Below are 57,671 nucleotides of genomic sequence, written 5' to 3' on the forward strand. Positions count from 1 at the left end.
GGGCTAGGGAGAGGGGTAAGCCACGAGCACTGCCGTTGCCGCCACCCCTCTCCCCCGCCCTCCCCCGCAAGGGGGGAGGGCGCGCATCGTTCGGGTCGCAAGCAGCGTGGCTCGAAATCGCTTTAGCTTGCGCGCCTCTGTTGCCCGAAAGCTTGCGCTTGATGCGGTCGACGGGCAGGCGTGGCAGCCAGAGGCTGAGGATACGCCGCCGGTTCACTGAATAGGCACTCATCACATTTCCATTCCATGATCCACCGGCCGACCGGGCCATGACGGTTACGAACCAGCTGCGCGTCGAACATCGGCGCGCCCCAGGCGCTCCAAGGCGCCGCAGGCATTGAAGGCGTGGAAGGCGGCGAATGTGCCGCGCGCACGATCCATCTTGTCTCGGCCGTCGAGGGCCGCGGCTCCACCGCCATCCGCAGCAGCAGTGCGGTGACGCCGGAGGCTTGCGCGGCCAATGTAAGTTTGCGGCTGGCGACGAGATCGAGCTGACGCGCCTGTCCCCAGACTTCCAGTACGACGACGCCGAGCGCATCGCAGGCCAGCGCGTCGGCGGCGGTCCGCAATGCGGCGTCGGTGTCCGGGGCGCGCACGGTCACGAGTAACCGCGGATCGAGCCCGAGCTCGCAAAGCCCGCTCATCGACAGCGCACCGGATTCAATTTCCGAAAAATCCTGCCGCACCCAGACCAGCGGCCGGCGCGGCGACACCCTTCCCGCGAGCCCTGCGATGAAGCCCGTGGCCGCCGCGCTCTGATGGCCCTCGGCGAACACTTCATGCACCGCCGCGACTGCAAGGCCGCCGTGCAGTACCGCATCCGCTGCCGCATGGCCAAGCGCGACCTTGTTGAGGTCATGCGCATCGCCATGCGTCTCGATCCGCTCGATGCGCCCTCGCAAACTCGCAAGCGTGCTTGTGCGTGCGCTGCTCATGCGCCGCTCCTTTAAGGATTTGGCCTTTACCGCTTCTTCCCGAGTGAACTCGCGGCTGGCTCATTTGTTCATGATATGTTCTAATATAAAGCTAACAGGACCTGTGGAGTCAATCGGGATCGACGCTCAGTCGATTCATGAATGGAATCAAAGGGATTCAATGGCGGAGGCGCAATTTAAGCTAGAACTCCTGACGGATGCCAACCTCGCACGCATCCCCAAGACCTTCGCTCGTTGAGCTACGGCGGACAAGTCGCTTCGCTCGTAATGACGGGGAGAAACAACATGCACCACATCACCCTCGACAGCGAAACCGATTTCGACGGCTGGCGCAAGGCGGCGCGGGCACTGGCGCTGAATGACGTAAAACCCTCCGACGTGACATGGCGTGTCGCGGGCGATGCGCCCGAACTGTTCGAGCCGACGGCGCCGCCGCTCGAGCCGCCACACGGCACCTTCAACGTACCGGCGAGATTCGTCGAACTGGCTGAGCTCGCGATCCTGCATCGCAACCCCGAGCGGTTCGCCCTGCTCTATCGCCTGCTGTGGCGGCTGCGCGGCAACCATGACCTGCTCGACATCGCTACCGATCCTGATGTGGCTGAAGTCATCGCCATAGCCAAGGTCGTGCGCCGCGACGAGCACAAGATGCACGCCTTTGTCCGCTTCCGGGAAGTCGGCCGCGAGCAGAAGTCGCACTTCGTCGCCTGGTTCGAGCCGGAGCATCACGTCGTCGAGCTGGCCGCCCCGTTCTTCGCGCGCCGTTTCGCCGACATGCCTTGGTCGATTCTGACGCCGGACGTCTGCGCACATTGGGACGGCCATGCCGTCTCGATCACGCCGGGCATCGCCAAGAGCGAAGCCCCGACCGCGGATCGGCTGGAGGAAACCTGGCGGCACTACTACGCCAGCATTTTTAATCCCGCCCGCATGAAAGTGCAGGCCATGAGTAAGGAGATGCCCCGTAAATACTGGCGGAACCTGCCGGAGGCCTCATTGATTAAACCCCTGATCGAAGACGCCGGACGCACCGCCAGCGCGATGATCGCGAATGCGGCCGTCGAACCGCAGCGGCTGGAACCGCCCAAGGAAAGCGACAAGGAAAGCGACACGGCAAACGAAATGGCCCGCAAACACGCCGACGATATTGAGATGCTGCGCGAGGAAGCCGCCGATTGCCGCGCCTGCCCTCTCTACAAGCATGCGACCCAGACCGTGTTCGGTGAAGGCCGGCAAACGGCGCGGATCATGCTGGTCGGCGAGCAGCCCGGCGACAAGGAAGATCTCGCCGGAAAACCTTTCGTCGGGCCCGCAGGGTTGATGCTCGACCGCGCGCTGGAGGAAGCCGGGATCGACCGCCGCACAGTCTACGTCACCAATGCGGTCAAGCATTTCAAGTTCGTGCCGCGCGGCAAGATCCGCCTGCACCAGAAACCCACCACGCCGGAAATCAAGGCGTGCCGGCAGTGGTACGAACGCGAACTGGCTGCAATCCAACCCGACCTGGTGGTGGCGATGGGCGCCACCGCGGCGCAAAGCGTGTTCGGGAAAATCACGCCGATCAACAAGAACCGCGGCCACCCGATCGATCTCGACGATGGAACCCGGGCGCTGGTGACGGTGCATCCGTCCTATCTGTTGCGCCAGCCCGATGCCGATGCCAAGGCACGGGAATACCGGCGTTTCGTCGATGACCTGAAGATAGCGGCCGGCCTGCTGCGATCGGCGCACACAGCCTGAGTTCCTGGCAATCCGGCAGTCGCAATTTCTGGTGAAATATAACGGGAAAAATTGACAATTCCGTACACAACCATTAATTGATCTAGAACACAATCGCATTCTAAGAGAATGTGGGACGTCGGATCACGCCATGACGCTCCCATATGGTCGACGCGCTGCGCGGTTCCTCCTCCCAGCCCCCGGCGCCGTGCAGCGCGCGACCATTTTTTTCCGCCGCGCGTTGTAGCTTGTCCTGCCAGGCCCGCGTTCCAACCCCTCGCTGCGGCTTCCAGTTCGGCAATGTCGAACTTCACCATCTTCAGCATGGCTTCCGCGACGCGCTTGGCCTTGGGCCGCGGAGTATGGCCCTCGCTTCGTCTGCCGCGTCGGTTGGGCGAAGGGCGATGCTTGCAGACGCTACATGTCGGTAGCTACGACGACGAAGGCCCGACGCTCGCCAGGCTTCACAACGAGATTATGCCCGCCAAAGGCGTCACGTTCGCAGGGCCACATCACGAGATTTACCTGAGCGATGCACGCAAGACGCCACCAGAAAAACTTAGGACGCTTCTTCGGCAACCGATCAAGAGCGCTGAACTATGACGACGTCTCCTGCGAGCACCGCTCGTGAATAATCCGAGTAGGCCGCACCGGCTGGAATAGCTCAACCGCCAACGGCGACAGAACCGCCCGCGATGCGCGATCGCGCGACGTGGCGCAGCAATGCCTCAACGATTCCAAAAGGAAGCATTCGACGCTCCGGGAAACGCTGATCGGCAAGCCGACGCGCCCACCGGCCAACGTTGCGCGTGTCATCTAACCTTCAACTCCCTCGGTCAAAAATGCCGGCCTCAAGTCAGTTGTCAGGCGAGGTGTCAGAATGACCGATATCGCTCTCAATTCATCGATGGGCGAAGCGCCTGTCCAGCCGGCCTCGCGGCCGAACCTCGATAAAGGCTTCAACCCGCTGACGATGATCCTGTTCTGCGGCATCCTCGCCGCCGGAATGCTGTACGTCGCCTACAGCATTTACGTCGACATTGACGCGACCGGCATGCCGGTCACCACCTATTTGCCCTTTATCCTCCTGTTCGTCGCGCTCCTGATCGCGCTCGGATTCGAGTTCGTCAACGGCTTCCACGACACCGCCAACGCGGTTGCGACCGTGATCTACACCCATTCGATGCCGGCTGAATTTGCCGTGATGTGGTCGGGCTTCTTCAATTTCCTCGGCGTGCTGCTCTCTTCCGGCGCTGTCGCCTTCGGCATCGTCTCGCTGCTGCCGGTGGAGTTGATCCTGCAGGTCGGAAGCAGCGCCGGTTTTGCGATGGTGTTCGCGCTGTTGATCGCCGCGATCGTCTGGAACCTCGGCACCTGGTATTTCGGCCTGCCGGCGTCCTCGTCGCACACGCTGATCGGCTCGATCATCGGCGTCGGCATTGCCAACGCGCTGATGCGCGGCCGCGACGGCACCTCGGGCGTCGACTGGAGCAAGGCGACCGAGATTGGCTACGCGCTGCTGCTCTCGCCGCTGTTCGGCTTCTGCATGGCGGCGATCCTGCTGCTGGCTTTGAAGTTCATCGTCCGCAATCCGGCGCTCTATGCTGCACCCGAAGGCAACAAGGCGCCGCCGCTGTGGATCCGCAGCATCCTGATCGCGACCTGCACCGGCGTCAGCTTCGCGCACGGCTCGAACGACGGCCAGAAGGGCATGGGCCTGATCATGCTGATCCTGATCGGAACGGTGCCCACCGCCTACGCGCTGAACCGCGCGATGCCGGAGTCGCAGGTGACGCAGTTCCAGAAGACCTCGGATGCCGCCTCCAAGGTGATCGCCGCCAAGGGCGCCGGCCACAGCATCATCGGCGACCCACGGCCGGCGGTGACACAATACGTGTCCGCTCGCAAGATCAGCGAAGGCACCTATCCCTCGCTGGCCGCGCTGGTGAAGGACGTCGGTGAGCAGGTTTCGAAATACGGCTCGCTGAACAAGGTGCCGGCAGAGGCCGTCGGCAACACCCGCAACGACATGTACCTGACCTCGGAAGCGATCCGCTTCCTGATGAAGGACAAGGAAAACGACCTGCGCAAGGAGGAGGTCGACGCCCTCAAGGCCTACAAGGGCTCGCTCGACAGCGCCACCAAGTTCATCCCGCTCTGGGTCAAGATCGCGGTGGCGATCGCGCTGGGCCTCGGCACCATGATCGGCTGGAAGCGCATCGTCATCACCGTTGGCGAGAAGATCGGCAAGTCGCATCTGACCTATGCACAAGGTGCGTCGGCCGAACTGGTTGCCGCCTCCACGATCGGCGTCGCCGACGTGTTCGGCTTGCCGGTTTCCACCACCCACGTGCTGTCATCCGGTGTCGCCGGCACGATGGCGGCCAACGGCTCGGGCCTGCAGATGGCGACCATTCGCAATCTGCTGATGGCGTGGGTGCTGACGCTACCGGCCGCGATCTGCCTGTCGGCAAGTCTCTACGTGCTGTTCGCGAACCTGTTTTGAGTATCGGCGGTGCGGTAGAGTCGCTGCCGTGTCGGCAGCCCGACGGATAGCGGGAGGCCGGAACCAAACTCCGGCCTTCTGCTTTCCGCAAGGTGCCCTGACCGATGATGATACGGCAGGGCGTCGGCATTCACACACCCACGCGAACCCACTGCTCTGCAGCCGGAGCCCGCCATGACCAAAAGACCCCCGAATGGCACCATGCCGATCAATGACCGCATTCAGGCGGAAATGCTGGATAGTTTCGATGAGGAACTGGAACTTGAAATCGACGACGATCGTCTCGATGCGCTGACCAATGAATTTGCCGACCATACGGCAGAAGAGACGATCGACCGTCGCGTCTACTTCAAGGAATTGATCCGTCTGCAGGGTGAGCTGATAAAATTGCAGGCCTGGGTGCAGCACCACAAGCTCAAGGTGGTGGTGATTTTCGAGGGACGCGATTCCGCCGGCAAGGGCGGCGTCATCAAGCGTATCACCCAGAGGCTCAACCCTCGGGTCTGCCGCGTCGCGGCGCTTCCGGCGCCGAACGAGCGTGAGCGCACGCAATGGTATTTCCAGCGTTACGTTTCGCATTTGCCGGCCGGCGGCGAGATCGTGCTGTTCGACCGTAGCTGGTACAACCGCGCCGGCGTCGAGCGCGTGATGGGCTTCTGTACCGAAGACGACGTCGAAGAATTCTTCCGGTCGGTGCCGGAATTCGAGCGTATGCTCGTGCGCTCCGGAATCACCCTCATCAAGTACTGGTTTTCCATCACCGATGAAGAGCAGTATCTGCGCTTCATGATGCGGATCCACGATCCGCTCAAGCAGTGGAAGCTCAGCCCGATGGATGTGGAATCGCGCAGTCGCTGGGAGCAATATACCAAGGCCAAGGAAGCGATGCTGGAGCGTACCCACATTCCGGAAGCTCCCTGGTACCTGGTCGAGGCCGACGACAAGAAGAAGGCGCGGCTGAACTGCATCGCGCATCTGCTCGAACAAATTCCCTACCAGGAAATCAAGTTTGAGCCGGTGGTACTGCCGCCGCGGGTTCGCAATCCGGAATATAGCCGCGGGCCGATTCCACCCGAAATGTACGTACCGTCGCGCTATTGAGCGATTGGGATAAGGCATTTCAAGTTGCGGCTGAGCGCGAAATAAAGAAGGCCTGCATTGAAGATACAGGCCTTCCTTGATGTACTATCGCACTTCATCTGCGATCGAAGTTGAAGTGGCCCTCCGCGCTCTTACGACGCCGCCAGCCTGTTCTCGACCAGCTTGATCCAGTACGAGGTGCCATACACGATCGCCTCGTCGTTGAAATCATAGGCGGGGTGATGAAGCCCTGCGCTGTCGCCGTTGCCGCAGAAGATGAACGCGCCTGGCCGCGCCTCCAACATATAGGAAAAATCTTCCGCGCCCATTAAAGGCGGCATCTCGTGGACGTTCTGGGCTCCGGCCACTTCTTTGGCCACCTGCGTGGCAAAGTCGGTTTGCTCGGCATGATTTTTGGTCACGGGATAGCCGCGCTCGTAAGTGAGATCGATCTTGGCGCCGGTCATCTTGGCTACGCCCTCACACACCTCATGGACCCGCTTCTCCACCGTTTCACGCACTTCCGGCGTCAAGGTACGCACGGTGCCCCTGAGTTCGGCGGTATGCGGAATCACGTTGCGCGCGTTACCGGCGTGGAACTCGCAGATCGAGACCACCGCCGACTCCAGGGGATCGATGGTCCGGGAGACGATCGACTGCAGGGCGGTAATGAGCTGCGAGCCGACGAGGACGGAATCGATGCACTTGTTCGGACGCGCGGCGTGCCCGCCGAGGCCCTCGATCTTGATGTCGATCGAGTCGGTTGCGGCCATCACCGGACCGGGCCGGATGGCGAAACAACCGACCGGGATCCCGGGGCCATTGTGCATGCCGTAGACCTGCTCGATGCCGAACCGGTCCATCAGCCCGTCCTGGATCATCGCCGCGGCGCCAGCGCCGCCCTCCTCGGCCGGCTGAAAAATCACGACCGCATCGCCGGCGAAATTCCTGGTCTCGGCGAGATACCGCGCCGCACCCAAAAGCATGGCAGTGTGACCGTCATGGCCGCAGGCGTGCATCTTGCCTGATATCTTGGAGGCATGGGGAAGATTGGTTTGCTCCTCAATCGGCAGCGCGTCCATGTCGGCGCGAAGCCCGATCACCTTGATCTCGCCCTTGCCGGGCTGCTGCTTGCCCTTGATGACGCCGACGACGCCGGTGCGGCCAAGGCCGGTGGCGACCTCGTCGCAACCGAACTCGCGCAGGCGGTCCGCCACGAATGCTGCGGTGCGGTGGACGTCGTACAGCAATTCGGGATTTTCATGGATAACGCGGCGCCAAGCCTGAATATCGGGTTGCAGATCGGCGACGCGGTTGACGATAGGCATGGGATTCCTCGAACCTCAGTTTGGAATGCTAGGGCTTCTGTAGCATGCAAGCGGCGGTCCACCCAACACGCTGCTGCAGGAACCCCATCCACCCGAGAGCTTGGCGGACCAGGGCTGGAAAGCCCGAAATGTCCGTGAATGGCCTCACGCGGCCAGCGTGTTCTCGACCAGCTTGATCCAGTAGGAGGTACCGAACACGATCGCCTCGTCGTTGAAATTGTAGGCGGGGTGATGCAGGCCGGCGCTGTCGCCGTTGCCGCAGAAGATCAGCGCACCCGGCCGCTGCTCCAGCATGAAGGCGAAATCTTCGCCGGCCATCAGCGGTGGCATCACATGCACATTGGCATCGCCGGCGATTTCGCTGGCTGCCCGTGTCGCAACTACCGTCTCCAGGGGATGGTTGACCGTTACCGGATAGCCGCGATCATAGGTCAGATCGATCCTGGCGCCCGTGACCTGCGCCACGCCGGCGACGACCTCGCGGACCCTTCTTTCCACCATTTTCCGCACTTCGCCGTTCAGGGTACGGACGGTGCCTTGCAGTTCCGCGGTATGCGGGATCACATTACGGGCGTTGCCGGCGTGAAATTCGCATATCGAAATCACCGCCGACTCCAGCGGATCGACGCTGCGCGAGACGATCGACTGTAGCGCGGTGATCAACTGCGCGCCGACAAGAACGGAATCGATGCATCGATGCGGCTGTGCGGCGTGCCCACCCCGTCCCTCGATCTTGATGACGACGGCATCGCCTCCGGCCATGATCGGACCGGGCCGAAGCGCGAACGAGCCGACCGGAATGCCCGGACCGTTATGCATGCCGTAGACCTGCTCGATACCGAAGCGGTCCATCAGCCCGTCCTTGATCATCGCGGCGGCGCCCGCGCCGCCCTCTTCGGCCGGCTGGAAGATCACGACCGCATCGCCGGCGAAATTGCGAGTCTCGGCGAGATAGCGCGCCGCACCCAGCAGCATGGCGGTGTGGCCGTCATGGCCGCAGGCGTGCATTAAGCCCTTCGTCCTGGAGGCGTAGGCCAGATTGGTCGCCTCCTCGATCGGCAGCGCGTCCATATCCGCCCGCAGCCCGATAACCTTCACGTCACCCTTGCCAACGGGCCTGTTGCCCTTGATGACACCGACGACACCGGTGCGGCCGAGACCGGTAATAACCTCGTCGCAGCCGAATTCCCGCAAACGGTCCGCCACCAATGCCGCAGTGCGGTGCACGTCGTAGAGCAATTCCGGGTGTTGATGAATATCCCGGCGCCAGGCCTGGATATCGGGTTGAAATTCGGCGACGCGGTTGACGATTGGCATGGAGATAACAGACTTTCCGGGTTGAACGCTTCTGCCCTGTAGCATGCAAGGGGCGGTCCAACCAACGCACCCTGCCGCAGGCCCCATCCATGCAACGGCCCGGCGGCGGAGCATGGCCGGGCTTGTCCCGGCCATCCACGTCTGACTAATAAACGTCCAAGAAGACGTGGATGCCCGGAACAAGTCCGGGCATGACGGCGTCGATGGGTGGAAACTGAGAGATGCCGAAGCGGCTTGAAGGCGATTTCGACTATATCGTGGTTGGCGCAGGGACAGCCGGCTGCATCATGGCCAACCGGCTCTCGGCCGATCCCGGGAATCGCGTGCTGCTGCTGGAGGCCGGCGGCAACGACAACTGGATCTGGTTTCACATCCCGGTCGGCTATCTCTTTGCGATCGGCAATCCGCGTTCGGACTGGATGTTCAGGACCGAGCCGGAGCCCGGGCTCAACGGCCGCTCGCTTGCCTATCCCCGCGGCAAGGTGATCGGCGGCTGCTCCGCCATCAATGCGATGATCTCGATGCGGGGCCAGGCCGCCGATTACGATCACTGGCGGCAGCTCGGGCTGACCGGCTGGGGCTATGACGACGTGCTGCCGCTGTTCAAGCGGCTCGAAGACCATTTCCTCGGGGAAAGCGAACATCACGGTACCGGCGGCGGCTGGCGCATCGAGGCGCCGCGGCTGTCCTGGGAGGTTCTCGACGCGGTCGGAGACGCCGCCGAGGAAATGGGCATCAGGCGGATTGCCGATTTCAACACCGGCGACAATGAAGGCGTGAGCTATTTCCACGTCAACCAGAAGCGCGGCCGCCGCTGGTCTTCGGCGCGGGGTTTCCTCAAGCCGGTGCTGAACCGCAGCAATCTGCGGCTGGAAAAGCACGTGCTGGTCGACCGCCTGATCGTCGAGAACGGCCGCGCGGTCGGCGTGCGCTTCCTGCAAGGCAATGAAGTGATCGAGGCGCGCACCAGGGGCGAAGTTGTTTTGTGCGCGGGATCGATCGGCTCGACGCAGGTGCTGCACCGCTCCGGCATCGGCCCGGCCGACTGGCTCTCGCCGCTCGGCATCGATGTGGCGCTCGACAGACCGGGCGTCGGGCGCAATCTGCAGGACCATCTGCAGCAGCGCGCGATCTACAAGGTCGAGGGCGTGCGCACGCTGAACGAGACCTACTGGTCGCTGATCCGTCGCGGGATGATGGGGCTCGACTACGCCTTCCGCCGCCGCGGACCGCTGACCATGGCGCCATCGCAGCTCGGCATCTTCACCCGCTCCGACGCTACCCGCGCGCGCGCCAACATCCAGTTTCATGTGCAGCCGCTGTCGCTCGACAAGTTCGGCGATCCCCTGCACCGCTTCCCCGCCATTACCGTCAGCGCCTGCAACCTGCAGCCGACCTCGCGCGGCACCGTGCGCATCCGCTCCGCAAAACCTGACGAAGCGCCCTCGATTGCGCCGAACTATCTCTCGACCGACGACGACCGTCAGGTCGCAGCCGATGCCATCCGCACCACGCGGCGGCTGATGAAGCAGAAACGACTCGAACGCTATCGCCCGGTAGAATATCTCCCCGGCCCCAGCGTCGGTGACGACGACGCCTCATTGGCAAAGGCCGCGGGCGATATCGGCACCACGATCTTTCATCCGGTGGGGACCGCGAAGATGGGTACGGCGAACGACCCGATGGCCGTCGTCGACGAGCGCCTGCGATTCTTTGGGCTCGCCGGTTTGCGCGTCGCCGATGCGTCGGTGATGCCAACGATCACATCGGGCAATACCAACACGCCGACCGCGATGATCGCGGAGAAAGGCGCGACGATAATCCTGGAGGATGCGCGCTGACGCGCGAACGAACAAGTCCAGGCTATCGCCCCCGTAATAGAGGCTCAAGCTGCCGCGGCCGGTAGGTTGGTCACTTCGCCGCGCGCCGGATAGTCCTTGCCGATGACGTAGTCGATGGCGCCGAGAATATCGGCGAAATGCGGCCGCGCGAACGGCATCGTCTGTACGCTGGCGAAATAGAGCGTGTGGTCCGCCCGCACCAGAAACAGCCCTGGCTCTGAAAACAAACCCGGTTCCTCGACTCCGGCAGACGTCATTCCGCGGCCCGTCGAAACGTACAATCCCCACGCACGAGCGACATGGAGATCAAGGCCAAATCCCAGCCTTAGGTTCGGTAGCCTCCATTCTCGTTTGCTGCGGTCCGCGCGCTCGGCATCGTCGGATGATATCGCGACGACGCTAACGCCCCGCTTGGCGAAATCCGGCAGCTTTGTTTCCAAGTCACCTAGCTGCATCCGGCAAATCGGGCAGTGCAGACCACGATAAAATACGACCATGGTGAAGCGCTCTGGATTTTCGGCGGCAATATCGAAGCGCCCGCCACCAACCAAGCTTACTGCAAGAGTCGGAACGAGCTGGCGCGGAATAAGCGGCGTGATGTCATTCATGGGTCAGCTCCACTTGCTTCTCGTCTAGCAAATAGGCACATTCGCCCGCATTTGACATTCGCCCTCGATCACGCTCAGGTGAATGAACAGCGCCGGTCGTTGCCGCAAGACGCTGTGCGCAAGCGACGTCATCCGACAGCCACACTGTCCCAACCCAACGCCACCTTGTCGGCGACGACGGTGCGTTGCATCGGGTGGGGACCGCCAAGATGGGTACCGCCAACGACCCGCGCCGGTGGTTGACGAGCGACTGCGGCTTTACGGCATCGCCGGCTTGCGCGTCGCAGACGCGTCGGTGATGCCGACGATCACGTCGGGCAACACCAACACGCCGACGGCGATGATTGCGTAGAAAGGCGCCGCGATGATTTTGTAAGACGCAAGGTAGCCGCTTCGCTGAACGTGGCGCGAGACACTCGCGCTACTGCGCCCTGCGATTGTGTCTCGGCGCGACCGATCTCTGCCGCAGCCGCGGCGCGGGCACAGCCTCGTTGTAATAGGCGTTGGAATTGTAATAGGCGTTGGATTGATCGAACGATCGATAGGCCGGCCGGCCGCCTAGCACATCGGCATTGGGATGAAAGAAGGAATAGGCCCCCGGCTCCTGGATCGCAGGTTGCGCGAATACCGGCGCTGCAATCGCGGTCATCAGAAACGCGGCGGCGAGTGTTGGGATCGACTTGGTCATCGGTGAGATCCTCTTGTTTTGAAGTCACCCCACCCAATTGGGTATCGCGCCGCAAATGCGGATAGCTGTGCGACGGCTCTCACCGCGATTTGAAAAGCCGTGCGCGAAAATCCCGATGGCGTGAACGCGCGGAATATCCCTCGTCGGCAAACGCGCAGAATATTCGTCTACAAATGAAACGATCGACGCAATGCTTCTGCTAGTGCGCGGCAGCGCTGGAGGGCGGATTGGCGCAGCGTTGTCCGCCAACAAGCGTTGTGCGGTGAGACTTGCTGCGGATGGCGCTTCGCTAGTCCGCCCTACGATCAAGGCTATGACTGCGGCGGATAGCGCTCGAAGGTCGGCAGTTCGTGCGCACGCTCCATCCAGCGCAGGCGCTCTGCGGTCTGGATATGCATCATCGCCGGAACGGCGTCGGGGTCGTCATAGGTCGCGCTCTGAATGTCGACGATGCCGGGCATGATATTCGCGTTGGTGTAGAACAGGCCCGTGCCGCAATCGGCGCAGAATTGCCGCCGGCCATGTTCGGAGGACTTGTAGAGCTTCGGCGTCCCCTTCGTCACCTTGAGCGCGTCCTCCGCATACATCGTCCAGCCGACAACAGGCGCGCCAGCGTGACGCCGGCAATCAGCGCAGTGACACAGCGCATGAACGATCGGTTCGCCCTCGATCTGATAGCGGATAGCGCCGCAGTGACAGCCGCCGGTGATGTTGACCATGCACTCCTCCACTCCGCGTCATTGCGAGGAGCGTCAGCGACGAAGCAATCCACCTCTTTGCTTGCGGAGCCGTGGATTGCTTCGCTGAGCCTGTCATCGGGCGCGCATTCGCGCGACCCGTTGGCTCGCAATGACGGACCTACGCCGACTTCCTGACTGCGTTGTCGACCAGCGTCTTGCCGAGCGACCAGATCGCACCGGGCACCTTGTGGCTGGCAGCGATGACGTCGTCGAACGACTTTGCAATCCAGGCGCAATCTTCCTGGGTGATCACGAGCGGCGGCAGCAGCTTGATGGTGTGGCTGCCGTGGCCGGAGACCTGCGTCAGGATCTTGTGATCCTTGAACAGCGGCACGGTGATGAGCTGGCAGAACAGGCCCTTGTTGGCGGTCTCCAGGAGATTCCACGAAGCCTTCAGCTTCAGCGATTTCGGCGGACCGAACTCGATGCCGATCATCAGTCCCTTGCCGCGGACTTCCTTCAGCAATTCATAGCCCGGCACCATGCGGGTCAGCGCGAGGCGAAGCTCGGCGCCGCGCCTGGCGGCCTGCTCGACCAGTCTTTCCTGCTTGATCACGTCGAGCGTTGCGATGCCGGCGGCCATCGCCAGATCGTTCTTCGCAAAGGTCGAGCCGTGCACGACGGCGCGGTCCATCTGGTTGAAGATCTTATCGAAGATGTGCTTGCGCGTCAGCAGCGCGCCGACCGGGACATGGCCGCCCGACAGCGCCTTCGCCAGCAGCACCATGTCCGGCTCGACATTCCAGTGCTCGACCGCGAGGAATTTTCCGGTACGGCCGACACCGGTCTGGATTTCGTCGGCGATGAAGATGGTGCCGTATTTTTTGCACAGCGCGGCCGCGCCCGGCAGGAATTCGTCCGTGGGCAGGTTGACGCCCTTGCCCTGGATCGGCTCGACGATGAAGGCTGCGACCTGGCGCGAAGACAACGCCTGCTCCAGCGCAGCGAGATCGTTGAAAGGAATCTGCGTGCATCCCGGCAGCACCGGTTCGAATCCGGAGCGGAAGTTCGCATCGTCCATCAGCGACAGCGCGCCGTAGGACAGGCCGTGGAAGGAATGGGAGCAGGAGACGATGCCGGGACGGCCGGTCGCGCCGCGCGCGAACTTGATGGCGGCCTCGACGGTCTCGGCGCCGGAATTGGCAAAGAACACCTTGTCCAGATATGGCACATGTTCAAGCAGGCGTTCCGCCAGCACACCCGCGAGCGTGGAGACGTCGAGTTGCACCAGATTGGGAAAATCGCTGTCGAGCACGCTCTTGAGCGCCTGACGCAGCGCCGGATGATTGCGGCCAATCGCAAAAACGCCAAATCCGCTCAGTAGATCAAGATAGCGGGCCCCGTCACGATCGAACAGGTATTGACCTTGACCCTTCTGAAAACCCACATCGTAGCCGATGGTCCTCAGCACCCGGACGAGCTGCTCGTTCAGGTGGCGCGCATGCATGGAACTGCGCTGCGCCTGCCGCTCAACAAACAGCTCGGAAACGTCTAGATATGAACTTGGCATTCGCTACATACGTCGGTTGATGGCCGCTTCGTCAACTGAAAATGCTCAATGCGGCGTTTTGACCCCGCTTCGGATCATCTACTTAAACACAGGTTTGGACCATGTTGCACTGCCCAAGAACTGTCGCGCGTACAATAGTGTATTCGGGAATCATTTTAGCCACAGGTGTTAATACGGTACTCGCTGCCGATCCCACTGGTGACTGGAAAGTAGCCGATGGTGTCGCCAACATCCGCGTCGCCCAATGCAGCGGCAACATGTGGGGCGTCGTGGCCTGGGAAAAGACGCCGGGCGGCAAGGACAAGAACAATCCGGATACCGCAAAGCAGAGCCGACCGACCTTGGGCATGCCGATCCTGATCGACATGAAGAAGAAGCCCGGCGTCGATGCCTGGGAGGGCGAAGTCTACAACGCCAAGGACGGACAGCTCTACAGCTCGACGATCAAGCCGGTCGGCGCCGATCAGCTCGAGATTCAAGGCTGCGTGCTGGGCTTCCTGTGCGGCGGTGAAACCTGGACCCGTGTCGGGCCGCCGATCCCCTCGAGCCCTGCCAACAGCATGGCCAAGGGCGCGCCGAAGGCTGCACCCGGCGCACCGCCAAAGACCGCCGCGCCGGTCGCTCCGCCGAAGACCACGGGTGCGGTAAATCCTGCACCCGCGCCGAAGCCCGCGCCCGGTCAGAAGCAGGCGGCCGGCCAACCCAGCGATATCGGCGATATCTGCCTACTGCCCGACATCGCGCGGTTTGCCCATTAGCGCCGGCTGGAACAGCAACACCGCGGCCAGCGTGATGACAAATGACAGCGCCAGCAATTTGCCCATGCTGGCGGTGCCGGGATGACTGGATAGCCACAGGCTTCCGAACGCGGTCGCGGTCGTCAGGGCCGAGAAAAAGATCGCACGCGTCAGGCTCGACTGCAGCAGGTTATTTCTGCCCTCGCGCCACGCCACGACATAGTAGATCTTGAAGGCGACGCCGACGCCGAGCAGCAGCGGCAATGCGACGATGTTGGCGAAGTTGAGCGGCAGCTCGATCAGGACGCAGAGTTCCAGCGTCACGGCGCCCGCCACCAACAGCGGCACCATCGTCATCAGCACGTCGGTGATCCGCCGCAGCGTCAGCCAGAGCAACAGGCTGATCACCAACAGCGCCCAGATGCCGGCATGGATGAACGCCTTCACGATGGTGTCGCCGGATTTGAGGATCGACACCGGCCCGCCGATCGCATTCGGCTCGGCCGCTAGGACCGCATCGGCAAATCGACGGAGGTTGTCGTTGTCGTTGGGATCTCCCTTCGGCAACGCCTCGACGCGAATGAGCCCATCCTTGGATTTCCAGCTATTCAAGAGTTCCGGCGGCAGCGTCTTCAGCGTGACCGGACCGGCTTGCATCGTGTTCCTGAGCTGCTCGAACACGATCTTGAGCGGGACAACGAAGATGTTCTGCGCCTTGTCGCGCGTCGCCTGGTCGCTGCCGGCGAGCTTCGACAGCGCATCCGCCAGCCTTCGTGAGGCGACCGCGCCCGGTCCCTTGCCCTCGCCGGCGGCCCTGCGCAGGCTGGTGACCGAACTCTTCAGCGCCTCCACGTTCTCCTCATCGGCGGGTGCCGCATCGACCGAGTCGGGATTGAGCGCAGGCCCCACCACCCTCGCCGCCTTCGCGATAAGCTGCAGCTTCGCCGGCTGATCGTCAGGGACGAAACTGTCGATCGACATCACGCGCAGAACTTCCGGCAGCTTTTCCAGCCGCGCCTCGATCTTCTTGGCTTCCGCTTCCGAATTGGTCAGCACGTTGATGGCATTGGCGCCGGTGTTCGGGTCCTTGCGCAAATCGAGGAAGGTCGCGATCGATTCCGCCTTTGGATTGCGCAGGTTGATCGGATTGAAGTCGAACTTCATGAAATAAAGCAGTGGCAGGCCGGCCACGACGAGAATCAACGTGCCAACGACGATGATGACGCGATGCCGTTCGAGGAACGCGTCGACCGGCGCCAGAAATGCGTAACCGACCGGCTCGCTCTCGCCGGGCGGGTGAAGCAGCTTCAGCATGGCAGGCAGGGCCGTGATGCTGGTGATGAACGCGATCAGCATGCCGGCGCCGGCGATCTTGCCGAGTTCGGAAATGCCCTTGTAGTCGGTCGGCAGGAAACACAGGAAGCCGGCGGCGGTCGCCATCGCGGCGAGCGACAGCGGGATTGCCGAACGTCTGGCCGCGCTCTCCAGCGCCAGTGCCAGATCCTCGTTCTTGAAGCGCTCGGAACGGTAGCGGACGCTGAACTGGATGCCGAAATCGACGCCGAGGCCGACGAACAGCACGGCAAAGGCGATCGACAACAGGTTCAGCGAGCCCACCATCCACAGGCCGACGGCGGTCGTGACCGAAAGGCCGATGAACAGGTTCACGAAAACCGCAAAGATGATTTTCGAGGAATGCAGCGCCATCCAGAGAATCACGAGGACAATGAGGACGGTTGCGACACCGTTGACGATCGCGCCGTCCTGCACGGTCGAATATTCCTCATTCGCGATCGGAACCGGCCCGGTTAGCCGCACCCGCGCGCTGTATTGGCCCGCAAAATTGAGATCGGTCGCGGCCTGCCGGATCGCGTCGGTCGCGTCCTTGCCGGGTTCAAGCTCGCTGTAGTCGAGCTTCGGCTTGAACTCGATGAAGGCGCGGCGGTCAGCATCGGTCAAAGGCTTGTCGCTGACGAGCTCGCGCCAGGAAAACGTCGCCGTCCCCTTGTTCAGGATGTCTTCGACCGTCTGGCTGATCAGGTTGAAGGGCCGCTCGGTGTTGTCGAGCTTGAGCTGCCCGCGCTTGACGCCGGCAAGCCCGGTCTCCAGCGCGCCAGTGAGGCCGCGGATCGAGGGATCGCCGGCCATGATCTCTATCAGGGGTGCTGCGGCTTCGAGCTGGCCGCCGACCTTGCCGACTTCCTCCACCGGCAGGAACAACAGCCCGTTCTTTTCGAAGAATTCGCCGGAACCCAGCGGCTGTACGGATTCGAAGTGCTTGGTATCGCCGGAGAGCTTGGTGGCCAGCGCCTTGCTCGCGGCGCTGGCAAGTTCGGGCGTTGGCGCCTCCACGACGGCGAGAATCAGTTTTTCGCGTTCGAACGCCTGCTCGAACTGATTGTCGCGCTTGCGCCAGTCGAGGTCAGGCGAAATCAACGTATTGATGTCGGTGTTGATGGCGAAATGCCGGGCGCCATAGTAGCCCGCTCCGACCGCCAGAAGCAGGGAGACGATGACGACGAGAGTGGCAAACCGCGTACAGGTTCTGACAACGGAGACAACAATACTGGTCAGCACTTCGTTTCTTTCTAAATCTCAATGAGAGCTGGGCGAAAACGCCCGCTGTCTAGCGGAGTTCCCGGGGCCGATCTAATGTTGTTTTGGTTACCTCGCGAAGAGTTCAAGCGAAGCTACCAAAACAGATCGGAACCGGCGTTCGGGGGCCGGTATAGCCTGTCCGGGTGGGCGATAAAGTGACGAGCCGGTGAGGAACAACATTTCATACGGAGCGTTTATAGGTATTTAACTACCATCAATTCGGTAACCATTACGCGATCGACCTTTTCTATCTGCACGATTTTTGGCACATAGACCTGCGCTTCCATCTATGGGTGGGGATTACCTACGGGTTCCGGTCATGGTGCGGATATTGCAGATATCCGAATGTGACCGGCTGCACGGAGATCTTCGAGTGAATTTGCGAATTCAGTACCTAATGCAACTTGCGTAATGGACGTCCCATGGAAGTGTATCTAGCGCAGCCCCGCGGATTTTGTGCGGGCGTCGTGCGTGCCATCGAAATCGTTGAGCGCGCGCTCGAGAAGTACGGTCCGCCGGTCTATGTCCGGCACGAGATCGTGCACAACAAGTACGTTGTCGAAAGCCTGAAGGCCAAGGGCGCGATCTTCGTCGAGGATCTGTCGGAGGTGCCGCCGCTCGCGGTCACCGTGTTCAGCGCCCATGGCGTGGCTCGCACGGTCGAGGAAGAGGCCGCCGCCCGCGGCCTGCCCGTCCTCAATGCCACCTGCCCGCTGGTGACCAAGGTCCATAATCAGGGCAAGCGGTATATGTCCAAGGGCCGGACCCTGGTGCTGATCGGGCATGCCGGCCACCCCGAGGTCGAGGGAACCATGGGCCAGGTTCCAGGGCCGGTTCTCTTGGTCCAGAACGTCGACGACGTGGCGGCGCTGACGCTGCCGACCGACGCCCCGCTGGCCTATATCACCCAGACCACCCTCAGCGTGGATGACACAAAGGACATAATTGCCGCCCTTCAGGCCCGTTTTACAGATATTCAAGGCCCCGACATCCGGGATATCTGCTATGCGACACAGAACCGCCAATCTGCGGTAAGGGACCTAAGCAAGCTGGTGGACGTCATCTTGGTGGTGGGGGCCGCCAATAGTTCCAACTCAAACAGGCTTCGCGAAATCGGCACCGAGGTCGGGGTCGCGAGTTATCTCATTGCCGATGGCAGCGAGCTGGACCCTGTCTGGCTGAAGGATGCAAAGGCAGTCGGCATCACGGCGGGCGCATCGGCGCCCGAAGTTTTGGTCGACGACGTGATCGAGGCTTTGAGGCGTATCGGACCCGTCAAGGTGTCTGTGCTTCCCGGCCGGGAAGAAAATATCGAGTTCCGGCTTCCAGCCGAACTGACTGCGAGCTGATCGACTTCAAGATTTCCAAGTCCAGAAAGAAAATCTCTCACATGGCAATACCGTTCTTCAAGGAAATCCGTATCGGCGGCTATCTCGTCAAGCAGAAGCTGCTCGGCCGGAAGCGTTATCCCCTCGTGCTGATGCTGGAACCATTGTTCCGCTGCAACCTCGCCTGCGTCGGCTGCGGCAAGATCGACTATCCCGATGCCATCCTCAACCGCCGCATGACCGCGCAGGAATGCTGGGACGCGGCAGAGGAATGCGGCGCGCCGATGGTGGCGATCCCCGGCGGCGAACCGCTGATCCACAAGGAGATCGGCGAGATCGTGCGCGGCCTCGTGGCGCGCAAGAAGTTCGTCTCGCTCTGCACCAACGCGCTGCTGCTGGAAAAGAAGCTCGATCTGTTCGAGCCCTCGCCCTATCTGTTCTTCTCGGTGCATCTCGACGGCCTCAAGGACCATCACGACAAGGCGGTCTCTCAGAAAGGCGTGTTCGATCGCGCGGTTTCCGCGATCAAGGCGGCGAAAGCCCGCGGCTTCGCGGTCAACGTCAACGCCACCATCTTCGACGGCCATGCGGCGGAAGACATCGCAAAGTTCCTCGACTTCACTACCGAACTCGGTGTCGGCGTCTCGATGTCGCCGGGCTACGCCTATGAGCGCGCCCCGGACCAGGAACACTTCCTCAACCGCACCAAGACCAAGAAGCTGTTCCGCGATGTGTTCGCGCTCGGCAAGGGCAAGAAGTGGAATTTCATGCATTCCGGCCTGTTCCTCGACTTCCTGGCCGGCAACCAGTCCTACGAATGCACGCCCTGGGGCATGCCGGCGCGCAACATTTTCGGCTGGCAGAAGCCCTGCTACCTGCTCGGCGAGGGCTATACCAAGACCTTCAAGGAATTGATGGAGACCACGGACTGGGATTCCTACGGCACCGGCAAGTACGAGAAGTGCGCCGACTGCATGGCGCATTGTGGCTATGAGCCGACCGCGGCCAACGCTGCCTTCGTCAATCCGTTGAAGGCGATGTGGGTCGCGCTGCGCGGCGTCCGCACCACGGGCCCGATGGCGCCCGAGATCGATCTCACCAAGCAGCGCCCGGCGCAGTACATCTTCTCCGAACAGGTCCAGAAGAAGCTGTCGGAAATCCGCCGCGACGAGGCGGCGGCCGCCACCGCCAAGCAGCAGGAAAAAGCCTCCACCGCCGCCTAAGCGGGACAGCAGAAAAGATTATGGCCTCAAAGATTAGGGCCTCGGTTCTCAGGGAACCGAGGCCCTTTCTTTTTTGTCTGACGCCCTTTGAAAATCCTGAAGGCGGATGCCCCGTGTGCGGATCAGATCCCCGCGGTAGCGAGCCCCTCGTCGCTGTGCAAGAAGCCGCGGCAGCCACGCAGGGAGCGTAGCGCGCGATTGAAATCGATTCCCGTCGAGACCAGCGCGCGGAGCGAGGCGGGATTGCGCGCAACCCCGCGCAGCACCTTGCCGAGATCGATGTCACCGTTCGGCTTGATGGCGCTCTTGGCGAGCGCCGGAAGCGCCCGGTTGGCAGGATCGGAGATGACGCGGAGCGCTGCAAACGGAAGCCCCGCTTCGGCCGCATAGGCTGCGGCAATATGGCTCTCCATATCGACGGCCGCAGCGCCCGTCTCCGAATGCAACGCGGCCTTGCAGGCGGTTGCTGCGATCACCTGTTCCACGCCAGAAAGGACGCCGCGGACCACGCGCCGGCGGCGCAACGCCGCACGGGCGATCATTTCCTCGTTCAGCGCCAGACCTGCCAGGAAACGGGTATCGCCGGCCAGAACCTCGGTCGCCACGACCACGTCGCCTGATTTCAGCGATGGATCCAGTCCACCGGCGACGCCGAACGAAATCACACCCCTGAAAGTGGTAGAATCGAGCGTTGCCAGCAATGCGCGCAATTGCTGCGGATCGCTGGAACTGCAGATGACGATCATGCCGGGCCCGGCCGCGATGCGGGCTTCCTGCACCAATCCTGTTATGATCAAAACCGGCCGCGGATCATTCGAATTGCGATCAACCGAATTGTCCACGATCGCGGCGGCCCCCGCCCCCAAAGTCACATCCCGACCCCTACCACCCTGCTGTTGGTGCTCTTCAAATTCCGATACCGCGCCAGCGCCCAGAGCGGAAAGAACTTCGAGTAGCCATGATAACGCAAATAAAACACCCGCGGAAAGCCCGTAGCCGTGTAGCGCGCCTCGTCCCACAGCCCTTTCTCCGTCTGTGTGGCTTTTAGGTACTCCACACCCCGCAAGACCGCCGGACTCTCGACCTCGCCGGCCGCCATCAGTCCAAGCAAGGCCCATGCCGTTTGCGAGGAGGTCGACGGGGCCTTTTCATATCCTTTGTAATCGAGCCGGTAGCTGACGGCGTCCTCGCCCCAGCCGCCATCCTCGTTTTGGATCGATGCCAGCCAGTCCGCCGCCTTGCGAATCATCGGGTCTTGGTGATCCACCCCCGCGGCATTGAGCGCACACAGCACCGACCAGGTTCCATAGATGTAGTTGAGGCCCCAGCGGCCGTACCATGACCCTTCTGCGAGCTGGGTACGGCGCAAATACGCGATCCCGTCCGCAACCGCCTTGCTGTTCTCGGCGGTCCCGCCGAGTTGAGCCAGCATCGAGATGCAGCGCGCAGTGACGTCCTCGGTCGGCGGATCGAGCAGCGCGCCGTGGTCGGAGAACGGGATGTTGTTGAGGTAATACTCGAGGTTGTTGACGTCGAAGGCGGCCCAGCCTCCGTCGCGGCTCTGCAGGCCCTCGATCCACTCGCGGCCGCGCGAAATCGCCTGATCGTATTCCTTGCTGCCGTCTGCCCGGCGCGCCCGGTCCATCGCCATTACGACCACGGCGGTGTCGTCGAGATCGGGGTAATAGTCGTTGTTGTACTGGAACGCCCAGCCGCCCGGACGAACATCCGGCGCCTTCGCTGCCCAGTCGCCTTTGAGGTCGAGTATCTGCCTCGGCTTCAGCCAGTCGAGGCCCTGTTTCATTTTCTTGAGCGTGTCTTCGCCGCCGGCCTCCGCCAGCGCGTGGCAGGTCAGCGCGGTATCCCACACCGGCGAGACGCAGGGCTGGCAATAGGCTTCGTGCTCGCCGATCACCAAGAGCTTGTCGATGCCCTTGCGCGTGACCGCACGCGGCGGAAAATCCGGCCCCTTGCCGAGCGCGTCATACATCATGACGATGTTGGCCATCGGCGGGTAGATCGCGCCCATGCCGTCTTCACCGTTCAGGCGCTCTTCCGTGAACGCAAGCGCGGCGTCGATCGCGCGCTGGCGCAGCTTTTTCGGAAACAGCGGCTCGATGACCCGCAGGATCTTGTCCAGCGTGCTGAAGAGCGTGAACCAGCCCCGGCTCTGATGCGGCGCCTTCGGCGTCATTCCGACCGACTTCGGGTCCTGCAGGAACAACTCGTCGATACCGACGCCCCTGGGATTCTTCGCCAGCGGCTTCAACGCCGCCATCACCATCAGCGGCACGATCGTGGTGCGCGCCCAGTAGGAAATCTTGTTGAGATGGAACGGCGACCACGTCGGCAGCAGCATGATCTCGACCGGCAAAACCGGCACCGCACGCCAGCTCAGCACGCCATAGAAGGCCAGCAGGAAACGCGTGAACACGTTGACGCGGGCAGCGCCGCCGTGAGCGTGGATCGCCTCGCGCGCGCGCACCATGTGCGGCGCATCGACGGAATCGCCGATCATCTTCAACGCGAAATAGGATTTGACGCTGGCGCTCATGTCGAACGGGCCGTCCTGCACCAGCGGCCAGCCGCCATGATTGCCTTGCGTGCGGCGCAGATAGTTGGCGATCTTGGCTTCGAGCACGCTGTCGACGGGCTCGGCGAGATAATGGCGCAGCAGGATATATTCCGACGGTATCGTGCTGTCGGCTTCCAGCTCGAACACAAAGTGTCCATCGGACTGCCGGTAGCCGAGCAGCGCTTCGGTCGCGGAGGAAATGCTCTTCTCCAGCGCGACGGCGTCGACTGTCGCGACGGGATCGACTGCAATTTTTTTGCCTACGGAAAGCATTCGCTAGACATCCCTCTATTCGCGACCAGCTTCTGTGAAGCCGGTCACGCAACGTCCGGTCAAGGGTGGAGCCTGATGACCATTCCTTGAATAGTCATCAGGCTCCATCTCACTATTTGAGCATGATCTCCGCGCAACGCGTTCGCGTTTGTCCCGAGGGAAAACCGGTATCCACGTTTCCGGATCATGCTTTGGACCTTGCCAGGACCAGATCGGCGGCGCGGTCGCCCGACCGTATCGATCCTTCGATGGTTGCCGGCAACCCCGTATCAGTCCAGTCACCGGCGAGAAACAGGTTTTTGAACGATGTCACCGCTCCCGGCCGCAGCGCGTTCTGCTCCGGCGTGGCCTCGAACGTCGCACGGCGCTCGCGCACGATCTGCCAGGGCGGCAATGGCGGTTCGCCCGGCAGGCTGGCTGCCTTGCAGACATCCCGCCAGATCGCCAGCGCGAGTTCTTCGCGCGGCATATCGACGAGCCGGTCGCCATTGCTGATGGTGACCGACAGCCGCTGCGGAAACGCGAACAGCCATTCCACGAGGCCGCCGACGACGCCGAGGATTGGGGGTGCATCCTTCGGCGGATCGAAGCGGAAATGCGCGTTGACGATGGCGCGGAATTTTGACGGCGTCTTCAGGCCCGGCAACAGCGCCGCCGCAGGGCGCGGCGGCACCGCAAGCACCACGGCGTCGTCGGAGCCGAGCGCAATCGCGTCGCTGCCGAATTTCAATTCGCCGACCGCGTTGCCTGCGATCGCGAATTCGCGCAGCTCGTGGCCGAACTGGATCGAAGCGCCCTTGTCCTGCAACAGCTTGATCGCCGGCTCGACCAGCACCGCGCTCAGGCCGTCGCGCGCGATCAGCGGCCGGCAGGCCTGCCCGCCCGCCAGCAGCGTTTCCCGCACGATCGCGCCGGCAAGGCCCGCCGAACCCTCGGGGGGATCGACGTTGAGCGCGGCCAACAGCAGCGGCTGCACCAGCCGATCGTACAGCGTACCTTTGCAGGGGATCGTGTCGCCGACAAGTTTGCCGGTGCCTGCCCAGGCCAGAGGCATCAAGGCGAGATAATCGAGCAGCTTCGTATCGGGGACGCGGCGCGCTTCGTCGAACACCCATAGCGGCAATTTGCCGTCGCCAAGGTCGAGTTGCCAGCGCTGGCCGGTCACGATGTCGACGAAGGGAAACTGCGCAAGCTTCGGCCCGACCAGCCCGGCCTCGGTGCCGATCGATTTGGCGTAGGCCAGCGCATGACGGTTGCCGGACAACAAGAGATGGTTGCCGTTGTCGATGGTGAGATTGGTGGCCGCGTCGAAATAGGACCGGCAACGGCCGCCGGCCTGCTGCGTGGCCTCGTGGACATGCACCCGGTAATTGGCGTTGGCGAGCCGGACGCCGGCCGAGAGGCCGGAAATGCCGGCGCCGATGATATGAACGTTTTTCTGCATCAAATGATCGCGTAACGGAGAAGGATGGCGATCTTTGCCATCTTGTGGACGCGAACCGGCTGGCGCGGGGCGGCAAAGCCCCGGGCCAGCAACAGGTCCAGGATCGCGCGGTAATATTTCGACATGATCCGCGGCGCGCGCACTACGCGCCGCGAATTGCGTTTCATGATCTCGTCGGCCTTCTCGAAATGTTTCTTGGCCCGCTCGGCGAGCGGCAGGCACACTTTGGGCAGCGCGCGGTCGGCGATCACCCGATTGGGATCGTCGGTGGTGATGCCGGCAAGCAGCAAGCTCTCACGCGGCAGATACAGACGGCCGAGGCCCGCGTCTTCGTCGATGTCGCGCAGGATGTTGGTCAATTGCAGCGCGCGCCCGAGGTGATGGGCGAGTTGGATCCCGTCATCCTCGGGCAGGCCGAACACCCGCACCGACAGACGGCCGACGGCGCTGGCGACGCGGTCGCAATAGAGATCGAGCGTGGCAAGATCCGGCGCGCGGATGTCCTGCGGCACGTCCATCTCCATGCCGTCGACGACGGCCAGGAAATCCTCGCGCTTGAGGCCGAAGCGGCGCACCGAGGCGGCATAATCCCGCAAACGCGGCGGTGGATTGCCCTGATACAGCGCGTCGATATCGTCGCGCCATTGCTGCAGCGCCGCCAGCCGCTCGGGCCGCGGCCCGTCGGAATCGGCGATGTCGTCGACCTGACGGCAAAAGCTGTAGATCTGGAACATCGCCTGGCGCTGTTCGCGCGGCAGGATGCGCATGGCCGCGTAGAACGAACTGCCGGACGCGGTGGTGCCGTAATCTGCGTTGGCCGCCGCCGTCTGCAACGTCATGCGCCGGCCGCCGGGTTGGTCTGGGGACGGCGTCCCGCGGCACGCCTGATCATTTCGCCGGCGATGCCGCCGATGCTCTGCGCGAGCAATTCGGGCTTGCTCAGGTGTACGCGCTCGCTCAGGGGATCGCGCACCTTCAGCATGCCGACGATCTTGTCGGCAAAGGCCTGGATCACGGCAACCTCGAGCCCGAGCCGGAAATCCCTCACCTCGGCGCTGAGCGACTTGCTTTCATTGAGCAGGGTTTCGGTCCGCACTGCGAGCGCCTGCAGGCATTGCAACAGCGCCGGCTGTGACTTCGCCTCGCCCAGCATCTCGACGGTGGCGCCGCTCGCGGCCAGCGCATCGCGCGGCAGGTAGACGCGGTTGAGATTTTTGTAGTCCTTGGCGCAATCCTGCAAATGATTGTTGATCTGCAAGCCGGCGCACAGCGCGTCCGAAGCCGCCCAGGTCGAGGTGCTCTCGCCGTGGACGTCGAGCATGAAGCGTCCGACCGGCATAGCCGAATAGCGGCAATAATGAATGACGTCATCCCAGTTCTCGTAGCGCAGCTTGGTGACGTCCATCCGGAACGCGACCAGCACATCGAGGGCGTGGCGTGGTGCCATGGCGCGCTCGGCAAGAGCGCGGCGCAGGCTGACCGCTTCCTTTTGCGTGTCGCCCTTGCCCAGCAACTCCGCCTCGAGCAGGTCGAGATAGCGAAGCTTTTCGTCGGCGCCGAGTGTTGCGTGATCGGCAATGTCGTCGGCGGTCCTGACGAAATTGTAAAAGCTCAGGATCAGCGCCCGGTGACGCGGATGAATGATCCACGACGCGACCGGAAAATTCTCGTCGCGGTGGGTCTTTCCGGATCGCAGGTCGCTCGCGGTGGTCATCAAGAACTGACTACATTCATCGGGATTTGGCGGCATGCGCGGATATAGTTGGTCGCATGCGTGAAGTCGCGAGCCCCATATAGGGCGTTTTGACGCTCGACACAACTCTCGACAGCGCCGTTAACCGATTGAAGTTACTCGAAATCTTCACACATGCGGTGAGCATGTTATCGCGCAATCTGCGCGATCAATGTGACGGAAAGCACTGACGTCGATCGCAAGCAACTCGCCGACGGCCGCTCAAAGCCAGGTCAGACGATGGACACCCGGCGCCGCGCTTTTTCAGCGAACTTACTGGTAGACCCTGGCGCGCTTCTTTCGCGGCGCCGGACCTGCGTAATACGGGTTGACGACGCATTGTGCGGAGCGGCCCGAGGCTGACATGTTGCACTGTGCCAGCGAGGTGTAGCCGCATTCGAAGTAATAGTCGTTCCAGCCTGTATAAACCTGCAGGCAGACCGGATATTTCGGATCATAGGTCTGCGCGTGAGCCGACGGCGCGGCTGAAGCCGTCACTACGATCAAAATCGCCAAAGCCAGAATGCGCATCAGAGCTCTCCCTCGCGTGGGACTACAAACGTGGCCCAACAACACTAACCCCACGTTGACGCCGGTAGTTCCTGAACACAAGCCGCTCATGCAAGGCAGGGAGCGCGCGGCGTATCCACGCCGCTCCGGCCAAGCTCGAGACCGCTAAGGCTCAGCGGTGTACCGCGCACAGCAACGGACGCGGCGGCACGAGGAGCGCTAGCATCAGCGCGGGCTTGGCAAACGCGCAGCCGTTTTTGCTCCCCTTGCAGGGCCTTGCAGGGGACGCCGCCAAAACCAATGCGATGAGATTTAGCGCACCCGTCGCAGCCGCGACCGAGCCGGAAACGGGTCCGGCGCGATAACTAGCGGGTGAAAGCCGCGGCTTACTGACCGTTGTTCTTGAGAACCTGGTTGCAGGCCGCGCTGATCTTGGGCCGATGTTCCTTGAGGCACGCCAGGATCGTGAGATCGCCCTGGTCGATGACCGGGCGGCAGAACTTCTGCACATCGCGGGTACAGGCCTTCTGCTCCTCCTCCGTTCCGCTGCGCTGCGCTTGCTGGGCGAAGGCGACATTCGACGAGACCGACATCGACAACAAGGTGAGGGCCAGGAGAGATTTACGCATCGTATTCCTTCATTTCGGCAGCATGAAATCCCGTTCCCGATTTGCGTTTCGGCATCGCCGGGGTGGATTTTGTTTGGATGGCAGGTGCCGCGTAACGCAGCGACGTGCACAGGACAAGCATGGCAAATACGGCTAAATTTACGGCGATCTCAGCGCGGTAAATAACCGGCTGATATCTAACGTGTATTTCTGCCACACTTTCTTGGAAATTGGTTCTTGCAGACGGTCTAGCGCGAAGCTAGATGCTGCGCCGACGGAGCTAATGTGAATGTTTGATTCCACTCGGCCGCCTGTGGCCTTTTTCCTGCCGCTACCGCCGGAAACAGCACGCCGTCATTTGAACCTAAGATACTGCAGGAACACTAAATCTTCGATGCGGCGAGACGTATCTTTGCAAAGAACGTCTATTTTGAGGGGAAAACTCACGATGAAACTGTTTGGTTCCAGCTTGCTCGGTCAGGCTCTCGCAGCGGCCGGCGTCGGCGCCGCGCTTATGTTGTCGGTCACTGCAAGCCATGCCCAGGCGGGAGGCCCTTTTGCCGGTTTTGACGGAAACTGGAGCGGCTCGGGCACGGTCGCGCTCTCCAACGGCACCACCGAGAACATCCGCTGCAAAGCCGACTACAAGGTCAACGCCAACGGGCTCGGCCTGAAGCAAAACCTGCACTGCGCCAGCGACAGCTACAAGTTCGACCTGTCGAGCGACGTCACCAGCCAGGGTGGCCGCATCTCCGGCAACTGGAGCGAAAAGAGCCGGAATATCTTCGGCAATCTGCAGGGCACCGCCGGCGGCGGCCAGATCGAGGTGTTCGTCGAAGCGTCGGGATTTGCGGCCAACCTGAATCTGCGTACCACCGGCAACAAGCAGAGTGTGCAGATCGACTCCAAGGGCGAGATCCGCGGCGTCAAGATCACGATGTCGAGGACCTGACGCTGCCCTTCGAAACAGCATGAAACGGCAGCGCCCGGCGCTGCCGTTTTCATTTGGCGACCTAAGCTGGATCAGCCGAATTTCCAGCCCCAATGCGCGTCGCCGCGGTCGCGGCGTTCCGTTACCTCGATGCGCATGAAGCGATCATGCGCGAGCGCTGCCCCCACCCATAATTCGTTCCAGGCGTCGAACGCCGCGGGCGACAATGCTTCACGTTCCGCCATCAGGCGCCACGAACTCTGACGTACCGTCGCGCCTGAACCTTCTATCTGCAGCTCCGCATCATCATCCTGCCCCCTCGCCAGCCGTGCGAAGGCTTTGGCGAAACCCGCCGCTCCCGCTTCGACGCCACCCAACAGCGCAGCGACTTCGTCGAAGGTGTGCATCCCGACGAGCCGCGCCGCAGCGCCGGCGAGATGGCCGCCCTCTTCCGGGCCGAACACCCTGATCGTTTCCGGCACGATCGAGGTGACGTACTCCATCGCATAATTGCGCAGCACCTTCTGCAGCCGCTCCTCCGGCCATGTCGTCGCCGGCAGCCGCGGCGCGAGATCGGCCCGGAACGGCGGACAGCGCTCGCCGGGCGAAAACTGCAGCCGCTCCTCGGGCGCGAGGTCGCGATCCCACTCCTTGTAGTACCCCTCCAGCCCCGGCTGGCCGTCGACAGTCTGCCCCGTGCAGACGAAGCCGAGCCGGGGATTGCCGAGCACCACGCCGTTGTTGGCGTGCCATCCGCGCAGCATCGCCCGCGATACTTCGGAGGGGATTCCGCAAATGGCGGTGCCGGACCAGATCCAGCGTGGCGGCGGATAACGCACCCAGGCCTTGCTGTCGCTCTCGTAGACGTACTCGACCTTCACGCCGCCGACCTGATTCGAGAGATAGTGATACTGGGCACACGCGACCGCATGCGGAAGCCGGTCGAGGCCGAGCTTCTTCAATCCGGGAAGAAAGCGCGCCAGTTGCTGCCGCCGGAAGGTGCGGAACACCACCTCGGCCGCGCGCGGCGCGCCAGCCCGTGAGGCCAGCATCAGGATCAGGCCAGTAAGGTAGGAATGATAGATGTGTTCGACCGCGCGATAGGCGGCAGCATCCGCCGCAGGGCGAGCAGCTAATCCCGCAGACGTCATTCCTCAGCCTCTCTTCGACAAGCCGTTGGCCAGCAGCCCTCGTTTTTCAATAGCGCTTGTTATTCCGCCGGCTTGGCGTGGCTGACGCCGCGAATCTTTTCCGACAGATTGATCAGGAACATCGAGGTCGGACGCAGGATGAAGAGATCCGCGACCAGGGCCGCAATCATCGAGAACGCGCTGAGCCAGCCGAACAGCCGCAACGACGGCAGGTCGGAGAACACGGTGACGACGAGGCCGCAGGCCAGCACCACCGTGGTCAGAATCAGCGCCGGACCGACCAGCACGGTGGCGCGCTCGACCGCCAGCGCCGAGCCGACGCCGGGCTTGCTCTCCAGCCGCAGCCGGTTGAGGAAGTGGATGGTGGCGCTTAGCCCCAGGCCGAACGACACCGTCAGCGCGACCACGCTGGCGAATTGCAGCCCCTCGCCCATTATCCACAGCACCGTACCGGACGCCACCACCGGGAAAATGCCGGGCAGGATGCAGGAGAACATCACCACGACCGATCGGAATGCGAGGCCGATGAAGATCGCAACTATGAGGAACTCGATCGTCAGACCGTGATTGAGTTTCTCGATCATGTTGGCGCTGTTGCGCGCGGCGATCGCCGACAGGCCGGTGACGGCGATTTCGAAGCCTGGATGCTCTGATCGCACCTTGTCGAGCGCCTTGTCGAGCTTGTCGACCACGGGAAGGATCTCGCTGGAATCCAGATCGGGAACGCGGCCCGACACCACCACCGCATCCTGATCGGCCGAGATGAAGCGGCGGACCAGATGCTCCGGAATCACGCTGACATATTCCTTCAGCGTCGCGACATCGGTTGCGCCGGCTTTGTCGGCGAGCCAGCGGCGCAGCGTCTCCAGCGACCAAACATTGCCGACGCCTGCCGATTTCTCGACCATCGCGTGAACGTCGGCGATCGTCTTCAACGTATCCGGCGCGTAGAGCGACGCACCCTTGGGGAATTCGATCAGCACGTCGATCGGATTGGCGCCGGTAAGCTTGGCGTCCAGCCGGCCCGAAGCCGCCACCGCCTGCCGCTTGTCCGGCACCTGATCGGCGAGGCGATAGCGCGGCTCCAGCGTGGCGTAGATGAAGCCGAGGCCGGCGACGAGCAGCAACGCGAGCAGGCTGAACAGCCCGGGGCGGCCGACCATGCGCACCGCGATCCAGTAACAGAAATTGCGCAGCGCCTGCACCCCGGCGTCCGCGCTCTGGAATTTGACCGCGAAAATCTTCTCGTTGCGGACAAACAGCACGCCGAACACCGGCACCAGCGACAGCACGGCCACCAGCGCGATGATGGTGGCGGCAAGTCCGGCCTCGCCGAACTTTCGGATCAGTTCGGAATCGGAGAATTGCAGGGCGATGAAGGATATGCCGGCGGTGCCGTGGGTCAGCACGCAGGCCGGCCCCACCACCAGCACGGCATTGGTGAACGCGGTTAATTTGTCCTGGCCCGCGATCAGGCGGTCGCGCGCCGCGAACGTTAACTGCATCGAGTCCGAGAAGCTGATCACCATGATGAGCGGCGTCATCACGTTCAGGAACATGTTGAGATTGAAGCCGGCCCAGCCGAGGCTGCCGAGCGCGAGCAGGATCGCGATGATCGGCGGGAAAGCCGCGACCACCATGAACGATACCTTGCGGAAGAAGATGATCGCGATGATGCAGCCGGCGAGAATGCCGAGGATGTTGTAGGTCAGCCCGTCGCGCTTGACCGCGTTGCGGATCTCGAGCTGCATGACGGGAACGCCGGAAAGCTGCGCATTGAGCCCGCTGCCGGCGAGATCCTCGGCCATGATCTTCCGCATTTCGCCGACTACCGTGCCGAGTTCGTTGGAGGAAACGACCTTCGGCTCCAGCGACAGCACGATCAGCGCCAGCGTGCCGTCCTCCGATAGCAGCTTGCCGCGAATGATTTCGTTCGATTTGACGGTCTCGGCGAACTTGTCGTAGGCGGCGCCTTGCGGCAGTTCGGGCGGGAACAGCGCGGCCGGCAACTTGCCGGGCTCCGGCGCCTGACGCGCCGAGAATAGCGAGACCAGACCGCGCACGCCCTCGATCAGTTGCAGGTCGGTGACCATGTCGCGGATCTTTTCGAGGTTCTCGCGGGCCAGCAGCGTCTTGCCCTCTACCACGACCAGCACGTCGAATTCGGTCGCCGGGAAGCGCTTGGTCACAGCCTCATATTGCTTGTAGTCCTTGGAATCGGAGCGGAACAACTGGCTCAGCGAGTCGTCGATCTTGATCCGCTCGATACCGAAGAGCGCAGCCACGATCAGCGCGACGAGAATGATCATGGACACGATCGGCGCCTTGACCGCGATCAGGCCCATGCGCTCGAGCCCGAAGGCGATGCTCTTGCCCGGCGGCGGCTCCTCGATGGCTTCGACGTGGACGTGACTTTCGGAGTTCTTGTCGAGCATACCCTGTCCAGTTCTCACGTCGGCCTGTATGTGCAGCTTGGTTTATTTATGCAGCTTGGCGGCGCGAATGCGGCTTTGACGGCCCTATTCGATCGGCGCTAGCCCTTGAAATCACGCGGTAAATTAACCGGCGCCGTTTTACAGGGCCGAACCCCATCCGGCAAGCATGCGCGGGACGGCAAATCGGCAAGAAGATGACGAAAATGCGCGTTAAGTCTCTGATTTGCCACACCCGCCGGGCTCCCCTTGGGCCATTCCGGCTAATAACGCCAACGCCGCTCGCGATGGCGTGGCGCAACCGCGTCCGGTCAACTTTTCGGGAAGCGGCCCACGCGTGAAGATCGCGCCTGAAGTCACGCGGCGCTCAGTCCTTTTTCTTCTCCGCTTCCGTCTCGGCGCGGAGCGCTGCCCGGGCGGAGATGAGCGCGGCTCCGCTTTCGTCTTTCAGCGCCACGCCGGTAATCTGGCGCGCGATGCCTTCACGCACCAGCCAGGCGATCTTGAAGGCGGCTTCATCGTAGCTCAGGCCTGCACCGTGGATGTTGGACACGCAATTGCGCTTCTCATCCGTGAGGCCGATGCGCGGCGCAAAGGTCAGATAGGCGCCGAGGCTGTCGGGCGCCGACAGGCCGGGCCGCTCGCCAATCAGCATCACCACCAGCCGCGCGCCGAGCACATCGCCGATCTCGTCGCCGAGCGCCACGCGCGCGCCCGATGCGACCACGACATGGCCGAGCCTAACTCCCGCCTCCGTCAGGCGAGACGCAAGATGGCGAACCAGTTCGACGGCGTGACCATTGACGGCCGCCGGCGACAGTCCGTCGCCGACCACGATCACAATCTCGCCCGCGCCGCCGCTTCGGTTCTCCAGCGCGCGCCGCGAATCCAGGTCTAACATGCGTCCGAGATCGGGGCGGCGCAAATAGTCGCTGCGGTTGCGCGCCTGGCTGGAGACTTCGCCGACCTGCAGGCCGAGGCCGGCCAATTCGCCAACCAGGCGCTGAGCATCGAAAGCAGCATGCACGGCATCGCGCGCGCGGGCGTGGTCGAGTGTGAAGGCGAGAAGCGCGTCGGTCGGCATGCTCGCGCCGGAACGGCCGAGCCCGACGCGCGCGGGCGTCAGTTCCCGCAAGGCGTCGAGCGAGCGGGGCGGCGGTGCCGGCGTTTTCATGGCTTGCTACTCGGCCGGAACCGACGCCTCACGCAGCCGCATCGAATAATTCGACGCGTTCTGCCGGCCGCTGGTGGCAGCGCGCGCGAATTCGATCAGATGGTGCGCAATCGTCGCCGAGCCAATCAAGCCCTCGATATCGCCGCAGCGGAGCCGTCCCAGCGCGAACTTCCAGAACACCTTTCTGTAGTCGCCGAGCACGCCGACCTTCCAGAAGATGTTCCGGAGCATGATCAGGGCGCGCTTGATATTGGCCCAACTCTTCTGCTCGGGCGCCACCGGCACCTTGATCCGCTGCGCATAGGTGTAGTCGCATTGATACTGGTAGCGCGCGTACAGCTTTTCCGGCTGATAGGCGACTTCCATGCACCTGCGCCAGGAATCGACCACCTGCTCATAGGGCAGCAGGAACTCTACATTGGAGTCACGACTGTCGTCGTGATTGAGCCGGCCTTCGCGCTCCAGCCTGTCCCATAGCGGTGTCTTCGGCAGCGCCTGCAGCAGATTGATCGTGAGCAGCGGAATCCGCGATTCATCGACGAATTCGAGCAGCGCATCTGCGGTGCCGGGCTTGTCGGTATCAAGCCCCATGATGATGCCAGAGACGACTTCCATGCCATAGGAGTTGATGGTGTGAATGCCTTCCTGGATCGGGACCATCATGTTGTGGTCCTTGTGCATCGCATGCAGCGCGTCGGGATCGGGCGTCTCGATGCCGCAGAACACGGTCACGAACATCGCCTCGCGCATAAGCGCCAGGATTTCGGGTCGCTTGGCGATGTTGAGCGTCGCCTCGCAGGCGAGCCGCGTGACGTAGCCGGTTCGCTTCTGCCACTCGACGAGGTGCGGCAGCAAATCGAGCGTCGCTTTTCGATTGCCGATGAAATTGTCGTCAACAAAATAGATCGTGTCGGTCATGCCGCATTCGCGCAGCCTGTCCAGCTCGGCGACGATCTGCTGCGGGGTCTTCAGGCGCGGGTTGCGGCCATAGAGGCCGGGGATGTCGCAGAATTCGCACTGATAGGGACAACCGCTCGAATACTGGATGCTGCCGAGCAGATATTTCTTCACTTCGGCCAGCTCATAGGCCGGGATCGGAAAGTCGCTCATGGCAATGCGGTCGTTGGTTTTCAGCACGACCTGTTGCGCCGGCCGTGATGGGTCGCGCGCCAGCCGCGCGATCAGCTCGTTGGTGGCATCGCCGAGTTCGCCGACATGCAGATAGTCGAACGATGGATAGTAGTCCGGGCACGCGCTCACCGACGGTCCGCCGATCGCCACCGCGAGGTCGAAGGCATGCGCGCGGCGGCAGATGTCGTTCATCTGCTGGCGCTGGATATGCATGCCGCTGACGAACACCGCCTCCGCCCATTCAAAATCTTCCTTGGTCGCGGGGCGAATGTTCTCGTCGATAAAACGAACCGGCCAGTCCGCCGGGAGATAGGCCGCGATAAGCAACAGGCCTTGCGGCGGCATGAAGGCCTGGACACCGGCGGTCAGGGGATAGGCGTATTCGAATGTGCCAAAAGAGGAGGTATAGCGCGGAAAGACGCACAGGATACGCCGTACCGTTCCGATGCCTTCAGCTCTCATCAAAATTCCTCAAGGCTGACATGAATTTAAGCACGACATTGAAAGCTGGGCCAGAAATTCTTCAACATTGTGACAGCCAGTTCTAACTCGTTGTGGGTCCTAACTCATTGTGGGTTCAATTGGTTGCAGGAAATCTTCCGGCCCTTAGGCCAGCGCTCAGGCGATCAGCCGCGAGGCAAATTCGGGCAGCAGCAGCCCCGCGCTGCCCGCAAGCCGGAAATCGGCACCCGCAAGGCCGGTGCGCACCAACCAATCGTCGAACTCCGGCGCCCGCTTCAACCCGAAGAGGTCCCGGACGTAGAGCGCGTCGTGGAACGAGGTCGACTGGTAGTTCAGCATGACATCGTCGGCGCCCGGCACCCCCATGATAAAGGTGACGCCGGCGGCAGCGAGCAGCGTCAAGAGATTGTCGATGTCGTCCTGGTCGGCTTCGGCATGGTTGGTGTAGCAGACGTCGACACCGAGCGGCAGGCCGAGCAGCTTGCCGCAGAAATGATCCTCGAGGCCGGCGCGGATGATTTCCTTGCCGTCATAGAGATATTCCGGACCGATGAAGCCGACCACGCTATTGACCAGAAGCGGATCGAACGCGCGCGCTACCGCATAGGCCCGCGCCTCGCAGGTTTGCTGATCGACGTTGTGATGCGCATTGGCCGAGAGCGCCGAGCCCTGCCCGGTCTCGAAATACATCACGTTGTCGCCGACCGTGCCGCGGCGAAGCGACAGTCCCGCCTCACGCGCCTCGCGCAACAGCGCGAGATCGACGCCAAAGCTGCGGTTGGCAGCCTGCGTTCCCGCGATCGACTGGAACACCAGGTCGACCGGAGCACCCTGCCCGATCAATCCGAGCGTCGTGGTCACATGGGTGAGCACGCAGGCCTGGGTCGGGATCTGCAGCCGCGAGATGATGCCGTCGAGCAGGCGCAACAACTCGCCGATGATAGCCGGATCGTCGCTGGCCGGGTTGATGCCGATGCAGGCGTCGCCCGATCCAAGCAAGATGCCGTCGAGGATCGAAGCGGTAATGCCCTTGGCGTCGTCGAAGGGATGGTTGGGCTGCAGCCGCACGCTCATCCGCCCCTTCAGGCCGATGGTATTGCGAAAGGCAGAAGTCACGGCGCATTTTTTGGCGACCAGGATCAGATCCTGGTTGCGCATCAGCTTCGAAACGCCGGCGGCCATTTCCGGCGTGATTCCGCGCGAAACCTTGTTGAGCGTTTCGCTGGTTGCCGCATCGGACAACAGCCAGTCGCGGAAGCCGCCGACGGTCAGCGAGGAAATCGGCGCAAAGGCCTGCGCCTCATGGGTATCGAGGATCAGCCGGGTGACCTCGTCGTCCTCGTAGGGGATCACCGCCTCGTTGAGGAATTGCTTGAGCGGCATGTCGGCCAGCGCCATCCGCGCCGCGATCATTTGTTCCGCGCTTTCGGCCGCGACGCCGGCAAGACGATCGCCGGACCGCGGCGGCGTCGCCTTGGCGAGCAGCGCGCGCAAATCGTCGAACGCATAGGAGGTTGCACCGATGACCTGGCGATAGACCATGCTGACTTTCCTGCGCCCGTATCTGCTCCGTTGCCGCGCTATCCTATCACCACGCGCGCGACAGTGTGGAAGACGAGCCGAGTCCATTTTCCGAGTGCGGCATGGCCGCAGCCACCCGCCTCCGGCTAGTTCAGCGTGCCGTAATAGCGGCTGAAAAAGCTTAGCTCATAAACGAACGCGGCGAACACGAACAGCGCATGGAACCGGAGATTACGCGTTACCGCAGCCACCGCGCACAGCAATACGAATACGCCGATCCGCGGGAGATACTCTAGTCCCAGCGATCGCAGATGGTCTTCGCCCTTTATCAAGGTGTCGACCACATCGAGCGCTTCCGTCAACGCCAGAAAGCCAAAGAACCAGCGGCGGCGGGAAAGAAAGTAGTCCTGATAACCCTTATATTCATCGAGGGTCCTGGGGGAAAAGCAGAGCGCTCAGGAAATAGTACATCGATGCGTAAACGCAGATGAAGGCGTACATGACAAACGTCCAGTGCTGGACGAAGCTCAGCCGAAACTCCCACCACCAGAATGTGACCACGTTCATGAGCGCCCAGGCGACCCAGCCCAGATGAACTGACCAGATCGGGTAGCGGCCGGGATGCTGGATCAATGCCGCAACGCCGCTGACCAAGCGCGTGACGCTGAGCCCGAGGATGATGGCAACCAGTACGCGGATGTGAAGATAGAGATCGACGTTGCCCGGCAAGGCGGCACTTTGAGCCATTAAGTCCCCATTCTTGCCTACAATCGAAGTGGCGCGTCGCCTTGTGGCAACAGGCGTCGCGTGATGAATCGAGCGATGGCTTAAGGGTTGCGCGCTTGCCGCCCCGACAAGACGAGTTCGACCAGTTTCCGTCGCCGTGCCCACTGTCTAGCTTGATTCGTGCGACAGGTGTTTGCCCGATGCGGACCGCCCTTCGGAAACACGTGCCCGCTTGCGGCAATGGGTACGGCCCTTTCATTGGTGGCGTTACCCGTCTCGGATCGAGGACCGCACCCGTAGGATTGGACGGGTTGCGCCGTCACGGCGGCCCCGTTTCGTCTTGGCGGGTGGCACCCGGCGCCGGCCGCCAACGGCCACCTCCAATTGCACCGGTATATCAGGGCCCGTTTCGGTCGTGCAGAAATGCCAAATTTTCCCGGCGACATGGCATGCCATCAACGATACAACACATTGAAATTGCTATATAATCTTCCGCTATTTGCATAATTTATAGTTTCTCGGATTAAGAAATTGTCCATCAAAATTTAGCACAATTTGCAGATACCGACTGCACACACCCATCCGCTGTGGAGCGCCGGTTGTAGAATCCCTAACTCATTTTTGGTGGCACCATGGCATCCCGGTTTTCGCTTGCAGCCAAGTTGTACTCGATCTTCGCTCTGTTCGCGGTTCTGGTTGCCGCCATCACCGCCTTGTCCGATTACAACACCCGTCAGAATGCCGAACTCACCGAAGCGGTCTCGACTGCCAGCCGCGCCGCGCTCAACGTCGAGCGCATCAATTCGCTTGTCTATGCCGTCGTGATGGAATCGCGCGGCGTCTACATGTCGACCGAGCCCGCCGTCGTGAAGAAATTCGGCGACGGCTTGCTCAAGTTCAACGAACGCATTCTCGAGGTCGTCAAGAACTGGGAGACACTGGTCCAGGCTGACGACGCCCAGCAGTTCGCCACCTTCAAGAAGCGCATTGAACAGTTCGTCGACTTCCGCAAGGAGCTGGTTCGCCGAGGGGTCGAGATCAATGCGGCGGCAGGCCGCGAATGGGGCGACAACGACGCCAACCGCCAAGTACGCACGGCGCTGAACAAGGATCTCGAGGCCCTGTCTAAGGTCTACGCCGAACGCAGCAAGAGGCTGGCGCAGCAGACCGACACCAATCACACGATGGCCTTTGTGCTGACCTGCCTCGGTGTCATAGCGCTGGCGGTGGTCGTTATCGGCGTGCTGATCATCGCCCGTTCGATCGCCCGCCCGCTCTCGGTTATCACCGCGACCATCAAGCAGGTCGCCGACGGCGCCGAAGGCGTCGAGGTTCCGCATACCGGCCGCGCCGACGAGATCGGCGCGCTGGCCCGTGCGATCAGTGTCTTCCAGGAAGCGATGGACCGCAACCGCAACCTCAATTCGCAGGTGCTGGAGGACTCGAAAGCGCGCGACGAGCGCACCCGTCACATCGAAGCCTCGGTCGACGCCTTCCGCGAAGCGATCGGCGGCGTGCTGCGCGCGGTCACCGACAATGCGACCTCGATGCGCGGCACCGCGCAGACCATCGCCAGCGTCGCATCGGATGCCAGCGGGCGGGCGGTGGCCGCCTCCGGCGCGACCGAGCAGGCTTCCAGCAACGTTTCCGCCGTCGCCAGCGCCGCCGAGGAGCTGTCCGCTTCCGTCGAGGAAATCGGCCGCCAGGTGCGCCAGTCGGCCAGCGCAGTCGAGCAGGCCGGCCAGCGCACCGAGAAATCGGTCGCCGAAATCGAGGGGCTTGCGGCTGCGACCCAGCGCATCGACGGCGTGCTCAGCCTGATCCAGGCGATCGCCGAGCAAACCAACCTTCTCGCGCTCAACGCAACGATCGAAGCCGCCCGCGCCGGTGACGCCGGCCGCGGCTTTGCCGTGGTCGCCCACGAGGTAAAGGCACTGGCCGAACAGACTGCCAAGGCGACCGCCGAAATCGGCCAGAACGTCGGCCTGATCCAGACGTCGACCAAAACCTCCGTCGAAGCGGTTCGCGAAATCGGCAATGCGGTGCGCGAGATCAACGAGGTGACCTCCATCATTGCCAGCGCGATCGATCAGCAGGATGCGGCGACCCGCGAGATCTCGGTCAACGCGCAACTGGCGGCGCAGGGCAACGGCACGCTGGTCGTCAATATCGGCTCGCTCAGCGACGCCATGGGCACGACGAGCGCGGCGGCGACTTCGGTCCTCACCGTATCCAGCGAACTGACGGCTACGGCCGAGACGCTGTCGCGCGAGGTCGAGAAATTCTTCCGCAACCTGCGTGCGGATTCCTCCGAGCCGGCGCGGCGAACCGGCACCTAAGCGGACGGCATCTCAGGCTTGCGCCAGAGTGTGAGGCGTCCACAAAATCGGGCTCCGGAAAGTTCGCCAAGGCATCGGATCGGCACTGAATATGCCGACACGCCGATCATTGCGCCTCGGCGCACCGCGAAATCGATCGACAAATAAATCACCCCCCTTGTCGGACTCTCGTCCCCCCGTTCGTCCTCGGGCGAGCCCACGCAAAGGAAACCGGCTCATTGGACCCCACCAACAAGGACATCCGTCAATGACCTCCATCACGCCGTTCCTCTGGTTCGATAACAACGTCCCCGAGGCTGTCGCCTTCTACAAATCGGTATTTCCCAATGCAAAGGTCGAAACCGTCAATGACTTCATGGCGACCTTCGAACTGGAGGGGCAGAGGTTCAATGCCCTAAATGGCGGCCCAAAATACAAGTTCAACGAGGCGGTCTCCTTCTTCATCAGCGTCGAGAGCCAGGAAGAGGTCGATTACTTCTGGAACAGACTGACCGCCGATGGCGGCGAGGAATCGAAGTGCGGATGGCTCAAGGACAAATTCGGCCTGTCCTGGCAGGTTGTGCCCACGGCCCTCGGCCGCTATCTGAGCGATCCCGATCGCAAGAAGGCCGATCGCGCCATGCAGGCCATGCTGAAGATGCAAAAGATCGTCATCGCCGACCTCGACAAGGCATATGCCGGCTGATCCCGAAAATCCTTCCGGGGGATGCCGACCGGCTCCCCCGGAATTCGGGCGGATAACGAATTAAGATGCTGCCCGCATGTGTCTCTTGTTTGGCACGTTTGATACTTGCCGACGTACCCTGCGAACGTCCGCTGATTGGGGTGGATCGGAAGTGGCCAGCCAACCGTCAGAGCAACGCGAATGACCCAAATAAGACACTCGGCAGCGGCGCCTTCTTGCACGTTTTAGGGCAGCCCGTGTGCTAAATGACAACCCCATTGGCGGTCTACATTCAGCGCGGATGGCGCCTCATCAAGTACGCCATCCGCACCAGCAATTGGTCTCTTACGAACAAACGAGCCTTAAGCCTTCAGGTCCGTGATCCGCATGATTGCGACCACGTTCCCATCGTTGTACACCTGCTCTTTTGTGTTCTTGTTGCAGGTCCAGACATAGTTCTTCTTGCCCGTAAAGGTCTTTCCCTCCTGCTCGATCCGCATCTCCCCTTCAGTGATATGGCAGACCATGGCATTCTCCATCGGAGGACCCATAGTCTTCGATCCCGGTTGCATAATGACATCGCGCATCGATACGGTCTTAAAACCGGGGATGATGGATGGTGTCTCGCCATCATAGGCGCGCACTACGACACCAGGCCACGGCGTCGCATCCTTGTAGCCCGTGGTTTGAGCAGCGGCGGGCTTCATCATAGCCGCCGAAGCCGCTGCCAACCCAATTCCCAATGCTGACCTTCGATCGATCTTCATTGCTTTTCTCCTGAGGTTATGCAACGAGCCGCCGCAGAAGCAGCGCGCGCATTCATGCAATGTGAATGGTGGTGCGAAACCGAAAAAGGGGTCGGTCTCTTCAGAGAGCGTGCCTGCCGATGGCACCAGTGCTGCTCGTTTGCCCCGAACGGTGATTTCGGCACATCCCGCTTCAAGGCAACCACATTCTACACGACCTGATACGCCTGAGAATAGGTGGCGCTTCACTCCGTTGAACGGATAAAGCAAGTCAGTGTGATTGACCGACCTCGCTGCTCGGTCGGCAGTAAGTGCGCCGCCACGACCCATTGGCGTCCCATCCGTAGGCCGACGACTGCAGCTCCGAGGAATGTCCGGAGGTGGCACGTTCCGGACCTGGGGCGATGTCCGACTTGAATCCGCAAAGCGCTGCCAAGCGGACATGGATCAAGCCACGTTCACCAATCTCGATTCTTGGATCTACGGCCTAAGCCGACCGCACGGTCGCGAGGAACTTGCCCACCTCGGCCTTGAGGCGCTTGTTTTCGTTGGAGAGCAATTGCGCTGAGGCCAGCACCTGTGACGACGCCGTGCCGATTTCACCGGCGCCACGGTTGACGTCGGCGATGCTGGTCGCGACCTGGGTCGAGCCCACCGCCGCCTGCTGCACGTTGCGGGCGATTTCCTGGGTCGACGCGCCCTGCTCTTCGACAGCGGCAGCAATCGCTGCCGCGATTTCGGAAACCCTGCCGATGGTGCCGCTGATTTCCTTGATAGCGAGCACCGAATCCTGGGTCGCCGCCTGCATCCCGGCGATCTGGGTGGAAATCTCGCTGGTGGCCTTGGCGGTCTGCGTGGCGAGCGTCTTGACCTCCTGGGCAACCACCGCAAAGCCTCGGCCGGCGTCGCCGGCACGGGCGGCTTCGATGGTCGCGTTGAGCGCCAGCAAATTGGTCTGCTCGGCAATCGTGGTGATCAATTTGGTGACGTCGCCGATACGGTTCGCGGCATCAGACAATTCCGCAATCCGGGCGTCGGTCTTTTGCGCCTGAACCACCGCCTCGTTGGCGATCCTGTTGGAGTTCGCGACTTGTCTGCCGATTTCATTGACGGAGCTGGCCATTTCCTCGGTGGCGGACGCGACCGATTGCACGTTGGTGGAGGTTTCCTCCGAAGCTGCGGCGACGACGGTGGAGAGCTCCTGGGTGGCGGCGCTGCTGTTGGTCAGCACGGCTGCGGAGGTTTCCAGCTCGGCCGACGCCGAGCCGACATTTTCGACGATATCGCCGACCGCAATCTCGAAGCTTTCGGCCAGATTGTGCAGCTCGGTGCGGCGGGCGGCTGCCAGCTCGCGGTTCTTTTCTTCGCGCTCAGCCGTCTCGCGTTCGGCTTTGGCAATCGCCTGCACCTTGAATTCCTGGATTGCATGCGCCATCTGGCCGACTTCATCGCGGCGCTCGAGGCCCGGTAGCTGGACCTCGAAATTCCCGCCCGCCAGTTCGCGCATCGCCTTCGACATCGCCACGACCGGGCGGGAAATGCTCCGGCCGATCAGAAACGAAACGAGGATACCGGCAAGTGCAACCGCCAGCAGGGCCGCCGTCAGCGTCATCTGCTGTTGCTCGAGCTTGATCCCGGCACGGGCAATCTCCCGATCCTTGCTCTCGCTGCTATGTGTGATCAGGTCGTCGGCCAGCTTTTCGATGACGGCAAAGTTGCGTTCCGCGCCCTTGATGAATATCAGCGCCGAGCCGGCGTCGCCGTCGGCCATCTCGATCGCGTTTTTCGATTGCTTGAGATAGCCTGCGACGCCAGCTTTCAGCTTGTCGAAAGTCTCCGAGCCGACCCCGTCCTTGATGCCTTCGACGGCCTTCAGCGCGTCGGAAATCTTGCCGGCCGCTGCGGAAGCTTCCTTGGCGACCGCAGCTATTTTCTTCTCGTCCTTTTCGTTGGCTGCGGTGGCAGCAAGACGATAGAGCTTGGCGTGCGCCGTCCACACCGTGGTGGTGAGATCGTTGGCCAGCTCCGATTGCCGCACCGGGCCGGACACCAGCGCATCGACGGCGGCCTGATTCGACCGCAACGTTTGCAACGCATAGGCGCCGAGCCCGATCAGGACGAGGATCAGGAAAGCCGGCGCGAGCTGGACTTTCCACGAAAGACCAATGTTCTTGATCCAGCCGAGCATGTCACCCCTTCAGTGCGGCGATCGCCGCACAACAACGCAAACGCTGGTCAGAGCTTGTAGACGCCTGCGCAGACAGCCGTGTTGTCCAGCTTCTCGCAGTACATTTCCTTCGGCTCGACCTTCTTGCTCACCGGATTGACGAATTTGTAATCCTGCCAGAATGAGGCCTGCTTGGCGGCGAGTTCGACGCGCTCCTTGACGTAGAGCTTGCCGTCGACGTCCTGTGCATCGATCAGGTCCTTGCCGACGAATTTCTCGTTCGAGCCGTGAGCCAGCACTTTGCCGTCAAGCTGATAGACCACGACATAGAGATCGCGATCACGGAACTTGCTGGCCTTGTTGGTGATCTCCGGATACGCCTTTTCGACGCCCTGCTCCTTGATGAAGGCGACCGCCTGTTTGACCATGGCGACGGCTTCGTCCTTGTTCGCTCCACCGCCCGCACTGGCGACGCCTCCGAGAACGAGCATGGCTGCCACGGCAGAAACGAACGGCTTTGTTGACCAATTGTTCACGATTGTCTCCCGGCTATGTGGGTTGGACTTGCAGGCGCGGTTCCGCGCACGTCAGGATGGCGGCAAAAGAGCAAAGCTTCCGTTAAGCTGCCTATCCGTAGTGCAGCGGAGATTGGCGCGGCTTAATGCTGCGGCAGGATAACCGGTTGTTAAGAAGTCCGGGCGCGGGAGATAATCCCGCCTCACTCCACCAGCAGCACGTCGACGGCGACGCTGAGCTTCTGCTTGCGCGATCCGACGATGATTCCGTCGACCGGCGAGACGTCGGAGAAGTCCCGTCCCACCGCCAGGATGACGTGGTCGTTCTCGACCAGCAGGTCGTTGGTCGGGTCGAACCCGATCCAGCCGAGCTCGGCGCCACACCAGAGCGAAACCCAGGCATGGCTGGCGTCGGCGCCTTGCAGGCGCGGCTGGCCGGCTGGCGGAATGGTGCGAAGATAGCCGCTGACATAGGCCGCCGGCAGGCCAAGCCCGCGCAGGCCCGCAATCATCACATGGGCGAAGTCCTGGCAGACGCCGTGGCGCTTCTCGAACACTTCCCTGAGCGGCGTCGAGATTACCGTGGCCTTGGAATCGTACCTGAAATCGTTGCGGATCCGGTGCATCAGGCTGGCGGCGCCTGAGAGGATGCCGCCGCCCGGCGGGAAGCTTGGCGCAGCATAGGCGGTAAGCGGTGCCAGCACCGGCACCAGCGAACTCGCAAAGACATATCCGATCGGCGAGGCAGGGCCGAGACTGGTGGCCTCGAAAGCCACATCGCGGATATCTTCCCATGACCGGCTCGGCGCATTGCGCGCCGGCACCTTGCGCGACACCGAAACCCGCGAGCGGGAATCGATCCGCAGGTTGCGATGCGCGGTCTCGATCAGCACACTCTCGGTATGTGTTCCGAAAAAATCGTGCCGCACCGTGCGCTCGGCCGGCCGCGGCCGGATCTCGACCGAGTGCGAGATCAGTTGTTGTCCGTCGCCGCTCCGCGGCTCCAGCCGCAGCGAGCACCGCGCAAAACTCACCGGGCTCTCGTAAGCGTATGTCGTGACGTGACGGATATCGTAGATCACGCGAGTCCCGTGAGCTTCTCCGGGCGGCTCGCATTGGGCCCGTGCGGGAAGTAGTGCAGGCCGATGGCGTCAGCCAGGTTGAGCAGGTCCTGCTCCAGCGCGAACAGGCTCTTGACATCAAGCGTTGCGGCTTCGGCTGTCGTCAGCGTCGCCTGCAATGCCACCGCCAGCCGCTGCGGCCGCTCGATCAGGCCGTGCTCCTTCAGGCTCGGCAGTGCGGCGATGTGATCGTTCAGCGCCGCGACCTGAAACGCGACCGAGCGCGGATTATAAGGATCGAGCACCGCGAGATCGCGCACCGGCGCCAGCGCCGGACCGACCAGATAGCGCGAACGATAGGTGATCTGGCAATCCACCAGCGTCAGCAGCACATCGAGGTCTTCCTCGCCGGCTTCGTCGTAGGCAAACTGCCGCGCAAAACGCACGGTGTTGATGGCGCGCTCGGCGCGGCGGCCCATGTCGAGGAAGCGCCAGCCGGCGGCGCGGTTCATGTTCTCCTGCGCCAACCCGGCAAGGCTCGCCAGCTCCTGCAGCGTCAGTTCGGCGGCGCTGACGATGCTGTCATCGTCGTCGACCTGCAACGCGAGGCGCTCGACCATCTCGGTGATGATCTGCCAGGCGTCGGGCGAAAGCCGCTCGCGCAACGAGCTCGCGGTCCGTTGCACCGATCGCACCAGCGACAGGGCCGAGCCGAACTTCTCCTCGCTTTGCAGCGCTTCGGCGATCACCCGCGCGGGGTTGGTCCGCGTCGCCTGCGAGGTGGCGCCCCAGGTCACCAGAATTCGCTGGATGCGCTCGACCGAATGCAGCGCGGTTGATGCTCCCTTGATGGGATCACGCGTCGAGGTGCCGAGCGCACGGATCAGCCGCAGCGTCGCCTCGGCGCGCTCGAGGTAGCGGCCGAGCCAGAACAGATTGTCCGCGGCGCGGCTTGGCACCACCCCCGCGATCCGCCTGATCCGCACGGTGTCAGCGCCGGGCAACAGCGTGGAAGCCGATACCGCCTTGTCAGACACCACCCAGACATCCGCCGACCGCGCGCCATCGCCCATCGATACTGCACGGGCATCGGGCTCGTCAGCGATCCGGCAGAAGCCGCCAGGCAGGATCGTCCAGCCCTGGGGCGTTGCCGCGGCAAATACCCTGAGCACAAACGGGCGCGGCGTGATCCGGCCCTGCTCCCACACCGGAGTCGTCGAGAGCCGCACCAGCTCCTGACCGACATAATCAATGCCGCGATCGGTGATCGCCTGCCTGAGCCGGTCGCGTTCGGCGGTCGGCAATTCGCCGGCGAGCACAGGCCCATGGCTGGAAAAGCCCGGAACGGCCCGGCCATAGGCGCCCTCGATGGCAAAATCCTCCAGCCGCGACAGCACTTCCTCGCGCGCGGATTTCTGGCCGCACCACCAGGTCGCGATGTGCGGCATGATCAAATTCTCACCGAGCAAGCGCCGGCACAGGCTCGGCAGGAATCCGAGCAGCGCCCGCGCCTCCAATACGCCCGAGCCCGGCATGTTGGCGACGACGACGCCGTTCTTGCGCAGCACGTCGATCAGGCCGGGCACACCGAGATGCGACGATGCATCGAGTTCCAGCGGATCGAGGAAATTGGAATCGACCCGGCGCAGCAACACATCGAGCCGCTTCAGGCCGGCGACGGTGCGGATATGGACGCGGTCGCCGCTGACGGCAAGATCGTCGCCCTCGACCAGAAGGAAGCCGAGATAGCGCGCCAGCGTGGCGTGTTCGAAATAGGTTTCGCTGAACGCGCCCGGCGTCAGCAACCCGATCCGCGGCTCGTCGCGATCGGCGCTGGCGCGCAGCGAATCGCGGAACGCTTCGAAGAACGGCGCCACGCGCTCGACATTCATCGACTTGTAGAGACTGGAAAAGGCGCGCGACAGCACCAGGCGGTTTTCCAGCGCGTAGCCGGCGCCTGATGGCGCCTGGGTGCGATCGTTGAGCACCCACCAGCGCCCGTCAGGGCCGCGGCCGACATCGGCCGCATAAAAATGCAAATAACGGTTTCCCGGCGGTTTGACGCCGCAAACCGCCCGCAGATATTCGGTGCTGCCGGCGATCGCGGCCGCAGGCACCGCGCCATCGGCGACCAGCCGGCCCTCGCCATAGAGATCCCGCAGTACCATTTCGAACAATTGGGCGCGCTGCGCGATGCCCGTGGTCAGTTGCTGCCAATCGGCCTCGTCGATGATCAGCGGCAGATGGCTCAGCGGCCACAGCCGGTCGGCAGTCTCGCCCGGCGCGCGATAGGTGACGCCGGCCTCGCGCAAATGCCGGTCGGCGGAGGCGAAGCGCCGCTCGATATCAACGGGCGAAAGCGCCGCAAAGGCATCGAAGAAGCGGCTCCACGCCGCGCGGGGCGCACCGTCCTCGCCGACATATTCGTCGGGAATACCGGGCAACCGCGCATAGTCGCGCATCCATTGCGCGATCCGGCGCTGGCCCGGACGGGCCCTGCTCTCCTGGCTGCTGCCTTGGCCCGTCATTCTCGACTCCCTTGGGGCGTGCTTCCTGAATAGATCAGAATCGCAGTCCCGGCCCCTTCTTTTTTTGGCGCGTTTTCCGCTGGAAAACGCTATGGCAGGAGCGGGGTCCTCAAGTCGAGCGTCAAAGGGAATTCAATTGTGCGTTCCTCGGGCGGCGGGTCTACCCTGCCGGGGGTGTGGCCGTGATCCTGAAACCGGGCCAGCCGCCGCGCCTCCGCCTCGTAGGAATTGACCGGCTTGGTCTCGTAGTTGCGGCCGCCGGGATGGGCGACGTGGTAGACGCAGCCGCCAAGCGAGCGGCCGTTCCAGGTATCAATTAAGTCAAATGTCAGCGGAGCATGAACAGGAATGGTCGGATGCAGCCCTGAGGCCGGCTGCCAGGCCTTGAAGCGGACGGCTGCGACCGCCTCGCCGGCACGGCCCGTTGACGTCATCGGCATCCGCCTGCCGTTGCAGGTCACGACATGGCGGCCTTCGACGAAGCCTGTTGCCTTGACCTGCAGCCGCTCCACGGAAGAGTCGACATAGCGCACGGTGCCGCCGGCCGAGCCCTCTTCGCCAAGCACATGCCAAGGCTCCAGCGCCTGACGCAATTCCAGCGCGACTCCGCCATGATGGACGCGGCCGAACGCCGGGAAGCGGAATTCGAGCTGCGCCGAATACCATTCCGGCGAGAATTCGTAGCCGGAATGCCTGAGCTCATCGAGCACGCCCAGAAAATCCTCCCAGAGGAAATGCGGCAGCATGAAGCGATCATGCAGCGCCGTGCCCCAGCGCACGAACTTGCCCTGCTGCGGCTCGCGCCAGAGCTTTGCAATCAACGCGCGGATCAGGAGTTGCTGCGCCAGCGACATCCGCGGATCGGGCGGCATTTCGAGCGCGCGGAATTCGACCAGCCCGAGACGGCCGGTCGGGCTATCAGGAGAATAGAGCTTGTCGATGCAGATTTCGGCGCGATGGGTGTTGCCGGTGATATCGACGAGGATGTGCCGGAACAGGCGATCGACCAGCCATAGCGGAGCCTCGATACCGGGCGGCGGCACGTGTGCGAGCGCAATTTCCAGTTCGTAGAGGCCGTCATGGCGCGCCTCGTCGATGCGCGGCGCCTGGCTGGTGGGGCCGATGAACATGCCGGAGAACAAATAAGACAGCGAGGGATGGCGCTGCCAGTACAGCACGAGGCTCTTCAGGAGATCGGGGCGGCGAAGGAACGGCGAATCCTGCGGCGTCGAGCCGCCGACCACAACATGGTTGCCGCCGCCGGTGCCGGTGTGGCGGCCGTCGACCAGAAAACGGTTGGCGCCGAGCCGGATTTTTGCGGCGTCTTCGTACAGGCCGAAGGTGATGTCGACAGCGTCGCGCCAGCTTTGCGCCGGCTGCACGTTGATTTCGATCACGCCGGGATCGGGCGTCACCTTGATGACCTCGATGCGCGGATCGTAAGGCGGTCCATACCCCTCGACATGAACCGGGATCTGCATCTCCTCGGCGGTCGCCTCCACCGCCGCGATCAGTTCGAGGTAGTCCTCGATCTTCTCGACCGGCGGCATGAAGACGCACAACACGCTATCGCGGATTTCGACAGCTATCGCCGTACGCACCGGCTTGGGTTTTGGCCTGGATGTCGGCTCCGGCTTTGTGGGCTCGCCTGCCGCTGCGGAGTCTTTATCTTCGACCGCGAGTTCCAGACGCGGCTCTATCGGATCCTGTTCGACGACATAGGGATATTCATCCGGGGGAATATCCGGCAGTGACGACATCGGCAGCCGCAGTCCGAGCGGGGAATCGCCCGGTATCAGGAAAAGATGGTCACGCCGGAGCTGCCAGTGTTCGCTCATCCAGCCAGACGCGTCAGCGCCCGCATGCTGGATCGGCAGCACGAAGCCGCTCGCCTTGTTGAGCCCGGTACTGAATACCCGCGCCATGCGAGCACGCTCTTCCGCGTCGGACAGTTTGGAGTCGGTCGGATCGACATTGACCGGCAAGGCGGCTTCCTTCTGCAGCCAGTGCACGGTGTCTTCATAGGCGGGCATCACATAGCCGGCGTCGAGGCCGAGCCGCTTCGCGGCGCCCTCCATAAACGCCTTAGCATCTTCGACTATCGCCTTGTGCGGGTTGTCGATCTTCGCGATCAGGTCGGCGTTCTTCCAGATCGGCACGCCGTCCTTGCGCCAATAGAGGCCGAACGCCCAGCGCGGCAGGCTTTCGCCCGGGTACCATTTGCCCTGCCCGTAATGTAACAGCCCGCCCGGCGCAAAACGCGCGCGCAGTTTGCGTATCAGATCGTCGGCCAGCGCCTGCTTGGTCGGGCCGATGGCGGCGATATTCCATTCCGGCGATTCCAGATCGTCGACGGAGACAAAAGTCGGCTCGCCGCCCATGGTCAGCCGGACGTCGTCCTGCTTGAGATCGGCATCGACCTGCTCGCCGAGCGCATCGAGGCGCGCCCAGGATTCATCGGAGAACGGCCGCGTGATCCGCGGCGCCTCGCGGATGCGCCTGACGTTCATCTCGAAGCCGAATTCGACGTTGGCGAAGCCGGCACTGCCACTGATCGGCGCCGCCGAGCGGTAGTGCGGCGTGGCGGCAACGGGAATGTGCCCCTCGCCCGTCAGCATGCCCGAGGTGACGTCGAATCCGATCCAGCCCGCGCCCGGAAGATAGACTTCGGCCCAGGCGTGCAGATCGGTGAAATCGCTTTCGACCTCGCGCGGTCCCTCGACGGGATCGATGTCGGGACGTAACTGGATGAGATAGCCGGAGACGAAGCGCGCCGCGAGGCCGAGGTGCCTGAAGATCTGGATCAACAGCCACGCCGAGTCGCGGCACGATCCGAAGCCAGAGGCCAGCGTCTCCTCCGGCGTCTGAATGCCCGGCTCCATGCGGATGACATAGTTGATCTTCTTCTGAAGCTGCGCGTTGAGCTCGACCAGAAAATTGACGGTGCTGTCGGCCTCGCGCGGAATCTCCTTCAAGTAAGCTGCGAACAGCGGTCCCTGCTCCGCGGTGACGAGATAGGGCGCGAGCTCGGTCTTGAGGTCGGCGGGGTATTGAAACGGAAAGGAGTTGGCGTAGGGCTCGACGAAGAAGTCAAAGGGATTGACGACCGTCATCTGCGCGCTGAAGTCGACTTCGATTTTCAGTTCGGTCGCCTTCTCCGGAAACACGAACCGCGCCAGCCAGTTGCCCTGCGGATCCTGCTGCCAGTTCACGAAATGGTTTGAAGGCGTCACTTTGAGCGAATAGCTGAGGATCGGCGTGCGCGTATGCGGCGCCGGACGCAGCCGAACGGTTTGCGGGCCGAGATCGATCGGTCGGTCGTATTTGTAGTGCGTGACGTGATGTAGTGCGACGAAGATCGACACGGACCGGAGACTCCAGCGGCTTTTTTAAGCAGAACACCGGTTCCGGGTCGGATCAAGCATTAACAACGGGCACGGGGTGCCTATGGGACGTGCGGGACACAGTCGTCCCTGCGAACGCAGGGACCCATACCGCGTGGTATCTCGAGTGAAACAAGATCGCAGACACCGCCTCAAACAACAAACGCCGGTGGTTATGGGCCCCTGCGTTCGCAGGGGCGACGCAGATCGGTGCGAGAAACTACATCGTCGCCCCTAATACCCACGGCGCGAACTCGGCGCTGCCGAAGTCAAAACTCTCACTCTTGGTCGGCTGGCCTGATGCCGTTTTCAGCATCAGCTCGAAGATGCGCTGGCCGCATTGCTGCACAGTCTCCTCGCCGTCGAGGATGGTGCCGCAATTGACGTCCATGTCGTCTTCCATGCGCTTGTACATCGGCGTGTTGGTCGCGAGCTTGATCGAGGGCGCGGGCTTGCAGCCGAACACGCTGCCCCGGCCGGTGGTGAAGCAGACCATGTTGGCGCCGCCAGCCACCTGCCCGGTTGCCGCGACCGGGTCGTAGCCGGGCGTGTCCATGAAGACAAAACCCTTCTTGGTGATGGGCTCGGCGTAATTGAGCACATCGACCAGGTTGGTGCTGCCGGCCTTGGCCATCGCGCCCAATGATTTCTCGAGAATCGTGGTGAGGCCGCCGGCCTTGTTGCCGGGGCTCGGATTGGCGTTCATCTCGGCCCCTTCGCGCCTGGTGTATTCTTCCCACCAGCGCATTAAACCGACGAGCTTTTCGCCGACCTCGCGGCTGACCGCACGCCGGGTCAAGAGATGCTCGGCGCCATAGGTCTCCGGCGTCTCCGAGAGGATCACGGTGCCGCCGTGAGCAACCAGCAGATCGCTCGCCGCGCCGAGCGCCGGATTGGCTGACACGCCGGAGTAACCGTCGGAGCCGCCGCATTGCAGCGCCACGGTCAACTCGCTGGCCGGCACCGGCTCGCGCTTTACTTTATTGGCGTCGGTCAGCGCCTCCTTCACGAAGGCGATGCCGGCCTCCACCGTCTTGCGGGTGCCGCCGACTTCCTGGATGTCCATCGCGCGCAGGCGGCCGGCGAGTTTCTGTTCCTGCATCAGCCCGCCGATCTGGTTGACCTCGCAGCCGAGCCCGAGCACGACCACAGCGGAAAAATTTACATGCCGCGCATAACCGCCGAGCGTCCGCCGTAAGAGCGCCAGCGGCTCGTCCTGCGTCATGCCGCAGCCGGTCTTGTGGGTCAGCGCCACCACACCGTCGACATTCGGGAAATCGGCCAGCGGGTTATCGCCGGTAAATGGATTCTTCTTGAACATGTCGGCGACGATGCCGGCGACATGGGCGCTGCAATTCACCGAGGTGAGGATGCCGATATAGTTACGCGTCGCCACCCGGCCGTCGGCGCGGCGAATGCCGTCGAACGTCGCCGGCAGATCGAAATTCGGCACCGGCTTGACGTCGACGCCATAGGCATAGTCCTTGGCGAAATCGCCCATGCCGCAGTTCTGGGTGTGCACGTGCTGGCCCGGCGAAATCGGCGCGGTGGCAAAGCCGATGATCTGGCCGTAGCGGCGCACCGGCTCGCCCACGGCGATCGGCCTGATCGCGACCTTGTGGCCGGCCGGGATTCGCTCGACCGTGGTGACGCCATCGGCCACCACCATGCCCGGCGGCAGGCTCGCGCGCGCGATCAGCACGCCATCGTCAGGATGCAGGCAGATCACGGGTGCTGGGGTGGTCATGGGGTGTTTCTCCAGTGGTTCGCTTTAACCTCTCCCCGTCCTTTAGGGGAGAGGTCGGATCGCATCGAAGATGCGATCCGGGTGAGGGGCAAGGCAGTGACTTAGTTACTGGCGCAGTGCTTGCCGGATAGAGGCCCCTCACCCCAACCCTCTCCCCGCAAGAGCGGGGCGAGGGAGAAGTAAGAGCTTAGGCCTTTCCGCCCGAATCCTTCCTCGTCTGGTTCACCTGCATCTTGGCGTAGGTCATCATCAACCCGCTCTCGTTCGAGAGCGTCACCAGCTTGAAGCCCATGTTGATGGCGCGCACCGCGCCCTCGGCGCCGGAGCAGTGGATGCCGGGATTGAGGCCGCGCTTGCCGCATTCCGTGACGATCTTCTCGTAGATTTTGAGGATTTCCGGCTCGTCGCGGTCGAGCTTCGGCACCAGGCCGTAGGAGAAGCCGAGGTCGGACGGGCCGATATAGACGCCGTCGATGCCTTCGACGTCGAGGATCGATTCCATGTTCTCGACCGCGGTCCTGGTCTCCATCATCGGCAGCAGCACGATCTCGTCATTCGCGGTCTGCTGGTAACTGCCGGCCGAGCCGTACATGCCGGAACGGATCGGGCCGTTCGAGCGCGTGCCCTTCGGCGGATACTTGGCGTACTGGACGAGGTTCTTGGCTTCCTGCGGGGTGTTGATCATCGGGCAGATCACGCCATAGGCGCCGCCGTCGAGCACCTTGCCGATGATGCCGGGCTCGTTCCAGGGCACGCGAACCATCGGCGTCACCGGATGGCCGTTCATCGCCTGAAAGCACTGCACCATCGAGAGATAGTCCTGCACGCCGTGCTGCATGTCGACGGTGACGCTGTCGAAGCCGCACTGAGCGATCACCTCGGCGGAGAAGCCGGACGGGATCGCGAGCCACGCGTTCACCACGGCCTTGCCGGAGGCCCATACTTTCTTGACGTTGTTGGTTGCCATTGATCGCTTTCCCTTTGTGATCGTTACATTTGTTGGAGTTCGTGAAATTGATTAGCTGGTCGCGCGCTGAATAGCGGCCTCGCTGACGCCGACCTCGCGGGCGGTATTGACGATCGCAGCCCAGGTATCATCCGGCAGCGGCACGCCGTTCCTGGTGCGCTCGGCGCGCATCTTGCGCTCGGGATCGCCCGGGACCAGCACGGACTCGACGCCGGCGATCGGCTTGGTTTCCCGGATGAAGTCGGTGTAGCGCGAGATTTCGCCGTCGAAGTAGTTGGCCGTGTCGATCACCTTGGGATCGATATAGAAGGCGAGCATGCCGTTGGCGAACTGCCGGCCGCCTGAGGTGGCGCCGGTGCCGGTGAGCGCGCCGCCGAGCAGTTCGCAGATGAAGGCGAGCCCCGAGCCCTTGTGCTCGCCGAAGGCGCGGATCGCACCTGTGCCCTTGGTGTGATCACGCGGCCCGTCCGGGGTGTAGGGGCCATAGAGGACCGACGGCTCCTCGCTCAGCGTGCCGTCGGCATCGACCAGCGCGCCGGTCGGCAGTTTCTTGCCGCCGCGGCTTGCCACCAGCACCTTGCCTTCGGCGACGATAGAAGTCGCAAAATCGAGCACGATCGGATCCTGCCCCTGGCGCGGAATCCCGACGCAATAGGGCGCGGTCGAGAGCCGCTTCTGCACGCCGCCGAACGGCGCCACCAGCAGCGAGCCCGCCGCATTGACGAAGTGAACCGAGACCAGTCCTTCGGCGGCGGCCATCTCCGCCCAGTCGCCGACGCGGCCGATATGCCCGGCGTTGCGCAACGCGACCGCTGAAAGCCCCGCCTTCTTGCATTTCTCGATGCCGGTCCGCACGGCAAACGGCGTCACGGTCTGGCCATAGCCGAACTTGCCATCGACCACAGCGAGCGACGGCGTATCGACGACGATCTCGGGGGTCTGGTTGGGAACGACGTTGCCCGTCTTCTTCCAGCGAATATAGACCGGCACCCGGATCACGCCGTGGCTGTCATGGCCGGTGAGATTGGCTGTCGTCAGATAGGTCGCGATGCGCCTGGCTTCCTCGGGAGAGGATTCCGAATGCGAAAAAACCTCGGCGACGAAATCGATGAGATTGTTGACTTGGATGGTGACCATTTTTTCGGATTCAGCCCTGACCTTGCACCGGGAAAGCCGGCGATATCAGCGGCAAACCCTGGAACTCCCACACCGGTTTTGATGACCGGCTTGGCCGGCACTTTGAACGAAAAATCGCACGCGTGTCTACCATTAGACAAATGATTGCAATCATTTGCCCGGCCGTTATGCATCGGGCCGCTAGCATCATGCAAATTTGCGCTTACTCGTCCGCCTCAGCCTCTGCCTCACCGGCCACTTCCATTTCCGCCAGGCCGCGTTCGAGTTCGCCCAGCATGTCCTGCAGCTCGGCGAGCTTGCGCGCGCCAAAGCGGTTGGTGATCTCGGCGTAGATCGCTTCCGAGGTTGGCGCGACGGCCTCGATCAGCTTCAAGCCCTTGGACGAAATCGATACCTCGCCGCGGCGCAGATCGGCCTTGGCGGTCCGCCGCTCGATCAGATCGCGCGCTTCGAGATCGCGCAGGATTCGCGACAGGCTCGGCCCCAGCAGGAAGGCAACGCGCGCCAGCTCGGTCACCTCGATGGTATCAACCGCCGTCAGCGCGCGCAGGATCCGCCATTGCTGCTCGGTCAGCCCATGATTGCGCAAGGACGGGCGGAACTGCCGCATGACCGCTTCGCGGGCGCGCAAGAGCGACATCGGCAGCGAACGCGAGAACTCGCGCATCGGCGCGCGGCGGGCCTCCGTCGTTCCCTCCGGCTCCGAACGCGGTCCGTTCGGCGATTTCTTCCCTGCCATCTTCAGTGGTCCGCCATCAGGAATCGTGGATTCCGCGAGGATAAAGTTTTGCGCCGCAACAAGCATCAAAGGAGTTTGCGCGGGATAACTTAACATGTTAAACAAATTTCAGCACGCGCTTTTTTCAGACATGCCGGACGCGCCCATGGCCCTTTCGAAAGACGAAATCCGCAAGTCCGCCGAGCGGCTCGATCACGCCGAAAAGACCCGCACGCAGATTCGCCAGCTTTCGCTCGAACATCCCGGCATAACGATCGAGGATGCCTACGCTATTCAGAAAGCCTGGGTCGAGATGAAGCTCGACCAGGGGCGCATCGTGAAGGGCCACAAGATCGGCCTGACCTCGAAGGCGATGCAGAGCGCGCTCAACATCGACGAGCCTGACTCCGGCATCCTGCTCGACGACATGTTCTTTGCCGATGGCGGGCTTGTCCCGTCCGATCGCTTCATCGCCACCCGCGTCGAGGCCGAACTCGCCTTCGTGATGAAGTCGCGGCTTTCGGGACCTGATTGCACACTGTTCGACGTGCTCAACGCCACCGACTTCGTGGTGCCGGCGCTGGAGATTCTCGATACGCGGGTTGAACGCGTCGATCCGCAAACCAAAGCTAGCAGGAAGATTTTTGACACCGTCGCCGACAATGCAGCGAATGCCGGTATCGTGCTGGGTGGCCGACCGATCCGGCCGATGGACGCCGACTTGCGCTGGATTGGCGCGCTGTGTTTCCGCAACGGCCAGCTCGAGGAAACCGGGCTTGCGGCCGGCGTTCTCAACCACCCGGCCACCTCGGTGGCCTGGCTTGCCAACAAGATCGCACCGAATGGGCTGGCGCTGGAGGCCGGGCAAGTGGTGCTGGCGGGATCGTTCATCCGCCCGATCGAGACCCGCAAGGGCGACACGATCCAGGCCGACTATGGTCCCTACGGTTCCGTGAGCTGCTACTTCGCCTGATGCGTTAGGGAAGACCGGAGTCATCGCAACATGCCGCACTTCACGATTGAATATTCAGGCAATCTCGATCGCCACGTCGACATGGGCGCGGTCGTGGAACTGGTTCGCAAGGCCTCGGTCGAAACCGGTATCTTCCCGCTCGGCGGTATCAGAGTCCGCGCGATCAAATGCGAGCACTATGCGATTGCAGACGGCCGCCAGAATTACGGCTTCCTCGACATGGTGCTCCGCCTCGGCGAGGGTCGCGACCTCGCTACGCGCCAGAAGGCGGGCGAGCATATTTTCAAGGCCTTGTCGGCCTATCTCGATCCGGTGTTTGCGAAGGAGAAGTTCGCGCTGTCGTTCGACATGCAGATCAACGACAAGGAAACAAGCTGGAAACGCAACAACATCCACGACGCCCTGAAAGTGGAGGCTATCAATGGATAAGGCGACACCGAAGGACATGTTTCAGGCTAACCGCGACCGCGTAGCTTCCCCGCTCGCCAAGTTAAAGAGCGAGGGCATCGGCCACATGATCGGCGGCAAGACCGTGCCGTCGGTCTCCGGCCGGACTTTTGAGACGAAGTCGCCAGTGGATGGGACGGTGCTGGCGTCCGTGGCGCGCGGCAATGCCGAAGACATCGACCGCGCTGCTACCGCAGCCGCAACCGCGTTCAAATCCTGGCGCGAGGTGTCTGCGGCGGCGCGGAAGAAATTGCTGCATCGCGTGGCCGATGCCATTGAGGACCACGCCGACGACATCGCGGTACTCGAATGCATCGACACCGGCCAGGCCCACCGCTTCATGGCCAAGGCTGCGATCCGGGCGGCGGAAAACTTCCGCTTCTTTGCCGACAAATGCGCCGAGGCCCGGGACGGCCTGAACATGCCAAGCGAAGAGCACTGGAACATCTCGACCCGGGTGCCGATCGGCCCGGTCGGCGTGATCACGCCGTGGAACACGCCGTTCATGCTGTCGACCTGGAAGATTGCGCCGGCACTCGCCGCCGGCTGCACCGTCGTGCACAAGCCCGCGGAATGGTCGCCGGTGACGGCGGACCTGCTGGCAAAACTTGCGAAACAGGCAGGCCTCCCCGACGGCGTGCTCAACACCGTCCACGGCATGGGCGAGGAAGCCGGCAAGGCGCTGACCGAGCATCCCGCAATCAAGGCAATCGGCTTTGTCGGCGAGAGCTCGACCGGCTCGGCAATCATGGCGCAGGGCGCCCCTACCCTGAAACGCGTGCATTTCGAGCTTGGCGGCAAGAATCCCGTGATCGTGTTTGGGGATGCCGATCTCGACCGGGCGCTGGATGCGGTGGTCTTCATGATCTACTCGCTGAACGGCGAGCGCTGCACCTCCTCCAGCCGGCTGCTTGTCCAGGAGTCTATCGCCGACAAATTCATCGAAAAGCTCACCGTTCGGGTGAAGGCGCTGAAGGTCGGGCACCCGCTCGACCCCGCTACCGAAATCGGGCCGCTGATCCATGAGCGGCATCTGGCAAAAGTCTGCAGCTATTTCGACGTCGCGCGAAAGGACGGCGCCACCATTGCCGTCGGCGGCAAGCCGCATGACGGGCCCGGCGGCGGGCATTATGTGCAGCCCACGCTGGTGACCGGCGCGCATTCGAAAATGCGGGTGGCGCAGGAGGAAGTGTTCGGCCCATTCCTTACCGTGATCCCGTTTAGGGATGAGAAGGACGCGATCGAGATCGCCAACGGCGTGCAATATGGCCTGACCGGTTATGTCTGGACCGGCGACATGGGCCGCGCTCTGCGCGTCGCCGACGCGCTGGAGGCCGGCATGATCTGGCTCAATTCCGAAAACGTCCGCCACCTGCCGACGCCGTTCGGCGGCATGAAATCGTCAGGCATCGGCCGCGACGGCGGCGACTACTCGTTCGACTTCTACATGG

At 62.6% G+C, this 57,671-nt stretch carries 46 protein-coding genes and 1 pseudogene (1 of these 47 running past the window's edge); 15 read left to right on the top strand and 32 right to left on the bottom strand.

Features of this window, described 5'->3' with window-relative positions; genetic code table 11:
- Window positions 1-122: 122 nt before the first annotated feature.
- Window positions 123-935, bottom strand: coding sequence for a DNA repair protein (locus GWE18_RS17845; protein ID WP_275187017.1), 813 nt, complete (start codon window positions 933-935; stop codon window positions 123-125).
- A 285-nt stretch (window positions 936-1,220) separates the two neighbouring features.
- Between GWE18_RS17845 and GWE18_RS17850 the strand changes: the two genes are divergently transcribed.
- The 4 genes from GWE18_RS17850 (at window position 1,221) to ppk2 (ending at window position 6,261) form a co-directional block, all read left to right on the top strand.
- Window positions 1,221-2,675, top strand: a complete 1,455-nt coding sequence (locus tag GWE18_RS17850; RefSeq protein ID WP_275187018.1) for a UdgX family uracil-DNA binding protein — start codon at window positions 1,221-1,223, stop codon at window positions 2,673-2,675.
- A gap of 303 nt (window positions 2,676-2,978) precedes the next feature.
- Window positions 2,979-3,257 carry a GyrI-like domain-containing protein gene (locus GWE18_RS17855; protein WP_275187180.1) on the top strand — a complete coding sequence of 93 codons (279 nt, stop codon included), beginning with the start codon at window positions 2,979-2,981 and terminating at the stop codon, window positions 3,255-3,257.
- Window positions 3,258-3,534: 277 nt separating this feature from the next.
- On the top strand, window positions 3,535-5,160 hold the full coding sequence (locus tag GWE18_RS17860; protein ID WP_275187019.1) for an inorganic phosphate transporter: 1,626 nt from the start codon (window positions 3,535-3,537) through the stop codon (window positions 5,158-5,160).
- A gap of 174 nt (window positions 5,161-5,334) precedes the next feature.
- Window positions 5,335-6,261: a polyphosphate kinase 2 gene (ppk2, locus tag GWE18_RS17865; RefSeq protein ID WP_275187020.1), complete on the top strand. Its 927-nt coding sequence runs from the start codon at window positions 5,335-5,337 to the stop codon at window positions 6,259-6,261.
- Window positions 6,262-6,392: 131 nt separating this feature from the next.
- On the opposite strand, the gene GWE18_RS17870 is transcribed toward ppk2, so the two are convergent.
- Together GWE18_RS17870 and GWE18_RS17875 are read right to left on the bottom strand one after the other, a co-directional pair.
- Window positions 6,393-7,568, bottom strand: a complete 1,176-nt coding sequence (locus GWE18_RS17870; protein WP_275187021.1) for a M20 aminoacylase family protein — start codon at window positions 7,566-7,568, stop codon at window positions 6,393-6,395.
- A 144-nt stretch (window positions 7,569-7,712) separates the two neighbouring features.
- Window positions 7,713-8,885 (bottom strand): M20 aminoacylase family protein, encoded by a 1,173-nt coding sequence (locus tag GWE18_RS17875; protein WP_275187022.1) that lies wholly within the window; start codon window positions 8,883-8,885, stop codon window positions 7,713-7,715.
- Window positions 8,886-9,106: 221 nt separating this feature from the next.
- Here GWE18_RS17875 and GWE18_RS17880 point away from each other — a divergent pair, with 221 nt between their 5' ends.
- Window positions 9,107-10,726: a GMC family oxidoreductase N-terminal domain-containing protein gene (locus tag GWE18_RS17880; protein WP_275187023.1), complete on the top strand. Its 1,620-nt coding sequence runs from the start codon at window positions 9,107-9,109 to the stop codon at window positions 10,724-10,726.
- 44 nt (window positions 10,727-10,770) lie between these two features.
- Here GWE18_RS17880 and GWE18_RS17885 read toward each other — a convergent pair whose 3' ends face one another.
- A complete protein-coding gene (locus GWE18_RS17885; RefSeq protein WP_275187024.1) occupies window positions 10,771-11,334 on the bottom strand; it encodes a peroxiredoxin-like family protein in 564 nt (187 codons plus the stop codon).
- Between the two features lie 194 nt (window positions 11,335-11,528).
- Here GWE18_RS17885 and GWE18_RS17890 point away from each other — a divergent pair.
- Window positions 11,529-11,686: pseudogene (locus GWE18_RS17890) on the top strand (GMC oxidoreductase); the annotation flags it as partial.
- Window positions 11,687-11,755: 69 nt separating this feature from the next.
- Here the strand turns inward: GWE18_RS17890 and GWE18_RS17895 are convergent.
- The 3 genes from GWE18_RS17895 to hpnO form a co-directional block, all read right to left on the bottom strand.
- The gene (locus GWE18_RS17895; RefSeq protein WP_275187025.1) at window positions 11,756-12,022 is read right to left on the bottom strand and encodes a hypothetical protein; all 267 of its coding nucleotides are present in this window, start codon (window positions 12,020-12,022) and stop codon (window positions 11,756-11,758) included.
- Window positions 12,023-12,333: 311 nt separating this feature from the next.
- A complete protein-coding gene (locus tag GWE18_RS17900) occupies window positions 12,334-12,741 on the bottom strand; it encodes a GFA family protein (RefSeq protein ID WP_275187026.1) in 408 nt (135 codons plus the stop codon).
- A gap of 139 nt (window positions 12,742-12,880) precedes the next feature.
- Entirely contained in the window at window positions 12,881-14,272 is a 1,392-nt protein-coding gene (gene hpnO, locus GWE18_RS17905; RefSeq protein WP_275187027.1) for an aminobacteriohopanetriol synthase HpnO, read from the bottom strand.
- 101 nt (window positions 14,273-14,373) lie between these two features.
- On the opposite strand from hpnO, the gene GWE18_RS17910 reads away from it, so the two are divergent.
- The gene (locus GWE18_RS17910; RefSeq protein ID WP_275187028.1) at window positions 14,374-15,030 is read left to right on the top strand and encodes a DUF2147 domain-containing protein; all 657 of its coding nucleotides are present in this window, start codon (window positions 14,374-14,376) and stop codon (window positions 15,028-15,030) included.
- Here GWE18_RS17910 and GWE18_RS17915 read toward each other — a convergent pair.
- Window positions 14,998-17,586, bottom strand: a complete 2,589-nt coding sequence (locus GWE18_RS17915) for an MMPL family transporter (RefSeq protein ID WP_275187029.1) — start codon at window positions 17,584-17,586, stop codon at window positions 14,998-15,000. The two genes, GWE18_RS17910 and GWE18_RS17915, sit on opposite strands and share 33 nt — an antisense overlap.
- Window positions 17,587-18,029: 443 nt before the next feature.
- Between GWE18_RS17915 and ispH the strand changes: the two genes are divergently transcribed.
- Both ispH and hpnH read left to right on the top strand, forming a co-directional pair.
- Window positions 18,030-18,956 carry a 4-hydroxy-3-methylbut-2-enyl diphosphate reductase gene (ispH, locus tag GWE18_RS17920; RefSeq protein WP_275187181.1) on the top strand — a complete coding sequence of 309 codons (927 nt, stop codon included), beginning with the start codon at window positions 18,030-18,032 and terminating at the stop codon, window positions 18,954-18,956.
- 41 nt (window positions 18,957-18,997) lie between these two features.
- Window positions 18,998-20,158, top strand: coding sequence for an adenosyl-hopene transferase HpnH (gene hpnH / locus GWE18_RS17925; protein WP_275187030.1), 1,161 nt, complete (start codon window positions 18,998-19,000; stop codon window positions 20,156-20,158).
- A 122-nt stretch (window positions 20,159-20,280) separates the two neighbouring features.
- Here the strand turns inward: hpnH and GWE18_RS17930 are convergent, their stop codons facing one another.
- From GWE18_RS17930 to GWE18_RS17960, 7 genes are all read right to left on the bottom strand, one after another.
- Window positions 20,281-21,024: a phosphorylase gene (locus GWE18_RS17930; RefSeq protein ID WP_275187182.1), complete on the bottom strand. Its 744-nt coding sequence runs from the start codon at window positions 21,022-21,024 to the stop codon at window positions 20,281-20,283.
- Window positions 21,025-21,026: 2 nt separating this feature from the next.
- Window positions 21,027-23,006: a squalene--hopene cyclase gene (gene shc / locus GWE18_RS17935; RefSeq protein WP_275187031.1), complete on the bottom strand. Its 1,980-nt coding sequence runs from the start codon at window positions 23,004-23,006 to the stop codon at window positions 21,027-21,029.
- Window positions 23,007-23,190: 184 nt separating this feature from the next.
- Window positions 23,191-24,450 (bottom strand): hydroxysqualene dehydroxylase HpnE, encoded by a 1,260-nt coding sequence (gene hpnE, locus GWE18_RS17940; RefSeq protein ID WP_275187032.1) that lies wholly within the window; start codon window positions 24,448-24,450, stop codon window positions 23,191-23,193.
- Window positions 24,450-25,289: a presqualene diphosphate synthase HpnD gene (gene hpnD / locus GWE18_RS17945; RefSeq protein ID WP_275187033.1), complete on the bottom strand. Its 840-nt coding sequence runs from the start codon at window positions 25,287-25,289 to the stop codon at window positions 24,450-24,452. Before hpnD ends, hpnE begins: the two co-directional genes overlap by 1 nt.
- Window positions 25,286-26,164 (bottom strand): squalene synthase HpnC, encoded by an 879-nt coding sequence (gene hpnC, locus GWE18_RS17950; RefSeq protein WP_275187034.1) that lies wholly within the window; start codon window positions 26,162-26,164, stop codon window positions 25,286-25,288. The genes hpnD and hpnC overlap by 4 nt, the downstream gene beginning before the upstream one ends.
- A gap of 291 nt (window positions 26,165-26,455) precedes the next feature.
- The gene (locus tag GWE18_RS17955; RefSeq protein WP_057849272.1) at window positions 26,456-26,713 is read right to left on the bottom strand and encodes a DUF3551 domain-containing protein; all 258 of its coding nucleotides are present in this window, start codon (window positions 26,711-26,713) and stop codon (window positions 26,456-26,458) included.
- Between the two features lie 365 nt (window positions 26,714-27,078).
- Window positions 27,079-27,321: a cysteine rich repeat-containing protein gene (locus GWE18_RS17960; protein WP_057849271.1), complete on the bottom strand. Its 243-nt coding sequence runs from the start codon at window positions 27,319-27,321 to the stop codon at window positions 27,079-27,081.
- A gap of 427 nt (window positions 27,322-27,748) precedes the next feature.
- On the opposite strand from GWE18_RS17960, the gene GWE18_RS17965 reads away from it, so the two are divergent.
- Complete coding sequence (locus GWE18_RS17965) at window positions 27,749-28,252, top strand: hypothetical protein (protein WP_057849270.1); 504 nt, start codon at window positions 27,749-27,751, stop codon at window positions 28,250-28,252.
- A 71-nt stretch (window positions 28,253-28,323) separates the two neighbouring features.
- Here GWE18_RS17965 and GWE18_RS17970 read toward each other — a convergent pair whose 3' ends face one another.
- The 7 genes from GWE18_RS17970 to GWE18_RS18000 all read right to left on the bottom strand — a co-directional run bounded on the left by GWE18_RS17970 (window position 28,324) and on the right by GWE18_RS18000 (window position 36,849).
- Window positions 28,324-29,382, bottom strand: a complete 1,059-nt coding sequence (locus tag GWE18_RS17970) for a hypothetical protein (protein WP_275187035.1) — start codon at window positions 29,380-29,382, stop codon at window positions 28,324-28,326.
- Between the two features lie 59 nt (window positions 29,383-29,441).
- Window positions 29,442-31,817 (bottom strand): MMPL family transporter, encoded by a 2,376-nt coding sequence (locus tag GWE18_RS17975; RefSeq protein WP_275187036.1) that lies wholly within the window; start codon window positions 31,815-31,817, stop codon window positions 29,442-29,444.
- A gap of 364 nt (window positions 31,818-32,181) precedes the next feature.
- Window positions 32,182-32,988 carry an ethanolamine ammonia-lyase subunit EutC gene (gene eutC, locus GWE18_RS17980; RefSeq protein ID WP_275187037.1) on the bottom strand — a complete coding sequence of 269 codons (807 nt, stop codon included), beginning with the start codon at window positions 32,986-32,988 and terminating at the stop codon, window positions 32,182-32,184.
- A gap of 6 nt (window positions 32,989-32,994) precedes the next feature.
- Window positions 32,995-34,581, bottom strand: coding sequence for a B12-binding domain-containing radical SAM protein (locus tag GWE18_RS17985; RefSeq protein WP_275187038.1), 1,587 nt, complete (start codon window positions 34,579-34,581; stop codon window positions 32,995-32,997).
- A gap of 156 nt (window positions 34,582-34,737) precedes the next feature.
- Window positions 34,738-36,123: an ethanolamine ammonia-lyase subunit EutB gene (locus tag GWE18_RS17990; protein ID WP_275187039.1), complete on the bottom strand. Its 1,386-nt coding sequence runs from the start codon at window positions 36,121-36,123 to the stop codon at window positions 34,738-34,740.
- 125 nt (window positions 36,124-36,248) lie between these two features.
- Complete coding sequence (locus GWE18_RS17995; RefSeq protein ID WP_275187040.1) at window positions 36,249-36,464, bottom strand: hypothetical protein; 216 nt, start codon at window positions 36,462-36,464, stop codon at window positions 36,249-36,251.
- Between the two features lie 61 nt (window positions 36,465-36,525).
- Window positions 36,526-36,849, bottom strand: coding sequence for a hypothetical protein (locus GWE18_RS18000; protein WP_275187041.1), 324 nt, complete (start codon window positions 36,847-36,849; stop codon window positions 36,526-36,528).
- A 611-nt stretch (window positions 36,850-37,460) separates the two neighbouring features.
- Between GWE18_RS18000 and GWE18_RS18005 the strand changes: the two genes are divergently transcribed.
- Together GWE18_RS18005 and GWE18_RS18010 are read left to right on the top strand one after the other, a co-directional pair.
- Entirely contained in the window at window positions 37,461-39,167 is a 1,707-nt protein-coding gene (locus GWE18_RS18005) for a HAMP domain-containing methyl-accepting chemotaxis protein (RefSeq protein WP_275187042.1), read from the top strand.
- A gap of 247 nt (window positions 39,168-39,414) precedes the next feature.
- Window positions 39,415-39,852, top strand: coding sequence for a VOC family protein (locus tag GWE18_RS18010; RefSeq protein ID WP_275187043.1), 438 nt, complete (start codon window positions 39,415-39,417; stop codon window positions 39,850-39,852).
- A gap of 341 nt (window positions 39,853-40,193) precedes the next feature.
- On the opposite strand, the gene GWE18_RS18015 is transcribed toward GWE18_RS18010, so the two are convergent.
- The 10 genes from GWE18_RS18015 to hpaR all read right to left on the bottom strand — a co-directional run bounded on the left by GWE18_RS18015 (window position 40,194) and on the right by hpaR (window position 54,821).
- Window positions 40,194-40,907, bottom strand: coding sequence for a hypothetical protein (locus GWE18_RS18015; protein ID WP_275187044.1), 714 nt, complete (start codon window positions 40,905-40,907; stop codon window positions 40,194-40,196).
- A 157-nt stretch (window positions 40,908-41,064) separates the two neighbouring features.
- Complete coding sequence (locus tag GWE18_RS18020; protein WP_275187045.1) at window positions 41,065-42,765, bottom strand: HAMP domain-containing methyl-accepting chemotaxis protein; 1,701 nt, start codon at window positions 42,763-42,765, stop codon at window positions 41,065-41,067.
- Window positions 42,766-42,812: 47 nt separating this feature from the next.
- Window positions 42,813-43,235, bottom strand: a complete 423-nt coding sequence (locus GWE18_RS18025) for a cache domain-containing protein (RefSeq protein WP_275187183.1) — start codon at window positions 43,233-43,235, stop codon at window positions 42,813-42,815.
- A 227-nt stretch (window positions 43,236-43,462) separates the two neighbouring features.
- Entirely contained in the window at window positions 43,463-44,341 is an 879-nt protein-coding gene (locus tag GWE18_RS18030) for a transglutaminase family protein (RefSeq protein WP_275187046.1), read from the bottom strand.
- A complete protein-coding gene (locus GWE18_RS18035; RefSeq protein ID WP_275187047.1) occupies window positions 44,338-46,848 on the bottom strand; it encodes a circularly permuted type 2 ATP-grasp protein in 2,511 nt (836 codons plus the stop codon). The genes GWE18_RS18030 and GWE18_RS18035 overlap by 4 nt, the downstream gene beginning before the upstream one ends.
- 89 nt (window positions 46,849-46,937) lie before the next feature.
- The gene (locus GWE18_RS18040) at window positions 46,938-50,213 is read right to left on the bottom strand and encodes a transglutaminase family protein (protein WP_275187049.1); all 3,276 of its coding nucleotides are present in this window, start codon (window positions 50,211-50,213) and stop codon (window positions 46,938-46,940) included.
- A 238-nt stretch (window positions 50,214-50,451) separates the two neighbouring features.
- Window positions 50,452-51,978: an altronate dehydratase family protein gene (locus tag GWE18_RS18045; protein WP_275187051.1), complete on the bottom strand. Its 1,527-nt coding sequence runs from the start codon at window positions 51,976-51,978 to the stop codon at window positions 50,452-50,454.
- Between the two features lie 187 nt (window positions 51,979-52,165).
- Window positions 52,166-52,945: an aldolase/citrate lyase family protein gene (locus tag GWE18_RS18050; RefSeq protein WP_275187052.1), complete on the bottom strand. Its 780-nt coding sequence runs from the start codon at window positions 52,943-52,945 to the stop codon at window positions 52,166-52,168.
- Window positions 52,946-52,996: 51 nt separating this feature from the next.
- Complete coding sequence (locus tag GWE18_RS18055; RefSeq protein WP_275187053.1) at window positions 52,997-54,082, bottom strand: malate/lactate/ureidoglycolate dehydrogenase; 1,086 nt, start codon at window positions 54,080-54,082, stop codon at window positions 52,997-52,999.
- Window positions 54,083-54,284: 202 nt separating this feature from the next.
- Window positions 54,285-54,821 carry a homoprotocatechuate degradation operon regulator HpaR gene (gene hpaR / locus GWE18_RS18060; RefSeq protein ID WP_275187054.1) on the bottom strand — a complete coding sequence of 179 codons (537 nt, stop codon included), beginning with the start codon at window positions 54,819-54,821 and terminating at the stop codon, window positions 54,285-54,287.
- A 145-nt stretch (window positions 54,822-54,966) separates the two neighbouring features.
- On the opposite strand from hpaR, the gene hpaH reads away from it, so the two are divergent.
- The 3 genes in view from hpaH to hpaE are tightly spaced (at most 30 nt apart) and all read left to right on the top strand, a layout consistent with a single transcriptional unit that may run on beyond the window.
- The gene (hpaH, locus tag GWE18_RS18065; RefSeq protein WP_275187055.1) at window positions 54,967-55,773 is read left to right on the top strand and encodes a 2-oxo-hept-4-ene-1,7-dioate hydratase; all 807 of its coding nucleotides are present in this window, start codon (window positions 54,967-54,969) and stop codon (window positions 55,771-55,773) included.
- A 30-nt stretch (window positions 55,774-55,803) separates the two neighbouring features.
- Window positions 55,804-56,202, top strand: a complete 399-nt coding sequence (locus tag GWE18_RS18070; RefSeq protein WP_275187056.1) for a 5-carboxymethyl-2-hydroxymuconate Delta-isomerase — start codon at window positions 55,804-55,806, stop codon at window positions 56,200-56,202.
- Window positions 56,195-57,671, top strand: partial view of a 5-carboxymethyl-2-hydroxymuconate semialdehyde dehydrogenase gene (gene hpaE / locus GWE18_RS18075; protein WP_275187057.1) — the 5' portion only. 59 nt of this gene lie beyond the right edge of the window; the window shows 1,477 of its 1,536 coding nt (coding positions 1-1,477); it begins with the start codon at window positions 56,195-56,197; the stop codon falls past the right edge of the window. Before GWE18_RS18070 ends, hpaE begins: the two co-directional genes overlap by 8 nt.

Source organism: Bradyrhizobium sp. CSA112 (assembly GCF_029051645.1).
Classification (GTDB): Bacteria; Pseudomonadota; Alphaproteobacteria; order Rhizobiales; family Xanthobacteraceae; genus Bradyrhizobium.

What these genes read in the sequence shown, in the direction of transcription:
- GWE18_RS17900 (WP_275187026.1), bottom strand. Translation starts at nt 12,741, where the DNA reads ATGGTCAACATCACCGGCGGCTGTCACTGCGGCGCTATCCGCTATCAG.
- GWE18_RS17855 (WP_275187180.1), top strand. Translation starts at nt 2,979, where the DNA reads ATGGCTTCCGCGACGCGCTTGGCCTTGGGCCGCGGAGTATGGCCCTCG.
- GWE18_RS18055 (WP_275187053.1), bottom strand. Translation starts at nt 54,082, where the DNA reads ATGGTCACCATCCAAGTCAACAATCTCATCGATTTCGTCGCCGAGGTT.
- GWE18_RS17910 (WP_275187028.1), top strand. Translation starts at nt 14,374, where the DNA reads ATGTTGCACTGCCCAAGAACTGTCGCGCGTACAATAGTGTATTCGGGA.
- hpaR (WP_275187054.1), bottom strand. Translation starts at nt 54,821, where the DNA reads ATGGCAGGGAAGAAATCGCCGAACGGACCGCGTTCGGAGCCGGAGGGA.
- eutC (WP_275187037.1), bottom strand. Translation starts at nt 32,988, where the DNA reads ATGAAAACGCCGGCACCGCCGCCCCGCTCGCTCGACGCCTTGCGGGAA.
- ppk2 (WP_275187020.1), top strand. Translation starts at nt 5,335, where the DNA reads ATGACCAAAAGACCCCCGAATGGCACCATGCCGATCAATGACCGCATT.
- GWE18_RS17870 (WP_275187021.1), bottom strand. Translation starts at nt 7,568, where the DNA reads ATGCCTATCGTCAACCGCGTCGCCGATCTGCAACCCGATATTCAGGCT.
- hpnH (WP_275187030.1), top strand. Translation starts at nt 18,998, where the DNA reads ATGGCAATACCGTTCTTCAAGGAAATCCGTATCGGCGGCTATCTCGTC.
- GWE18_RS17970 (WP_275187035.1), bottom strand. Translation starts at nt 29,382, where the DNA reads ATGACGTCTGCGGGATTAGCTGCTCGCCCTGCGGCGGATGCTGCCGCC.
- GWE18_RS17965 (WP_057849270.1), top strand. Translation starts at nt 27,749, where the DNA reads ATGAAACTGTTTGGTTCCAGCTTGCTCGGTCAGGCTCTCGCAGCGGCC.
- hpaH (WP_275187055.1), top strand. Translation starts at nt 54,967, where the DNA reads ATGGCCCTTTCGAAAGACGAAATCCGCAAGTCCGCCGAGCGGCTCGAT.
- GWE18_RS18000 (WP_275187041.1), bottom strand. Translation starts at nt 36,849, where the DNA reads ATGGCTCAAAGTGCCGCCTTGCCGGGCAACGTCGATCTCTATCTTCAC.
- GWE18_RS18045 (WP_275187051.1), bottom strand. Translation starts at nt 51,978, where the DNA reads ATGACCACCCCAGCACCCGTGATCTGCCTGCATCCTGACGATGGCGTG.
- GWE18_RS17960 (WP_057849271.1), bottom strand. Translation starts at nt 27,321, where the DNA reads ATGCGTAAATCTCTCCTGGCCCTCACCTTGTTGTCGATGTCGGTCTCG.
- hpnD (WP_275187033.1), bottom strand. Translation starts at nt 25,289, where the DNA reads ATGACGTTGCAGACGGCGGCGGCCAACGCAGATTACGGCACCACCGCG.
- GWE18_RS17895 (WP_275187025.1), bottom strand. Translation starts at nt 12,022, where the DNA reads ATGACCAAGTCGATCCCAACACTCGCCGCCGCGTTTCTGATGACCGCG.
- GWE18_RS17850 (WP_275187018.1), top strand. Translation starts at nt 1,221, where the DNA reads ATGCACCACATCACCCTCGACAGCGAAACCGATTTCGACGGCTGGCGC.
- GWE18_RS17985 (WP_275187038.1), bottom strand. Translation starts at nt 34,581, where the DNA reads ATGAGAGCTGAAGGCATCGGAACGGTACGGCGTATCCTGTGCGTCTTT.
- GWE18_RS18010 (WP_275187043.1), top strand. Translation starts at nt 39,415, where the DNA reads ATGACCTCCATCACGCCGTTCCTCTGGTTCGATAACAACGTCCCCGAG.
- GWE18_RS18025 (WP_275187183.1), bottom strand. Translation starts at nt 43,235, where the DNA reads ATGCTCGTTCTCGGAGGCGTCGCCAGTGCGGGCGGTGGAGCGAACAAG.
- GWE18_RS17860 (WP_275187019.1), top strand. Translation starts at nt 3,535, where the DNA reads ATGACCGATATCGCTCTCAATTCATCGATGGGCGAAGCGCCTGTCCAG.
- GWE18_RS18005 (WP_275187042.1), top strand. Translation starts at nt 37,461, where the DNA reads ATGGCATCCCGGTTTTCGCTTGCAGCCAAGTTGTACTCGATCTTCGCT.
- GWE18_RS17845 (WP_275187017.1), bottom strand. Translation starts at nt 935, where the DNA reads ATGAGCAGCGCACGCACAAGCACGCTTGCGAGTTTGCGAGGGCGCATC.
- GWE18_RS18050 (WP_275187052.1), bottom strand. Translation starts at nt 52,945, where the DNA reads ATGGCAACCAACAACGTCAAGAAAGTATGGGCCTCCGGCAAGGCCGTG.
- shc (WP_275187031.1), bottom strand. Translation starts at nt 23,006, where the DNA reads ATGCTTTCCGTAGGCAAAAAAATTGCAGTCGATCCCGTCGCGACAGTC.
- hpnE (WP_275187032.1), bottom strand. Translation starts at nt 24,450, where the DNA reads ATGCAGAAAAACGTTCATATCATCGGCGCCGGCATTTCCGGCCTCTCG.
- GWE18_RS18015 (WP_275187044.1), bottom strand. Translation starts at nt 40,907, where the DNA reads ATGGGTCGTGGCGGCGCACTTACTGCCGACCGAGCAGCGAGGTCGGTC.
- GWE18_RS18035 (WP_275187047.1), bottom strand. Translation starts at nt 46,848, where the DNA reads ATGACGGGCCAAGGCAGCAGCCAGGAGAGCAGGGCCCGTCCGGGCCAG.
- GWE18_RS18020 (WP_275187045.1), bottom strand. Translation starts at nt 42,765, where the DNA reads ATGCTCGGCTGGATCAAGAACATTGGTCTTTCGTGGAAAGTCCAGCTC.
- ispH (WP_275187181.1), top strand. Translation starts at nt 18,030, where the DNA reads ATGGAAGTGTATCTAGCGCAGCCCCGCGGATTTTGTGCGGGCGTCGTG.
- hpnO (WP_275187027.1), bottom strand. Translation starts at nt 14,272, where the DNA reads ATGCCAAGTTCATATCTAGACGTTTCCGAGCTGTTTGTTGAGCGGCAG.
- GWE18_RS17875 (WP_275187022.1), bottom strand. Translation starts at nt 8,885, where the DNA reads ATGCCAATCGTCAACCGCGTCGCCGAATTTCAACCCGATATCCAGGCC.
- GWE18_RS17885 (WP_275187024.1), bottom strand. Translation starts at nt 11,334, where the DNA reads ATGAATGACATCACGCCGCTTATTCCGCGCCAGCTCGTTCCGACTCTT.
- GWE18_RS17880 (WP_275187023.1), top strand. Translation starts at nt 9,107, where the DNA reads ATGCCGAAGCGGCTTGAAGGCGATTTCGACTATATCGTGGTTGGCGCA.
- GWE18_RS17990 (WP_275187039.1), bottom strand. Translation starts at nt 36,123, where the DNA reads ATGGTCTATCGCCAGGTCATCGGTGCAACCTCCTATGCGTTCGACGAT.
- GWE18_RS18070 (WP_275187056.1), top strand. Translation starts at nt 55,804, where the DNA reads ATGCCGCACTTCACGATTGAATATTCAGGCAATCTCGATCGCCACGTC.
- hpnC (WP_275187034.1), bottom strand. Translation starts at nt 26,164, where the DNA reads ATGACCACCGCGAGCGACCTGCGATCCGGAAAGACCCACCGCGACGAG.
- GWE18_RS17975 (WP_275187036.1), bottom strand. Translation starts at nt 31,817, where the DNA reads ATGCTCGACAAGAACTCCGAAAGTCACGTCCACGTCGAAGCCATCGAG.
- GWE18_RS17955 (WP_057849272.1), bottom strand. Translation starts at nt 26,713, where the DNA reads ATGCGCATTCTGGCTTTGGCGATTTTGATCGTAGTGACGGCTTCAGCC.